At 43.6% G+C, this 57,671-nt stretch carries 44 protein-coding genes and 4 tRNA genes (2 of these 48 cut by a window edge); 35 read left to right on the plus strand and 13 right to left on the minus strand.

Features of this window, described 5'->3' with window-relative positions:
• The 4 genes in view from MAF46_RS05370 to pknB are tightly spaced (each overlapping or abutting the next) and all read left to right on the plus strand, a layout consistent with a single transcriptional unit that may run on beyond the window.
• A protein-coding gene (locus MAF46_RS05370) for an FtsW/RodA/SpoVE family cell cycle protein (protein ID WP_004131199.1) crosses the window boundary here: on the plus strand, positions 1-1,105 show its 3' portion. It extends 335 nt beyond the left edge of the window; the window shows 1,105 of its 1,440 coding nt (coding positions 336-1,440); its start codon lies off the left edge, out of view; the stop codon is at positions 1,103-1,105.
• The gene (locus MAF46_RS05375) at positions 1,098-2,564 is read left to right on the plus strand and encodes a peptidoglycan D,D-transpeptidase FtsI family protein (protein WP_032835980.1); all 1,467 of its coding nucleotides are present in this window, start codon (positions 1,098-1,100) and stop codon (positions 2,562-2,564) included. The genes MAF46_RS05370 and MAF46_RS05375 overlap by 8 nt, the downstream gene beginning before the upstream one ends.
• A complete protein-coding gene (locus MAF46_RS05380; protein ID WP_004131203.1) occupies positions 2,561-3,526 on the plus strand; it encodes a serine/threonine-protein kinase in 966 nt (321 codons plus the stop codon). The genes MAF46_RS05375 and MAF46_RS05380 overlap by 4 nt, the downstream gene beginning before the upstream one ends.
• Complete coding sequence (pknB, locus tag MAF46_RS05385) at positions 3,523-5,583, plus strand: Stk1 family PASTA domain-containing Ser/Thr kinase (RefSeq protein WP_004131204.1); 2,061 nt, start codon at positions 3,523-3,525, stop codon at positions 5,581-5,583. The genes MAF46_RS05380 and pknB overlap by 4 nt, the downstream gene beginning before the upstream one ends.
• Positions 5,584-5,814: 231 nt before the next feature.
• Here the strand turns inward: pknB and MAF46_RS05390 are convergent, their stop codons facing one another.
• Both MAF46_RS05390 and MAF46_RS05395 read right to left on the minus strand, forming a co-directional pair.
• Positions 5,815-6,930 (minus strand): class E sortase, encoded by a 1,116-nt coding sequence (locus MAF46_RS05390; RefSeq protein ID WP_060785768.1) that lies wholly within the window; start codon positions 6,928-6,930, stop codon positions 5,815-5,817.
• A 9-nt stretch (positions 6,931-6,939) separates the two neighbouring features.
• On the minus strand, positions 6,940-7,731 hold the full coding sequence (locus tag MAF46_RS05395; RefSeq protein ID WP_060785883.1) for a DUF881 domain-containing protein: 792 nt from the start codon (positions 7,729-7,731) through the stop codon (positions 6,940-6,942).
• 76 nt (positions 7,732-7,807) lie between these two features.
• Here MAF46_RS05395 and crgA point away from each other — a divergent pair, with 76 nt between their 5' ends.
• On the plus strand, positions 7,808-8,209 hold the full coding sequence (gene crgA, locus MAF46_RS05400; protein ID WP_004131207.1) for a cell division protein CrgA: 402 nt from the start codon (positions 7,808-7,810) through the stop codon (positions 8,207-8,209).
• Between the two features lie 104 nt (positions 8,210-8,313).
• Here crgA and MAF46_RS05405 read toward each other — a convergent pair whose 3' ends face one another.
• Both MAF46_RS05405 and MAF46_RS05410 read right to left on the minus strand, forming a co-directional pair.
• Complete coding sequence (locus MAF46_RS05405; RefSeq protein ID WP_060785767.1) at positions 8,314-9,627, minus strand: THUMP-like domain-containing protein; 1,314 nt, start codon at positions 9,625-9,627, stop codon at positions 8,314-8,316.
• Positions 9,628-9,841: 214 nt separating this feature from the next.
• Positions 9,842-10,543, minus strand: a complete 702-nt coding sequence (locus MAF46_RS05410; protein ID WP_018639895.1) for a rhomboid family intramembrane serine protease — start codon at positions 10,541-10,543, stop codon at positions 9,842-9,844.
• A gap of 218 nt (positions 10,544-10,761) precedes the next feature.
• Here MAF46_RS05410 and MAF46_RS05415 point away from each other — a divergent pair, with 218 nt between their 5' ends.
• The gene (locus MAF46_RS05415; RefSeq protein ID WP_004131212.1) at positions 10,762-10,974 is read left to right on the plus strand and encodes a hypothetical protein; all 213 of its coding nucleotides are present in this window, start codon (positions 10,762-10,764) and stop codon (positions 10,972-10,974) included.
• 192 nt (positions 10,975-11,166) lie between these two features.
• Here MAF46_RS05415 and MAF46_RS05420 read toward each other — a convergent pair whose 3' ends face one another.
• On the minus strand, positions 11,167-13,650 hold the full coding sequence (locus MAF46_RS05420) for a glycogen/starch/alpha-glucan phosphorylase (RefSeq protein WP_060785766.1): 2,484 nt from the start codon (positions 13,648-13,650) through the stop codon (positions 11,167-11,169).
• Between the two features lie 243 nt (positions 13,651-13,893).
• Here MAF46_RS05420 and MAF46_RS05425 point away from each other — a divergent pair, with 243 nt between their 5' ends.
• Positions 13,894-14,358, plus strand: a complete 465-nt coding sequence (locus MAF46_RS05425) for a sterol carrier family protein (protein ID WP_004131216.1) — start codon at positions 13,894-13,896, stop codon at positions 14,356-14,358.
• Positions 14,359-14,435: 77 nt separating this feature from the next.
• Here the strand turns inward: MAF46_RS05425 and MAF46_RS05430 are convergent, their stop codons facing one another.
• A complete protein-coding gene (locus MAF46_RS05430) occupies positions 14,436-14,861 on the minus strand; it encodes a DUF3073 domain-containing protein (protein ID WP_004131217.1) in 426 nt (141 codons plus the stop codon).
• Positions 14,862-15,016: 155 nt separating this feature from the next.
• On the opposite strand from MAF46_RS05430, the gene trpS reads away from it, so the two are divergent.
• Positions 15,017-16,108, plus strand: a complete 1,092-nt coding sequence (gene trpS, locus MAF46_RS05435) for a tryptophan--tRNA ligase (RefSeq protein ID WP_020757601.1) — start codon at positions 15,017-15,019, stop codon at positions 16,106-16,108.
• A gap of 115 nt (positions 16,109-16,223) precedes the next feature.
• Here the strand turns inward: trpS and MAF46_RS05440 are convergent, their stop codons facing one another.
• Positions 16,224-18,029 (minus strand): threonine/serine exporter family protein, encoded by a 1,806-nt coding sequence (locus MAF46_RS05440; RefSeq protein ID WP_060785765.1) that lies wholly within the window; start codon positions 18,027-18,029, stop codon positions 16,224-16,226.
• Between the two features lie 194 nt (positions 18,030-18,223).
• Here MAF46_RS05440 and MAF46_RS05445 point away from each other — a divergent pair, with 194 nt between their 5' ends.
• From MAF46_RS05445 to MAF46_RS05480, 8 genes are all read left to right on the plus strand, one after another.
• Positions 18,224-20,980: a phosphoenolpyruvate carboxylase gene (locus MAF46_RS05445; protein WP_060785764.1), complete on the plus strand. Its 2,757-nt coding sequence runs from the start codon at positions 18,224-18,226 to the stop codon at positions 20,978-20,980.
• A 187-nt stretch (positions 20,981-21,167) separates the two neighbouring features.
• Positions 21,168-21,827: a carbonic anhydrase gene (locus tag MAF46_RS05450; protein ID WP_004131224.1), complete on the plus strand. Its 660-nt coding sequence runs from the start codon at positions 21,168-21,170 to the stop codon at positions 21,825-21,827.
• On the plus strand, positions 21,821-22,963 hold the full coding sequence (locus tag MAF46_RS05455) for a permease (protein WP_004131225.1): 1,143 nt from the start codon (positions 21,821-21,823) through the stop codon (positions 22,961-22,963). The genes MAF46_RS05450 and MAF46_RS05455 overlap by 7 nt, the downstream gene beginning before the upstream one ends.
• The gene (locus MAF46_RS05460; RefSeq protein WP_060785763.1) at positions 22,960-23,775 is read left to right on the plus strand and encodes a TIGR03943 family putative permease subunit; all 816 of its coding nucleotides are present in this window, start codon (positions 22,960-22,962) and stop codon (positions 23,773-23,775) included. Before MAF46_RS05455 ends, MAF46_RS05460 begins: the two co-directional genes overlap by 4 nt.
• A gap of 109 nt (positions 23,776-23,884) precedes the next feature.
• On the plus strand, positions 23,885-25,216 hold the full coding sequence (locus tag MAF46_RS05465) for a hemolysin family protein (RefSeq protein WP_060785762.1): 1,332 nt from the start codon (positions 23,885-23,887) through the stop codon (positions 25,214-25,216).
• Positions 25,217-25,241: 25 nt separating this feature from the next.
• Complete coding sequence (locus MAF46_RS05470) at positions 25,242-25,721, plus strand: Dps family protein (protein ID WP_004132408.1); 480 nt, start codon at positions 25,242-25,244, stop codon at positions 25,719-25,721.
• A gap of 97 nt (positions 25,722-25,818) precedes the next feature.
• Positions 25,819-25,892: transfer RNA gene (locus tag MAF46_RS05475), tRNA-Ile, on the plus strand.
• A gap of 32 nt (positions 25,893-25,924) precedes the next feature.
• Positions 25,925-25,997, plus strand: a tRNA-Ala gene (locus MAF46_RS05480).
• Positions 25,998-26,393: 396 nt separating this feature from the next.
• Here the strand turns inward: MAF46_RS05480 and MAF46_RS05485 are convergent.
• Positions 26,394-26,573, minus strand: coding sequence for a hypothetical protein (locus MAF46_RS05485; protein WP_230953885.1), 180 nt, complete (start codon positions 26,571-26,573; stop codon positions 26,394-26,396).
• A 134-nt stretch (positions 26,574-26,707) separates the two neighbouring features.
• On the opposite strand from MAF46_RS05485, the gene MAF46_RS05490 reads away from it, so the two are divergent.
• The 8 genes from MAF46_RS05490 to MAF46_RS05525 all read left to right on the plus strand — a co-directional run bounded on the left by MAF46_RS05490 (position 26,708) and on the right by MAF46_RS05525 (position 36,148).
• Positions 26,708-26,884: a ribbon-helix-helix protein, CopG family gene (locus MAF46_RS05490; protein WP_155640122.1), complete on the plus strand. Its 177-nt coding sequence runs from the start codon at positions 26,708-26,710 to the stop codon at positions 26,882-26,884.
• Positions 26,884-28,686: an HsdM family class I SAM-dependent methyltransferase gene (locus MAF46_RS05495; RefSeq protein ID WP_060785761.1), complete on the plus strand. Its 1,803-nt coding sequence runs from the start codon at positions 26,884-26,886 to the stop codon at positions 28,684-28,686. The genes MAF46_RS05490 and MAF46_RS05495 overlap by 1 nt, the downstream gene beginning before the upstream one ends.
• A complete protein-coding gene (locus MAF46_RS05500) occupies positions 28,679-29,755 on the plus strand; it encodes a restriction endonuclease subunit S (protein ID WP_020757051.1) in 1,077 nt (358 codons plus the stop codon). The genes MAF46_RS05495 and MAF46_RS05500 overlap by 8 nt, the downstream gene beginning before the upstream one ends.
• A 297-nt stretch (positions 29,756-30,052) precedes the next feature.
• Positions 30,053-32,440 (plus strand): heavy metal translocating P-type ATPase, encoded by a 2,388-nt coding sequence (locus tag MAF46_RS05505; protein ID WP_020757052.1) that lies wholly within the window; start codon positions 30,053-30,055, stop codon positions 32,438-32,440.
• A gap of 303 nt (positions 32,441-32,743) precedes the next feature.
• Positions 32,744-34,243: an FAD-dependent oxidoreductase gene (locus MAF46_RS05510; RefSeq protein ID WP_032817632.1), complete on the plus strand. Its 1,500-nt coding sequence runs from the start codon at positions 32,744-32,746 to the stop codon at positions 34,241-34,243.
• 185 nt (positions 34,244-34,428) lie between these two features.
• Positions 34,429-35,472, plus strand: coding sequence for a M48 family metalloprotease (locus tag MAF46_RS05515; protein WP_060785760.1), 1,044 nt, complete (start codon positions 34,429-34,431; stop codon positions 35,470-35,472).
• A 99-nt stretch (positions 35,473-35,571) separates the two neighbouring features.
• A tRNA-Gly gene (locus MAF46_RS05520) sits at positions 35,572-35,645 on the plus strand.
• Between the two features lie 185 nt (positions 35,646-35,830).
• The gene (locus tag MAF46_RS05525; protein WP_060785759.1) at positions 35,831-36,148 is read left to right on the plus strand and encodes a hypothetical protein; all 318 of its coding nucleotides are present in this window, start codon (positions 35,831-35,833) and stop codon (positions 36,146-36,148) included.
• 604 nt (positions 36,149-36,752) lie between these two features.
• Here MAF46_RS05525 and MAF46_RS05530 read toward each other — a convergent pair.
• Positions 36,753-37,943: a lipase family protein gene (locus MAF46_RS05530; protein WP_060785758.1), complete on the minus strand. Its 1,191-nt coding sequence runs from the start codon at positions 37,941-37,943 to the stop codon at positions 36,753-36,755.
• A 538-nt stretch (positions 37,944-38,481) separates the two neighbouring features.
• Here MAF46_RS05530 and MAF46_RS05535 point away from each other — a divergent pair.
• The 10 genes from MAF46_RS05535 (at position 38,482) to nagA (ending at position 50,592) form a co-directional block, all read left to right on the plus strand.
• On the plus strand, positions 38,482-39,414 hold the full coding sequence (locus MAF46_RS05535) for a DUF4862 family protein (RefSeq protein ID WP_060785757.1): 933 nt from the start codon (positions 38,482-38,484) through the stop codon (positions 39,412-39,414).
• A 65-nt stretch (positions 39,415-39,479) separates the two neighbouring features.
• A complete protein-coding gene (locus MAF46_RS05540) occupies positions 39,480-40,496 on the plus strand; it encodes an ROK family protein (RefSeq protein WP_060785756.1) in 1,017 nt (338 codons plus the stop codon).
• Positions 40,497-40,568: 72 nt separating this feature from the next.
• Positions 40,569-41,237, plus strand: coding sequence for an N-acetylmannosamine-6-phosphate 2-epimerase (locus MAF46_RS05545; protein ID WP_004131256.1), 669 nt, complete (start codon positions 40,569-40,571; stop codon positions 41,235-41,237).
• 320 nt (positions 41,238-41,557) lie between these two features.
• Positions 41,558-43,123 (plus strand): ABC transporter substrate-binding protein, encoded by a 1,566-nt coding sequence (locus MAF46_RS05550; protein ID WP_060785755.1) that lies wholly within the window; start codon positions 41,558-41,560, stop codon positions 43,121-43,123.
• Between the two features lie 196 nt (positions 43,124-43,319).
• A complete protein-coding gene (locus MAF46_RS05555) occupies positions 43,320-44,225 on the plus strand; it encodes an ABC transporter permease (RefSeq protein ID WP_004131261.1) in 906 nt (301 codons plus the stop codon).
• A gap of 1 nt (position 44,226) precedes the next feature.
• Positions 44,227-46,251, plus strand: coding sequence for a dipeptide/oligopeptide/nickel ABC transporter permease/ATP-binding protein (locus MAF46_RS05560; RefSeq protein ID WP_060785754.1), 2,025 nt, complete (start codon positions 44,227-44,229; stop codon positions 46,249-46,251).
• Entirely contained in the window at positions 46,248-47,108 is an 861-nt protein-coding gene (locus tag MAF46_RS05565; protein WP_060785753.1) for an ABC transporter ATP-binding protein, read from the plus strand. Before MAF46_RS05560 ends, MAF46_RS05565 begins: the two co-directional genes overlap by 4 nt.
• 178 nt (positions 47,109-47,286) lie before the next feature.
• On the plus strand, positions 47,287-48,246 hold the full coding sequence (locus tag MAF46_RS05570; protein WP_060785752.1) for a dihydrodipicolinate synthase family protein: 960 nt from the start codon (positions 47,287-47,289) through the stop codon (positions 48,244-48,246).
• Between the two features lie 203 nt (positions 48,247-48,449).
• Complete coding sequence (gene nagB, locus MAF46_RS05575; protein ID WP_060785751.1) at positions 48,450-49,262, plus strand: glucosamine-6-phosphate deaminase; 813 nt, start codon at positions 48,450-48,452, stop codon at positions 49,260-49,262.
• Positions 49,263-49,332: 70 nt separating this feature from the next.
• Entirely contained in the window at positions 49,333-50,592 is a 1,260-nt protein-coding gene (gene nagA / locus MAF46_RS05580) for an N-acetylglucosamine-6-phosphate deacetylase (protein WP_016802194.1), read from the plus strand.
• A 107-nt stretch (positions 50,593-50,699) separates the two neighbouring features.
• On the opposite strand, the gene MAF46_RS05585 is transcribed toward nagA, so the two are convergent.
• The 4 genes from MAF46_RS05585 to tgt all read right to left on the minus strand — a co-directional run bounded on the left by MAF46_RS05585 (position 50,700) and on the right by tgt (position 56,205).
• Positions 50,700-51,491 carry a FadR/GntR family transcriptional regulator gene (locus MAF46_RS05585; RefSeq protein ID WP_016636256.1) on the minus strand — a complete coding sequence of 264 codons (792 nt, stop codon included), beginning with the start codon at positions 51,489-51,491 and terminating at the stop codon, positions 50,700-50,702.
• Positions 51,475-54,159 (minus strand): sialidase family protein, encoded by a 2,685-nt coding sequence (locus MAF46_RS05590; RefSeq protein WP_060785750.1) that lies wholly within the window; start codon positions 54,157-54,159, stop codon positions 51,475-51,477. Before MAF46_RS05590 ends, MAF46_RS05585 begins: the two co-directional genes overlap by 17 nt.
• Before the next feature lie 180 nt (positions 54,160-54,339).
• A tRNA-Leu gene (locus tag MAF46_RS05595) sits at positions 54,340-54,422 on the minus strand.
• A gap of 457 nt (positions 54,423-54,879) precedes the next feature.
• Positions 54,880-56,205, minus strand: coding sequence for a tRNA guanosine(34) transglycosylase Tgt (gene tgt / locus MAF46_RS05600; protein ID WP_196485397.1), 1,326 nt, complete (start codon positions 56,203-56,205; stop codon positions 54,880-54,882).
• Positions 56,206-56,498: 293 nt separating this feature from the next.
• On the opposite strand from tgt, the gene MAF46_RS05605 reads away from it, so the two are divergent.
• Positions 56,499-57,671: the 5' portion of a S1C family serine protease gene (locus MAF46_RS05605; RefSeq protein ID WP_060785748.1), read on the plus strand. The gene runs 693 nt beyond the window's last position; the window shows 1,173 of its 1,866 coding nt (coding positions 1-1,173); it begins with the start codon at positions 56,499-56,501; its stop codon lies beyond the right edge, outside the window.

Genomic DNA, 57,671 nt, shown 5'->3' on the forward strand with positions numbered 1-57,671 from the left:
TTTTGTGATGGTTCTAGAAGATTATAGGATTCTTAGAAGATTCTCGTACGTTAGCATGGTGATTGGTCTTGTTCTCCTTTTATCTCCAATGCTTCCAATAATCGGTAAGGAAATTGGCGGAGCGAGAATTTGGATTGGTTTTGGAAACCACACTATTCAGCCAGGAGAATTTGCAAAACTATTCTTAGCTTTCTTCTTTGCAGCATACTTGTTTGATCATAGAGACAGACTTGCAGTTGGTGGAACAAAGATTTTTGGAATTCATCTTCCACGATTCAAAGATATGGGTCCTATAGCGCTTGTTTGGGCTGCTTCTATGTGTGTGCTTGTTGTGCAACACGATTTAGGAACATCATTAATGTTCTTTGCAATGTTTGTTTCTATGCTTTACGTTGCAACTGGAAGAAAAGGCTGGCTTGCAATAGGCTTTATAGCATTTATAATTGGATGTTTAGTTGCTGTTAAGCTTTTTGCACACGTTCAATACAGAGTTGACGCTTGGCTTAACCCATACGACCCAGTTATTTACAACAGATTCCCAGGCGGGTCTGCTCAAATTGTTACTGGATTATTCGGCCTTGCTGCAGGAGGTATAACTGGAACAGGATTAGGCCAAGGTCATCCTTCTTTAACGCCACTTGCTAATTCCGATTTTATTTACGCTTCGGTTGGGGAAGAATTAGGATTAACTGGTTTGTTTATAGTCTTAATTCTTTACATGATTATTATTGCGTCGGGCATGATTACTGCTATGAAGATTAAAGACGGTTTTGGAAAGCTTCTTGCATCTGGTCTTGTTTTTACAATGGCGTTCCAAGTATTTACTGTTGTTGGCGGAATCACGCTTGTTATTCCACTTACTGGTTTAACAATGCCTTATATGGCAGCTGGCGGGTCTTCTCTAGTTGCTAACTATTTGCTTGCATCTATTTTGATTGTTATATCTAATGCTGCTAATAAGCCAGAGGCTGCTATATCGTCTGATACTTTCCAATACGAAGCTTTAGCTGCTCTTAGGGAAAGAGAGCTTAAGCAAAGAGAAAATAAGTCCTCTAATCTTAACTCCTCTAATCTTAAAGAAGATGGGGGTGAATCTTATGAATAAATGTTTGAAGCAGCTTTTTAGTGCAGTAATTGTGTTGTTTGTTGTTTTATGTATTTCTAGCACGTATATAACATCTATAAAAGCAAACGAATTAAATTCTGATCCTAGAAATAGGCGCGCGCTATATCACGAATTTGGCGCTCCAAGAGGAGCAATTCTTGCATCCGATGGAACTGTTTTAGCGAAATCAGATCCATCTAAAGATGCATTCGTGTATCAAAGGTCATATTTTAACGGCCCTGCTTATGCTCCAATAACGGGTTATTATTCAATAAGTCAAAGAGCAGATAGAGGAATAGAGGCTTCTAGAAATCAGCTTTTAAGTGGAGAATCCGACGCGCTATTCCTTCAAAAGTTTAAGTCTCTATTTACAGGAGCAGAAAACAGAGGTGCTTCTATAGAAACATCTATTAACACTAAGCTTCAAACTCTTGCATACAATCTGCTAAAAGACAAGAATGGCGCTTTAGTTGCAATAGAGCCAAAAACTGGAAGAATACTAGCAATGGTTAGTACGCCTAGCTACGATCCTTCTTCTCTTGCATCTCACAATGTTTCTTTAGTAAACAGAGCATATAAGGATCTTATATCTAACATATATAATCCAATGCTAAATCATTCAATATCTGAACTTTATGCTCCTGGTTCTACTTTCAAAACGGTTGTTGCGGCAACTGCGCTAGAAACTGGAAAATATGATTTAAATACTTCGATTCCAGCTGGATCTTCGTACACTCTTCCAGGAACGCAAACTCATCTTACAAATGTTGTTCCAAGCGCTAGCGGATTGAATGGTCAAATATCTTTTGAAGATGCTCTAGCTTATTCTTCAAATACTGCATTTGCACAACTAGGAGTTTCTTTAGGAGCAGATGCGATTGTTAAGCAGGCTAAAAAGTTTGGATTATTTAGCTCATTTACTTTAGACGGATCTGATTCAACAGGATTCCCAATGAGGGTTGTTGCGTCTTTGCTTAATCAAAAGCCTACGCAAGATAAACTTGCTCTTCAGTCAATTGGTCAGGGAGATGCTAGGGTTACTCCTCTTCAAAATGCTATGATTGCAGCTGCTATTGCAAATAATGGAACACTTATGAAGCCAACGCTTGTTGATTGCGTAAGGTCTAGTGACTTGTCTGTTATTTCTCAAACAACGCCTACCGTTATGAGTCAAGCTTTAAGCGCACAAAGTGCTGCAAAACTCAATGCTATGATGCAAAGTGTAGTTGTAAAAAGTAATCAAAATCTTTCTTTGCCAAATGTTGCTGTTGCAGCAAAATCGGGAACAGCACAAATTGGGTTTAGAAATCAAGCTATTAATGGGTGGGTTATTGGATTTGCTCCTGCACAAGATCCTAAAATAGCTGTAGCAGTTGTTATTCACAACGCTAGTACGTATGGAACGCTTACAGCAGGGCCAATTATGAGACAGGTGATGAAGGAGGCGCTTAAGCAATGAAACTTGTTGAAGGACAGTTAGTTCATCATCGATACAGACTAGATAGAAGACTTGCACAAGGAGGCATGGGGGAAGTCTGGAAGGGCTTTGATATACAGCTCGGCAGGATTGTTGCCGTTAAAGCGCTTAGAACCGATACAAGCAATGTTGAAGCTAAATTACGCAGACTTAGAGCAGAAGCGCATAATTCAGCCAATCTTGCTCACCCAAATATTGCAGCGTTGTTTGACTACTACGAGCATGATGGCATTGGCTTTTTGATTATGGAGTATGTTCCCAGCAAGTCTTTAGCAGACTTATATCATAAAGAAAAAACTGTTGAGCCAACGCGATTGCTGCCTATACTTATTCAAACTGCAAGAGGTCTTTTTGTTGCACATTCTCACGGTGTTATTCATAGAGATGTTAAGCCAGCAAATATTATGGTTTCCGAAACGGGAAGCGTAAAGATAACAGATTTTGGTGTTTCGTACTCTAGCGACCAAGAGCAGATTACTCAAGATGGAATGGTTGTTGGAACAGCTCAATACATTTCCCCAGAGCAAGCTCAAGGAGAGCAGGCAACTGCACAATCCGATATTTATTCTCTTGGAGTTGTTGCATACGAAGGACTTTGTGGGCATAGGCCATTTACTGGAACTACGCCTGTAGATATTGCAGCCGCACACGTTAATGACCCTGTTCCACCTCTTCCAGATAGTGTTGACCTTCAATTAAGACAGTTTGTAATGTCAATGCTTTCTAAGAATCCAAAAGATAGACCTAAAGATGCTCTTGTTGTTTCAAAAGTGCTTGCAAAAATTGAAAGAAGACTTTTGGATCAGCAAACAGCGTTTAACAATAAAAACACAATAGATTCTTCCAATGCTCAGCGCATTAAACGCAGCGTTAGAAGTGTTCCAAAAACACAAGTTAATATTATTAACATTTTGAATAATAACGACCGCAAGGAGCAGCAATGAGTAACACAATGCCTACCTCATTAGCGAATGGACGGTACCAATTAGGTGAATTGATTGGCCGCGGTGGAATGGCCGAAGTGCGAGTCGCAGAAGATAAGCGCTTGGGTCGTACCGTTGCTGTTAAAATCATGCGTTCTGATTTGGCAAATGACGAAATCTTTTTGTCTCGTTTCCGCCGAGAAGCACATTCTATTGCGCAAATGAATAATCCAAACATAGTGAATATCTATGATTCTGGAGAAGAGTCTGTTGTAGACGACAATGGCGTAGAAGAGCATTTGCCGTATCTTGTTATGGAATACGTTAAAGGAAAAACGCTTCGCGATATTCTTAAGATGAATGGTGCTTTAAGTCAAAGAGATTCCGAACAAGTTATGCTTGGAGTTTTGAATGCCTTGGAGTATTCGCATAGAATGGGCGTGATTCACCGAGATATTAAGCCTGGAAACATTATGATTTCCGAGCAGGGCATTGTTAAGGTTATGGATTTTGGAATCGCAAGAGCGTTAGACGATTCTGCAACGACAATGACACAATCGCAAGGTGTTGTTGGAACCGCGCAATATTTGTCTCCAGAGCAAGCCCGTGGAGAACAGGTGGATATGAGATCCGACTTGTATTCTGCAGGATGCGTATTATATGAGATGCTAACTGGAAGGCCGCCTTTTACTGGCGATTCTGCAGTTGCAATCGCATATCAGCATGTTTCAGAAGTTGCAACTCCTCTAAGTACGCTTGTTCCAGGTCTTCCTTCAATGTGGGATAAGATTTGCGCAAAAGCAATGGCAAAAGATAGGCAGAATAGGTACGCAACGGCTGCTGAATTTAAGAACGACATATTAGCGTTTATGAACGGCGGTGTTCCTGTTGCAGCAGCATTTAATCCGCTAACAGATTTAGCTAATATGCGCGCAAGAAAGCAGGCAGAGCAGAATGCTGCAACTCAAGCTATTGGAGCGGCAGACACTGCCTCTACTCAAAGTTTTGGCGCGATTACAGGCCAGTTTGATGCGTATCCAAATACGGGCTACAACACAAGAGCCGCTCAGCGCGCTGCAAATCAAGCAAAAAGAAGTAAGCGCATTGTTATTGCTTCTGTTGTGTCTGCGATTGTTTGCGCGATTGTTGTTGGCGGAATTCTATTTATGCTAAATCGCAGTAAGCTAGCTGGAGATATTGTTGTTCCAACGTTTAGCGAAACTACAACTCAAGATGCTGCTAAAGAAAAACTTCGCGCGCTTGGTCTTATTCCAGATATTTTGGAAGACGATAAGTCTACTAAGCCAGAAGGTACTTTTACCAAGCAATCTCCTAAAGGTGGAGAGAAGGTTGCGTCTGGGTCTAGAGTTAGCGTTTGGTTCTCTATTGGTCCTCAATCAACTAAGGTTCCAGATGTTACTGGAAAATCGCAAGAAGCCGCTAGAAAAGCTCTTGAGCGCGCAGGATTTAAGATTTCTAACGTTAGAGTGGAAGATAGTACAGACGTTAAAAAGAATCACGTTACTAGAACTGACCCAGTTGCAGATTCGTTTGCCGATAAAGGTTCAATGGTAACTTTGTACATTTCTTCTGGCTTAACTAAGGTTCCAGATGGAATGGTTGGGCAGTCCAAAGATATTGTTGCTGGAGAATTGCAAAATCTTGGATTTACTGTTAATACCGTAGAAGAAGAATCCGACACTGTTGCAGAAGGAATGGTTACTAAAATGAATCCGTCTTCTGGAGTTGCTGTAAAACCTCATAGCGCTATAACTGTGTATGTTTCTAAAGGAAAACCTAAGGTAGAAGTTCCTCATGTTGCTCTTGGAACATCAACGTTAAAGCAAGCTAAGCAAATACTAGAAGCAAAGGGCTTTAAGGTTGTTGCTGATGGCTCCGCTACAGATGACGATATTGTTGATAGTATGTCGGAAAAGGAAGGGTCTAAGATAGATAAAGGCTCTACAATAACGCTTACTGTAAAAACTCCCCAGCCTTCTGTAGACACCACTACAAAGCCTGGAAGAACTTCAACATCTGGCTCATCTTCTGCAACAACAAGCAATAGTGATAAATAACAAGAAGCCGCCTATCTTGCCGTTGTTTTAACGGTGCTAGGCGGCATTTGTATTTAACTTGTAAGCTATTTAACTTGTAAGCTACTAAGATTAATAGGTTTGTGTTTTAATAAGCTGTTTTAATAAGCTAGCAAACCAATGATTTATAAGCTGCTTGTAATCTAATAAGCTAGAAAACTAATTAGGCAAGTAAACTGTAAACTAATAGATTCCTAGCTTATTAGTAGCGATTTAATAAATCGTTGTTGTGTATGCAGACATTTCTCTTAAGAATGGAATTGTTGCCGAAGCAAACGGATATATCCATTGCATAAGAATTGCAATTGCTGTTACGTAGATTAGTGCACAAAGAACTAATCTTATTGGCAAAATACCAGGCTGCAAGCGCATAAGTCCGCCAAAAATGCTAAATTCTGGCTTTGGCTTTAATCCAGCTCGAATTTGACGTCTTAGAGGCCACTGCCAAGCTATAGCTGCTGCAGCGAAGATAATAATGTACGCAACCATAGCAATAAGCATAATTGGCACAAGTGAATCTAGCTTAGAAGCCAAGGACTGCTGTTCGTTGTTTACAAACTTAACTTGACCGTTTGCATCTACCGTAGAAAGCTCTTTAGGAATACCGTCGGAAACCTTAGCCCAATAATCAAACTCGCCAAAGCTAATAAAGCGGAACTCAGGAGTTGAATATTTTGGCTCACAAGTAACAAGCGTAATCATGCGCTTTTTAGGATTCTTGCTGTGATTTATTGGGTCTTGATCAAGAACTTCACTTTGATCTGGTCTAACAATCTTGTGAGTAACGTACTTATAAACGAACCAATAATCTTTTGTACGAATAATAATAGGATCGCCCTTTTGGAATCGGTCAACGTCTGCTAAAGGCTGACCGTAACCATTTCGGTGACCACTAATAGCCAAGTTTCCAATTTCTCCTGGCATTTCTGTTTTAGGGAAGTGTGCAAGTCCTCGCCTATTTAATATTTCTAGGCTAACGCCTTCAACAATATTGCGCTCCCATTGATCGCCAAACCTAGGAATGTATGCTCGAGCAACAAGTTCTCCATACTTTACTTTTTGCAATTTAGGAGGATCGTCTACTTGAGGAAGAGCAATCTTGGTTTTTTTACCAGCAGCAGGATTCTTCCACGAAACAGCCTCTCTGGTTTCAAACTGTACATGCTCGGATTGAGCGCCCGTCCACCACATTTGCCAGACAATGTACAATGCGCAAACAACTGCAAAAGCTATAAGAAGTTCTCCAACAACGCCAGCTATTGTCCAAAGTGCGCTAGCCTTTGTTGCTTTGGCTTCGCTACGTTCGTGCTTGTAGTTAGAACGCTTCATTTTACTCCTTTATTGTTTGGTGGAATGGTGTTGGGGAATATTGTCAATAATATCTGCATCTTTTGGAACCGATGCAAACCTTAGAGGCTGCAATAATGCAGACGACTCTAAGAACTTTAGGTTCCCCCTTTTTTCCACTTTCCATCCCAGCCCAAAAGTACTGACATAGTCTTTATATGTTTGAATTGCTGGAGAATTATCCAACGATTCTATCATGTCTTCTATTGAGCCAATAGCAGATATTCTATACGGTGGCGAGTACTGATGGCCTTGCAACATAAGCACATTTCCAATACAAACAACAGCTGAATTAAACAAGATTCTTTGACCCTGAATTGTTATAGCCTCCGCTCCGCCTTTCCATAGGGCATTTACAACGGCTTCTATATCTTGTTGGTGGATTACATAGTCATTTATGTTTGCGGAGCTTCCAGACCCGTTTACGGCCGTTTTCCAAAGTGGCGAATCGTTTAGCGTTACAGTAATTCCTGGTCCTTGTATTGCTGGAAGTATTGTGCTTGCGCCAGTATCGTCGGAAGAATCAGACCCGCTTGCGCTGCTTGTTAACGTTTTGTTTAGAAGATTAACTTTAGAATCTAACTCTTTAACCTCTTCTCTCAAAGATTTTGCTCTTTGAGAATTTCTTTCCACCATTTGCCCCGTATCGGAAGTTACAAATGCAGTACGATTTATGCGCAAATTAGTAACGAATAAGTAACCAGTAAAACAAATTGCTAGGGCAACGGCAACGCTTCCTAACAGCGATTTTCTAGCGCCGTGTTTACCTGTTTGTTTTGCCATATTACCCATTCTTCTTCTTGCGTTCGAGTGTAACTATTATTATAGCGTGTAGCCGATTGATTGGAGTGTTACTGTTATGGCTGACGAAGAATTGAATAAATTGAATACCACTTCATCTGCCGATGTGGATGAATCTCAAAACTCTTCTAAAGAAGACTTGTATGGTGTTCCTATGGAACAGGTTGAAGCTGTTTTGAACGCAACTGCCGATAAAGAGTCGTTGTCTCCGCAAATACAGCGCATGATGAAGCGTCAAGAAGAAAATACTCGCAGAGTTGAAGAGTCCATTAAGGGCACTAAAGCTAATGCTGGATGGTTTGTTCCACTATTTTGCACGCTTATGATTGTTGGCTTGTTCTGGGCTGTTATTTATTACTTGAATCCTGCTTTGCCAATTCCAGGAATTGGAGCGTTTAATCTTTTGATTGCAGCATGCTTGGTTATGGCTGGGTTCTTAATGACAATGTGCTGGAGATAGTTTGTATATAGCTTGATAGCTTTATATAGCTTGTAGATAATATTTGATTTTGGCTGCATGTAATAAGCGTGCAGCCATTTTTATATGCGTGCTTTGTGTGTTTATTACTCCGCTTTGCTTGCACAAATAAGAACATGATTATTTTTAGAATCGGTAGTTGCAATAATCCTAGTGTTTCCACCGTCTTTTAACTTAAGCCTTTTCTTTAAGTCGTTTACGCTTAGTGGAAAATTGTATGTTGCAATATTTGCGTAAGTTATTTTAGAAAGAGCTTTACTGATTTCTTTTTTGTTTAAGCTGCAAATATTATTTATTTTCCAAATGTTTCCAGGAAAATCTGATTTATATTCGCAAGATATAAAAACGTGGCTGTTGCTTGCGATTTGAAACACGTTGTATTTAGAGCTTAAAATCTTAAAACATCCCGACTTCATAATTGAAGAATTTGGCTCATAGGCATATTTAGCGCAGTTTTTCCAATCTCTTATTGAATCATTTGAGTTTTGCTCGCTTTTTATGTGTGATTCTTGCGATTCTTGCGTCTCTTGCGCTTCTTCTACTTTATTTAAGTCTGGATTGTATTTTGCGTTAAAAACGGTTACTGAATCGTTGTTTGCGCAATAAACTTCAATATGCGAATGCATGTTTGAGTCTAATACTAAAAGCAGCTCTTTGCACTCGTTATTGTGTGAAACAATGTGTACTTGACTAACGTTTCCACAAAAGTCGCAAACAGCTTTTCTCCAATCAAGCATTGGAGATAGTTTAATAATCACAAATTTTGCTACTTGCAGCATGCGTTGTTTTAGCTCTAAAACATTAGGTGTGCAATCTTTAATCGCGTACGTTCTAGCTCCACTTTTATCTCGTCTTGCTGGGTCAATATAAATAATCGTTGCGTAGTCTACTTTTTCTAGCACTTCTACGCTTGTTGAGTTTACGCATTGAACATTGTTTAAGCGCATAACAGTCATATTGTGCTGGCTTATGGCCGATAGTTCTTCTTGAGTTTCTACGCAAATGGCTTTGCAAAACTCTTGGCTCATAATTGCGCAATCTACTCCAAATCCGCCAGTTAAGTCGATTAGAGTTGTTTTGCACTTATCAATATTGTTGTTTTTTATAAGACGATTTGCGATGCGTGCTTTATATTGCGCGGTTGCTTGCGACGAGCACTGTTCCATAGAAATATGTGATGGGTAAATAACTTGATTGTTTTTATACCACATTGGCAGTTTTGTTTTTGCAATCTGCTTTCCGCTTATTTGATTAACAGCAAAAGCAACATTCACGTTTGGGTTATTAGACGCTTTTAGTGCAGCTTCTTTTGGGTTTGTGTTTTGATTTTGAAGAATAAAATCAATAGTTTGCTGATTTTGATCTTGTAGTTGTTTTGTGTGAATGTTGTTAGATTGCATAATTCTATTTTTAATTAAGGTTTAGAGAAAGTCACAATTTTCCAAAAATGTGGATAACTTTTATACACTTGTTAACATGGCTAAAAATGCAGAGTTATCAACGATTGTGTATAACAATGTGGATAACTTATTTAGATATACCCATGTTATACCCAGGTTATGCACATTTATGTCCACAATTGTGGAGAACTACACGCGTGTAATTTAACGCTATTTATTGCAAACAGAATGCGCTTATTGCCAGAAGAACAATAAGTATTAGTAAAGAGTAAACAGCAAATCGCTCATTAAAAGATGCTTTTTTAAGAAGAGGATTATTAGTGCCAAGTAAAGCAGACAGAACTATTCCAGTAACAATTCCACCAATATGAGCTTGCCAAGCAATATTTTGAACCAAAAGAGGCATTGCAAGCGTTAGGCCAATCCAAATTAAAGTTCCATTAACACTTTCGCCAAGTCGCCATTGCGCAACCAAAAGAGCGCCAATAAGACCCATAATCGCTCCCGAAGCCCCATAAGCTGCAATCACCCAGTCTTGTGTAAGCTTTGAGTAAAGTAGAGTTGCAACGCATCCACCAAGCCCACTAATAGCGTATAAGAAAAAGAACTTCCATTTACCAAAGAATCTCTCAAGCTCTACGCCAAGCGAATACAAGCAAATCATGTTAAAAAGAATGTGCGTAAGTTCTGGCGCGTGAACAAACATAGACGTAAACCAAGTCCAGCTTGCTTTTGTAATCAAAAATGGCGCAAAAGCAGTATTTTCAACAAATAGTTGATATGCGCTTGGCAAAAAAGTGTGAAGAATCATCTCAATAATCCACACAAACACGCAAATGTAGATAATTGAATACGTTGCGGTTTTGCAATTAGTTTTAAAGCGCTTAACAATAGTGTTTATGTCAAAATTGTTCATAAAATAACATTATCTAATTGCATACACAAATTTGCATACATAAGTAGCAACCATAATGGTCATTAAAAATGTTTTGTAAGATTTATGGTGTTTTGTGCATAAAAATATAATAAAAAGATGCAAGTGTTAAAAAAAATCACTATTATAGTGAATACACGAGTAAACTCGATACAAACGTTGACTTGGACGAGCAGGTCAGCTTAACGAAAGGAGCCATCATGGAGAACAGGTCCTCTGGCGGTTGGAAGTTCTTTGCACTGCTCTTTGGAGCACTGCTCGCAGGTATTGCAGCATTGTATGTTTACAAGCAGCATAATCCTGATTACGATCCATGGGAGCAGCCATGGGAGAACAGCTCTTCGCCAATTAACATAGGCGCAGAAAAAGAAGATAAGGAAGAATCTGAAGCAGCTAAGGCAGTTGAGGCTTAGTTAGAATTAAAATTCTTATACTCAAATCTTTAGCTATATAAGGTGTGAAGTATTGCACTCGTAGTGCATAGCTTCACACCTTATTTTTATTTTGATAGTCGTTTTTTAGTCATTTTTATAAATAAAAAAGCTGTGACCAACAAACGCTAGTCACAGCTTTTATTAAAGCAATATTAAAATGCTTTTACATAATTATTCGGCAATTGGAAGAGCGCCAGTGTGCCAAATGCGATCGAGGTAATCTTCGATAGAGCGATCAGAAGAGAAGTAACCAGAGTTGGCTACGTTCAACACAGCCATGCGTGCCCACTTCATAGGATCGCGGTAAGTTTCCTCAATTTGAGCTTGAATATCCATGTAAGAGCTAAAGTCAGCCATTGCCATGAAGTAATCGTGAGTAAGCCAATCGTTGACGAGTGGCTCATACACGCTCTTGTCGCCGTTGGAGAATGTACCGTCAGCAACCATGTCTACAGCTGTCTTCAAGCGAGGATCGGACTCGTAGTACTTGCGGGAGCCGCCGTGATCGTAGCCTTCAGCGTAGAGCTTCTCAACCTCGTCAACAGTCATGCCGAAGAGGAAGAAGTTCTCAGCGCCAACGCGTTCACGAATCTCAACGTTTGCACCGTCGAGAGTACCAACAGTCAAAGCGCCGTTCAAAGCGAACTTCATGTTACCAGTGCCAGATGCTTCCTTACCAGCTTGAGAAATCTGCTCATCCAAATCGGTTGCAGGAATCAAGTTCATAGCAAGTTCAATGTTGTAGTTCTCTGGGAAGAACACTGCAAGCTTGCCCTTGCATGCTGGATCGTTGTTTACAACGCGAGCAACATTGTTGATGAGCTGAATAGTAAGCTTTGCCATAGCATAGCCTGGAGCGGACTTAGCGCCGAAGAACACGGTGCGTGGAAGCATCTTGTCTACGTCGATTGTGCCATTCTTGATTCCAGCGTATGTGGAGATAACCTGGAGGATCTTCATGGACTGGCGCTTGTACTCGTGCAAACGCTTAACAATGGTGTTAAACATAGTGTCTGGGTTGATTTCAAAGCCATACTTGTGCTTTGCAAAATCAACGAAGGCAAGCTTGTTCTCCTGCTTGACTTTAGCGAACTTCTTCACGAAGGATGGATCGTCAGCCAATGGCTTCAAACCTTCAAGAAGCTCCAAATCACCCTGCCATGCGTCGGTGCCCAAGCCCTCAGTAATAAGAGCAGACATGCGTGGGTTGCTCAAACGCACAAAGCGACGAGGAGTTACGCCGTTAGTAACATTCTTGAACTTATCTGGGTAAACGCTGGAGAAGTCCTTTAATGTAACATCCTTCAACAACTCAGAGTGAAGCTCAGCAACGCCATTAACGTAAGAGCCGCCGTAGGTAGCCAAGTAAGCCATGCGAACTACAGCACCTTCGCCATTTTCGTCGGCGTCGGTAGCAATGCGCATACGCTCAACCTGATCTTCGGAAACACCCTTGCTGCGAAGCTCGTTGCGGAATTGCTCGCTAATGCCCTGAATAATCTCAAGGTGGCGTGGCAAAAGTTCGCCAATAAGCTTGGCTGGCCAAACTTCCAAAGCTTCTGGAAGAAGCGTGTGGCAAGTGTAGTTGAATGTCTTAGTAGTAATGCCCCAAGCGGTGTTCCAATCGTAGCCGTACTCGTCCATAAGAACGCGCATAAGCTCTGGAATACCAATAACTGGGTGAGTATCGTTCAACTGGAAGTTGATCTTGCTTGGGAAGGTTGTAAGATCTGGCTTATCTTGACCAGGATAGAACACGCGAATAGCGTCGTGAATAGAAGCAGCTACGAAGAAGTATTGCTGCTCAAGACGCAAAGCCTTGCCCTGTGGAGTGGAATCTTCTGGATAAAGAATCTTAGAAATGTTTTCTGCTTCAACCTGTGGCTTAACAGCATCCAAGTACTCAGACTTGTTGAAGGTGAGCAAATCAAATTCGTCGTAAGACTTAGAAGTCCACAAGCGAAGAGTGTTTACGCGACCAGAGTTGTAGCCTGGAACCATGTAGTCAACTGGTACTGCGCGAACAGCCCATGCTGGCTTCCAAACGCGCTTGCCGTTTTCTTCAACAACTTCGCCGCCGAAGTTAACGCGCTGATCTCTGCCGTAGTCAACGTGACCCCATGGCTCTTCGTTGCTAAGCCAGTAATCAGGGGTTTCTACCTGCTTGCCCTGCTCGTCGAAGCGCTGCTTAAAAATGCCGTAACGATATTGGATGCCGTAGCCGAATGCTGGAACGCCGATAGAGGCGAGCGAGTCAATAAAGCAGGCTGCGAGACGACCCAAACCGCCGTTACCTAAACCTGGCTCATACTCAGCATCGATAACATCTTTTGGCTCAAAACCAAGCTTTGTAACAGCCTTGTTGAACTGATCGGTAAGGCCAGCGTTAAGCAAAGCATTTTCAAGCTGCTTGCCCATTAAGAACTCTGCGCTTAAATAGCCAACAGCCTTTGTGTTTCCGTTAATCATGTCATGCTGTGTCTGCATCCAAGAGTCCATCAAATGACGACGGACAGCGGTAGCAGCGGCAACATACACATCAGCCGTAGTGGCCTGTTCTGGGGTGACACCCTGGGTGTACTTCAGATTTTCTTGAAGTTCTTTGGCAAATGCCGCCGCAGTAGTCTTGGCTTTAGGCGCGACGTGTTTAGTCATATTTGACTCCTTGTGCCGTGAATAATATATTTACCTAAAATGTGCGAATAGCAACCCTTGATTATGCTGGTTGTAGCCGCGCCAAATTGCACTTAACAAGACGGTACGCGGCAATGCACACGTTTTCATTGTTGATGATACCACAACCCCAAACCCTTATTAATAATTATTCACAATATGACTTTTATAAAACAACATTAAAATCGCAAATAATACTTAGACAATTCGTGAGATAATTCAAATATGGCTGTTATACGAGAAGCGGATATAAGTGGCGCTAAAAAATCGTTTGAAACGTGGGTAAATAGTGCAAAATCTTATATAAATTCTATGAAAATAGATTCTACGAACAATAAAAAAGATTTGTGCTGCATAAACACAAGCGAAATAGGCGTTAGCGTAAACGATGAAGCAATGGCTGTTAGATACTCGCTTTATGTGCTAGAGCATATAGCTCCAGGATGCGCTGTAGAGGTAAGAGTGGCGCCTTGGGGAGCTGTAAAAATCTTAGAAGGACCACATTCAGATCCGCATAATTTAACACCGCCAGATGTTATAGAACTTGACCCAGATGTTTGGTTGCGACTTTCTTGCGCAATAACAAAATGGGATTACGAGCAGCAAATTGGGAATATAAGCGCAGTTGGAGAGCGAGACGATTTAAGCAATTTGCTGCCCGAACTTACAAAAGCTCTTTTTAATAATTAATGCTAACTAAGGGTATTTGCCTACATGCTTATCTACATATAGAATTAAGCGTTCTTGTGCAAATTCTTGTGCAAAAATTACTTGTTCTTATGCATAAAACTAGGCATAGGCATAGGAATGTGATGATGAACAACGCCAGAATTGCTAGACGACTTGTCTTTAGTAGCGGCCTGAGCGGCAGACTGAGCAGCCCACTCGGCGTAGTCGTCTAAATCGTCATCTCCACTCGAAACGGAATCATGCAAGCTACCAACACTATCATTACCAGCATTAGTGTTGGTGTCTTTAGAATCATCTTCTACAGATAAGCTTTCGGAATCATCTTGATTATCTAGATAATCCTCATTCTTGTAGCTATCAGATTCAAACGGATCGAAGGATCCTTGACCAGGCTCGTGAGTATTAAGCTCTTTAGCAAGCTCGTCGTAATCCGTATCGGTCGTCAGGTATTTGAGCTTACGGGCAATTTTCTGTTGCTTTGCCTTCTGTCGTCCGCGGCCCATCTGACCCCCTCTAATTTACCGAAACAATCAATTCATCACACAAGAGCGTACCACTTTGCCGCAACAGAGTATATTGTCTGAGTGAACTTTTACCATAAAAGCCATATTTTAGGCGTAAAAATCGCAAGAAAAATTGCGTGTGTAAGGAGTTAGAAATGGCAGAAGAAGCACAGGTTACAGCTGCTGGAAACGAGATAAGCGCAAGCTTTGTGGCAGCTCAAAAACGTTCAGACGCAACGCTTGAGAAGCTAAAAGCAAATCCTAGCTCCTTTACAATGCTTACGGGAGATAGGCCAACAGGAAGACTTCACTTAGGTCATTACTTTGGTTCGATTCGCGAGCGTGTCGCAATGCAAAATCTTGGCGTAAACACAAACGTGATTATTGCAGACTATCAGGTGATTACGGATAGAGACACTGTTGAGCGCGTAGAAGATAACGTGCTAAACCTTGTTCTTGACTACATGGCTGCTGGAATTGACCCTAAGAAAACCATGATTTTTACGCACTCCGCTGTGCCTGCAGAAAACCAGCTTATGCTGCCATTCTTGTCTTTAGTTACAGAAGCCGAATTGCATAGAAATCCTACTGTTAAAGCCGAAATGGAAGCTTCTGGTCATGCCTTAACAGGACTTTTGCTTACATACCCAGTGCATCAAGCTTGCGATATTCTGTTTTGCAAAGCAAATGTTGTGCCAATTGGCAAAGATAATTTGCCGCATATTGAGATTACGCGCACGATTGCTCGCAGATTTAATGAGAGATACGCAAAGAAGAATCCTGTTTTTCCAGAGCCAGCTGCAATTCTTTCGGATACGCCAGAAATCCCAGGATTAGACGGCCGCAAGATGAGCAAGTCTTACGGAAACTCGATTATGCTTGGCGCAAGTGCAGAAGAAACAGCAAAGCTGATTAAGAAGAGTCCAACTGATTCTGAGCGCACAATTACTTTTGACCCAGTGGCTCGTCCGCAAGTTTCTGCGCTTTTGACTACTGCTGGTTTGGTTACAGGCAGAGATCCAAAAGATATTGCGCAAGAAATCGGCAACGCGGGCGCAGGAGCACTAAAAGCGTACGTTATTGAATCTGTAAACAACTTCCTTGCTCCACACCGCCAGCGTAGAGCGGAATTGGCCAAAGATATGGATTCAATTCGAGATATTTTGCATGATGGAAATGCGCGAGCTGCTGCGATTGCACAAGAAACACTTGATCAAGTACGCGAAGCAATGAATATGAAGTATTGATTAATTCTTGCTTGATAAAGCTTTCTTGATTGCATATTTTGATTGCATGCAAATAGAACGCGCATAAATAAAACGCCCAGTAGTAGCTGGGCGTTTTATGTTTATTAGCTTATGACTAAATGTCGTATCGCCAGCTTTTATCTGTTATAACGCGCGCAACTGCAAGCCCTAATGGCAAGCAAATAATCACCATAAACGCGCGGAAAGTCCAGTCTAAAGCAGGAAGAGTATTAAACTGACCGAGATAGAACATTGCGCGATACATATAAAGTCCAGGAACCATAATCACAATAGATGGAACCGTAAGACCAATGCGCGGATATCCCAAGTATTGCGGCGCCCAGCCTCTATGCACAATTGCACGCCAAGCGGAAGCCAAAAGACCAGCAAGCAAAGCGCCAGTAAACGCTGCGATCTCTGCAGCTACGCCAAAATCAGCCATTGTTAAGCGCAAAGTATCGGTAATTGCTCCGATTATTCCAGCAACAAAACACATTCGTTGAGGAGAATTAAACAGAACGGAGAATCCCCACACGCCTGCAAACGCTGTAATCATTCTAAGAACAGCATTAAGCCAAGGATTTAAGCCAAGCGGAGTAAAGCCTTGAGGGTCTAGCTGAACAAGGCTTGCAACCATCCAGCCTGCAAGAGTGCCCATTAGAATAATCGCCATTGTGTAGCAAAGCCGCTGAATGCCAGAAGGAAAATCAATCTTAGCAATATCTAAGCCGCCTGTAATAAGCGGGAAGCCTGGAATTACAAACAAAACAGAGCCAATATAAGCCGTATTGTGATGCAAAGCAGAAGGGTCAAAGCAACCAATAATGCGCAAAGAAGCAATGCAACTTAAAGCGCCAACAGCAACAGCAATAAACGTTACAACGAATTGGTTTAGATGATGCATAAACATGCGTCTTCTAACGTAGTGGCCAATTCCAGCGCCAATAAAAGCGCCAAGCATATCGTAAGCGCCGCCGCCAAGCAAAAATGCGAAGGATGCGCATGCTACTGCAGAGGCAAGGCCAGCAAACCAAGGTTTATAAAGAGGCTTGCGGTTTTTGATTAAGTCTAAGCGGTCGTGAACTTGACGAACTGTAAGCGGCGCGGAGAAATCGCCAGCAGGATTTGCGTTAGAGGAAGTAGTGGAATTGTTTTTAAGATCTGAATTCAAATTATTTTGGCTATTTTGAGCATTTTTAACATTCTTGACATTTTGAACGTGAGAAAAATGCTCAACATACGTTTTTTCTGGCTGTAGCGCAAAAATTCCGCGAGGTTTTTCTTTGCGAATCGCCTCTTGAATTGCCATTTTTTCTTCGACTTTTGCAGCGTGCTCCTCCGACTGCTTAGCTGTTTGAACAATCGCATTCTCGTTACTGCTAGCTTGAAGAGTGTCTACTAATTCCTTGGAAACAGTGGCTTTTGAATGATATAAGGAATCGTTTCCAAGTTTAACGTTAAACCAATCTGCAAAATGTTCGAGAAGCCAAATTCTCTCTGTGTTTACGCCAGTAGTAGGAAGATCAACAACTTCTGTAATTCGCTCATGCTTATCTGTGCAAGTAGCTTCAATATCGGTTAAATTAACGTCTGCACGAACATTTACACCCATAGGTTCGCCAACGCGGTGCATAAGCTCGCGAACGCGGTAGCTTCCAGTTCCAGCGCCTAAACCTAAAGCGCCAACGCGAATAATAATGCTGGATTTTGCTGCAATTCCAGCTTGCGTAACTGGTTTATCCCAATCGCGCTCAACATCTTCCATATCTAGCGGAATCGCGTGCGTTTGAAAGCGCCCAGAAGGCTTTCCAACAATATGACCAGTCGAAAGTATTTGCGGCTTATTGCTATCGCTGTTGCTGCCGTTATTATTGACGTTATTGCTATCGCTGCTATCCGCGTTATTCTCTTCTATGCTCACAATTTTTTAGTATACGCATTGCATTGCCTATAAAAAATTTATATAAAAAATCAGTCCTAAGGTCGGTTCACAATTATTTTGGAATCTCGCTGGAAACAAAGGCTGTGGGCTTGCAACTTTTGACCTAAATAACCGCGGAGGAGCCGCGGAAGTCAAACGACCAAGCAACCTTATGACTAGCACAAGGAGGTCTGATGACAACTCAAAATCAACAGGTAACTCCAGCAGACGCAACTATTGTAACGTCTGGTTTAGGGCGAAAAGGCCCCGAGGAGCGCGAACTGCCAGCATCGCTTAAGCAAGACATGGATTTGTGCTTGCATATTCTGCGCGATGTTTTAGGCGAATTTGATGAAAAATTATTAACCGTATTTGACGAAGTGCGCTTAAATGCTGTAGACGCAAGTGCAGCACACTTTAATCAAATGCTTGATGCTCAAGAAACAGAAAACGACGGACTAAGCAAGGCTGTAGAAAAAATCAATGGCATGGATTTGCCAGATATGCAATTGCTTGCGCGCGCGTTTGCTACATACTTCCATCTTGCAAATCTTTGCGAAGAAAACTACAGGGTTTCTGTGCTGCATCAGCGCGAATGCGGCGTTGAGGATTCTAATCCAGTAGATCCAGTGAACGAGCTAACTTGCGCATATCACAAGTTGCTTACAGAAATGAGCCCTGCGCAAGCTAAGGAATTGCTTGCAAAGCTTGAGTTCCACCCAGTTTTTACTGCGCACCCAACAGAAGCTAGGCGCAAGGCTGTAGCTGGTAAAATCCGCAGAATATCGCAGCTTTTAAGTAAGCACAATACTTTAGGCGGATCGGATAAGCGCGAGAATTATCGTAAGCTATACAACGAGATTGACGCATTGTTGCGTACATCTCCAATCGCACTTAAAAAGCCAACTCCTGTTGAAGAAGCGGACACGATTCTAGACATTTTTGACGCCACTTTGTTTAACACGATTCCGCTGGTTTATCGCAGATTTGACGATTGGTTGCTAGGTAAGAAGGCTGGCTTAGTGTCACCGCGTTGCCCAGCGTTCTTCCATCCAGGAAGCTGGATTGGCTCCGATAGAGACGGAAATCCAAATGTTACAGCAAAAGTTAGCAGGCAAGTTGCTAGGAAGTTTAGCGACCACGTTCTTGCTGCTCTAGAAGAGCGCACGCGTGAAGTTGGAAAATGCTTAACAATGGAAACGCGCACAACTCCTCCAAGTGTTGAGCTTTTGGAGCTTTGGAATCGCCAGCGAGAAATGAGCGAGCAGCTAACGGAAAGCGCATCCGACGTTTCCAACAGCGAGCCACATAGAGCCGTTATGCTTGTTATGGCAGATCGTTTGCACAGAACGATTAGCCGAGATACAGACATAATGTATCATTCTTGCGAAGATTTTATTGAAGACTTGCACATTGTGCAAAGGTCGCTTGCGGCTGCTGGCGATTCGCGCGCGGCTTATGGTCCATTGCAAGATCTTATTTGGCAAGCGCAAACATTTGGATTCCACATGGTGGAAATGGAGTTTCGTCAGCATTCGCTCGTGCATTCTCGCGCTTTGGAAGATATTCGCGAACACGGTTTGCATGGGGAGCGCGGCCCGCTTCAGCCAATGACTCGCGAAGTTCTAGACACTTTCCGCGCGCTTGGTGCTATTCAAAAGCGAAATGGTATGCGCGCTGCTCGCCGCTACATTATATCGTTTGCAAAGTCTGCTCAGCATGTTCGCGATGTGTTTGAGCTTAATCGCCTTGCGTTTGCTCACCCACAAGATGCGCCAACAATCGATGTAATCCCGCTTTTTGAGCAGCTTGAAGACTTGCAAAATTCGGTTAATGTTCTGGAAGAAATCATTAAGATTCCAGAAGTTCAAGCTCGCTTAAAGGCCACTGGCCGCAAGATGGAAGTTATGCTCGGTTACTCCGACTCTTCCAAAGACGCAGGCCCTACTTCTGCAACGCTTGCTTTGCATTCTGCTCAAGAGCGCATTGCTCAGTGGGCTAAAAAGCACGATATTGACCTAACGCTGTTCCACGGTCGCGGTGGCGCTGTTGGACGAGGTGGAGGCCCTGCAAACCGTGCTGTTTTGGCTCAACCAGTTGGGTCAGTAAATTGCAGATTTAAGCTTACTGAGCAAGGCGAGGTGATTTTTGCTCGATACGGAAACCCAATTTTGGCGATTCGCCACTTGGAATCTGTTGCTGCAGCAACTTTGCTTCAGTCGGCTCCAAGCGTGGAGAAAACAAACACAGAGATGACGCACAAGTATGCGGATATGGCTCAAAAGCTTGATGTTGCGGCGCATAATCGTTTTATTGATTTGCTTCAAACAGATGACTTTACGCCGTGGTTCTCAACCGTTACTCCGCTTAGTGAGATTGGTTTGCTTCCAATTGGCTCTCGCCCTGCAAAGCGAGGCCTTGGCGCAAAGTCTTTGGATGATTTGCGTACAATCCCGTGGGTGTTCTCTTGGGCACAAGCTCGAATCAACTTGGCAGCGTGGTACGGCTTGGGTACAGCTTGCGAAAAGTTTGGCGACTTGCAAACTTTGCGCAAAGCGTACGAAGAGTGGCCACTTTTCAGCACTTTTATTGACAACATTGAGATGTCTTTGGCTAAAACGGATGAGCGCATTGCTCGCATGTATCTAAGCCTTGGAGATCGCGAAGATTTGAGCAACAAGGTGCTTTCGGAAATGCAACTTACGCGCAAGTGGGTTTTGCAAATTGTTGGAGATAAGTGGCCGTTGCAACATCGCCATGTGCTTGGCCAGGCAATCCGCGTGCGCTCGCCTTACGTGGACGCGCTTTCTGTGATTCAGTCACTTGCATTGCATAAGTTGCGCAACAAGGTAGATAAAGAAGAGCTTAGCGAAAGTCAGCAAGCAGAGTTTATTTACTTGATTCTTTGCACAGTTTCTGGTGTTGCTGCAGGCTTGCAAAACACTGGATGATTTTAATAAATTACTGAATCAAGAAGGCTCTCGTATTTGCGAATTGAAATACGGGAGCTTTTTTGATAATAGGCTTATATTCTTAAACAAAATTCTTATTTACTACGAAAGATACAATATATTCTAAGTCAAAAATTTTAAACTTAAGCAACTGAAAATATTGCCAATGCCAGTGTAGGAGGTAATAATGCAAAAAGAAGTCAGCGAAGATTTTGCTAATGAAGATTCAGTTTTAGCTACATCGGTATTAAGCGCAATGCTTGCGGGGAATCGCAAATTTGCAGACGGCAATTCAGCGCATGCAGGCGTAAATTCAGAATCGCGCATGAAACTTATTGACGGTCAGCATCCTGGAGCTGTTGTGCTTTCGTGCGCAGATTCGCGAGTTGCTCCAGAATTTATATTTGACGCTGGTTTGGGCGATATTTTTTCTGTTCGCACAGCTGGAGAAGTGTTGGATGATGCCGTAATAGCTTCGCTAGAATATGCTGTAAGTGATTTGGGAGTAAAAGTGTTGGCTGTGCTTGGGCATGAGCATTGCGGCGCTGTGCAGACTGTTTTGCCGAATGTGCAAAAGCTGGTTTCTGAATGCGGCGAAGATAAAACAAGCGAAATAATTGAGTCGAGCGAGTCAATATTGCTGCGTTCTTTAGGGCATGCTGCGCTCGCAGGTGTTGAGGAAAATTTGGATACAGATGATATTGAACGTATTCACGTGTCTAATATTTTGGCTGAAATTTGCGAAAAATCACAAATAATTCGCGAAGCTGTTTTCAAAGACGCTTTGATGCTTGTTGGAGCAAGGTATCGAATGAGTGACGGCTTGGTGGAAGTGTTGTCATGCTAAAAACAGAAACCGAAGCAAAAACAACGAGCCAAGTAGAAAAAGCAAGTAAAGCAAAACAAGCAAATTCTGCAAACTATCTATATTTGATTATAGGGATTCCTTTTATTTCCTTGATTATTGCAATGCTTCCAGCTTTGCAAGCGCGTAACCCGTGGTTGCCTGTAAACACTGTTATTAGGGGTGTTTCTGGTTTACTTTTGCAAGCTGTTCCGTTTACGTTGATTGGTGTTCTTGTTTCTGCTGCTGTAGAAACGTGGGTTACGGAAGATTTTATTGAAAAACACGCTCCAAAGTCTATTGCAAACGGCTTTTTAGCTGCGATTCTTGCAGGTGTGTGCGTTCCTGTTTGCGATTGCGTTGTTGTTCCAACTTTTTCTCGTCTTGTTGCGCGAAAGCTGCCTTTGCCTTGTGCTGTAACGTTTTTGTGCGCTGTGCCAGTGGTAAATCCTGTTTCTATTTGGGCTACTTGGTACGCGTTTGCGGATGTTCAAGCAGTTGCTGTAACTCGAGTGGCTTTGGGCGTTGGTGTGGCTCTTTTAGTGGGTGTTAGCTTTGTGATTTTTCCTGTAAAGTCGCAAGTTTTAAGGCAAAATGTATTGGAAAAAGTTCGCGCTGATTGTGCGGATTGTGCGGATTGTGCGTATTGCGGCGGCTGCAATAAGTCGCAAAGTGGCCATTCTTCGTATAAAAATTCTTCCAGCTTTAAGTCTGGTATTAAAAATAGTTTGAAAACTTACGCACATCACATTTATTCAGATTTTATGCGACTAATGCCAATAATTTTGTTTGGAACGATAGTTGCTTCGATTATTCGCGTTTGGCTTGGTGCAGATCCTGCATCAAAAGTTAATACAACAATTGTTTTTGTGGCAATTCCAGCAATGATGTTAATAGCGTATGCAAGCTCACTTTGCTCCAGTTCCGACGCTGTAATCGCGCGCTCTTTGGCCTCCTCGCTTCCAATGAGTTCAGTAATTGTTTTTCTGCTTTTTGGGCCAATGCTAGACATAAAAAATACGCTTATGCTTGTTGAAGATTGCAAAACTAGCTTTGTTTTGCGCTTAATTGCAACGATTGTTGTGTTCTGTTTGTTTGCTGCGCTTATTGTTCATTTTGCGTGGGGAGTAATGCTGTGAGTGATATAAATTCCGCAAATTCCGCAAATTCTGCAAAATTGTCTAAAAAAATAACATTTGCAAGCATTATTCAAGCATTGTGTTTATTTTGTTTTTCTGCAACTTTAATGCACAGTGCTCTAAGTGGATCTTATGCAATTTTGACTACTCCGCGCGCGTTTGCTTATCTTATTTTTGCTGCGATTTTGCTTTTGGTTTTGGGAATTTGCTCACTTTTTGGACTTTTCCCTGCACATGCTAAAGATTGCAAAAAAATAATGGTTTCAATCGTAGCTCCAATGCTTATTATTTTGATTCCACTTCAAATGTCGCAATCGTCTCTTGCTGGCGGTTTTGCAAAGTCGGCAGGCTTTGACGAATATGCATCTGGTCGCGCAATACCAATCGCGTCTAATCGTAAAAATAATAAAAAAAATTTAAGCGGATTAGATGTAGTTAATAAAAAAATTGTTGTTGCAGACGATGATTTTGGCAATTGGTACAACGAAATTGACCATAATTTTGATAAATACAAAGATTATACGATTGTTGTAAAAGGGTTCATAAGCAAAGAATCTACGCTTTCTAAAGATCAAGTTCGCATATCTAGACAGTTTATGTCTTGTTGCATTTTAGATATGTCTCCGTTTGGTTTTGTTGCACAAATGCCCAAAAATATGCGATTTGAGCATCATCAATGGGTTGTTGTTAAAGCCAAAATAGAGCTTGGAAAAGTTGGGCTAAAAGGTTATTCGCAAGATGGAATTGTTCTTAAAGTTGAATCTGCTAGCGTTTTGAATAAAGCGCCTTCGGGGTATTTCTATAGAACTTGATTGCGCGTATTTGTTTATTGTCCGCATATTGTCCGCATATTATCAACATTATTAACATTGCTTTTATATGCACTTTTTATATGAGCTAAATTCAACTAAGATAGCAAGTATGTCGTTGGGTTTTAACATTGCACTCATTGTTGTGTTCCTTTTGTTTGGTTCCATATTTGCAGCAACCGAACTTGCGCTTGTTAACTTGCGATCGTCGCAGCTGGATCGCATGGAATCACAGGATGCGCGAGGAGCGCGCGTAGCAAAAATCGCCCGCGATCCAAACACTTTTCTTTCCACTCTTCAAATCGGAGTTACGCTTTCGGGTTTTCTTTCGGCATCTTTTGGCGAATCTGCAATAGCACCTCATGTTGTGCCATTAGTGGAGTCTTGGGGTGTTTCAAAACATGTAGCAGGCCCGCTTACGACTATTGTTTTAACGCTTATAATATCGTATTTTTCAATCGTAATTTCTGAGCTTGTTCCAAAAAGAATCGCAATGCAGCGATCGGAGCAAATCGCAAGGACTGTTGTTCCTGCAGTAGACGTGTTCTCTAAAATATGCAAGCCCCTAATATGGTTGATTGCTAAGAATACCAACGGTTTTGTGCGCCTTCTTGGGTTCGATCCAAACGAAAAAGAAAGTGAAGTTTCCGACGAAGAGTTGCGCGTTTTAGTTAATTCCAATAAAAAACTTAGTCAAGATGAGCGCACGATTTTAGACGATGTTTTTGACGCTTCCGAGACGATTGTTGCAGAAGTCATGCGTCCTCGTGCAGACGTTGAGTTTTTGGATGGCTCACTAAGTCTAGAAGATGCTGCTGCAAAGATTCGCGAGCTTCCGTACTCTAGGTACCCAGTAACAGGCAAGGATTTTGATGATGTTATTGGATTTGTTCACGTTCGAGATTTGCTGGATGTTAAAGATCCAAACGCAAAAACAGTAGCAGACGTAACTAGAGAGGGAATAAGTCTTCCTGGAACGTCTAAGTTGCTCCCAAGTCTTGAGCTTCTTAGAAAGCGAGGGGTTCATCTTGCGGTTGTTATTGACGAGTATGGTGGAACGGATGGCATTGTAACTCTTGAAGACATGACCGAGGAGCTTGTTGGAGATATTCGAGACGAGTACGACTTGCCAGATGAGTCGGATTTAAGCCGCGATAGCAAGTCTACAGCGTTTGTAAACGGAGTAGCTACTGTTGATGGCGGAATGACGATTGAAGACTTTGCAGACGTTACTGGAATCGAATTGGAAGATGGCCCTTACGAAACGGTTGCAGGGTATTTTCTGGCTCGCACAGGCTCGATGGGTAAGGTTGGCGCTGTTTTGCACGATGCGGATGGCTACGATATGACTGTTGCAGAAGTGGATGGTCGTAGAATTGCTACGATTGAAGTTAGAAAAACAGAGCAAAATAAAGATTTGAACAAAATCAATAACAAAAATTAATAAAAAACAAAAAATGGAGGATACTATGGCTTTAATGCATATTGTGCCAGGTTTAGACGAAGTTTCTAGCGAAAAAGCTATTGCGGTTTTACAAAATCGTTTAAGCCACGAGCAGGAAGCTGCTTTAGTCTTAAAGCATGCGCATTGGAATGTTACGGGTCCAGACTTTATTGCAGTTCACGAAATGCTTGACCCTCAAGTTAGTGAAGTTTTGGCTCAAGCAGATGAGACAGCTGAGCGAATTGCAACGCTTGGAGGCTCGCCATCGGGTCGCGCGGACGATATTGTTGCATCGCGCACATGGAAGCGCTTTTCTCTTAGTGGCAGAAAATCCACTAAAGAATATTTGCAAGCATTAATTGAGTATTACAACGATATGATTGCGGACGATAGAAATGCCATTGCACAGCTTGATAATCTTGATATTGTTAGCTCGAATATTATTCAAGACCATGTTCAGCAGCTTGAAAAGTTCCAGTGGTTTATGCGTAGCCATTTAGAATAATTTTGTAGAATAATTTTGCGACACGCTTAGATTTGCTATTTGACATTTTCTGTGTCTGTGCTAATCTAACTACTTGTATGTTTTCAACATACAAGTTGGGCCCGTAGCTCAGGTGGTTAGAGCGCATCCCTGATAAGGATGAGGTCGGAGGTTCAAGTCCTCCCGGGCCCACGAAATTGAACATCTTGTTCTTTTTCTCCAATGGGGCTATGGCGCAGCTGGTAGCGCATCTGCTTTGCAAGCAGAGGGTCAGGAGTTCGAGTCTCCTTAGCTCCACAAATAGGGTTTCTAGCCAATCGCTAGAAGCCCTTTTTTGTACAATCGCTCTGTGTAGCGTTCGGCCTATAACCCTGATTTTTGTTCATGTGTGATTCTTGACACAGCAGCTGTGTCAAAGTGTCAGCTCATTTATGAGGGGATTTGATACCTTGTATAGATCGTTGATAAGAACGTTTTTGATGCTGTGTCAGAGATTTTGTTGATAGTCAAGGGATTCAAGTCTATGACACAGTCAACACAGTAAAAATAAACCTCATATAGGAAATTTTATATATACACTCCTCTCTTATCTGTGTTATGCGATTTTTTCTTATAGGGATTTAGAAAAATGCTGTGCCAGCTATGTTATGAACCCAGATGTACAGGTCTAGTTCCTTGTTCTGGAAGACTACCTCATTGGTGTGCTCTAGCAGGAAATCGGAGGGCGGAGATGATGAAGTATTGGAATATCTCGTCCTCCAAATCGCCGGTTATCAGCTTTAGCGGACGGCTTGCAATCTCGTTGGCGAGAACCATGCCGCCCACCTGCCTTGATAGGTCTTCGTAGGTCTTGATGTAATCGTTGAAATCCATGAAATCCTCCTTTGTTTCGTGCAATCTCGACCGTCTTCAGACGGTCTTGCTGGATACGAAAAAGGTTGATTTATCTGGTGAAATGTTGTACAATAATACGTAATTACGGGAATACGTACACAGGAGAGCTTTATATGAATAAGAAAGACGAAAAGAAGCCCTCAGGAGACGTCAGGCGAACGAAGCTGACGCTCTCTGTGACGGCAGAGGATAAGAAGAGATTGAAAATCATTGCAGCCAAGAGGGAGAAATCTATCTCAGCAATGCTGCGTGAGTGGATTGAGAAAAATGCAGAGGAGGCTGAGGGGTAATGGCAAAGAATTTAACTGAGGATGAGGTACGTGATATTGCTCGTAATATCCTCGGGTTCAAAGATAAAGCAGGCGTGAAGTCTGGCGTTGGTCAGTTGACGACATTCAATCAACTTGGTTTTTTGGGTGTATCAGACAAGCCAGATGGATGGTATCTGCCAGACAATCATGCAGATACAGCCGTTGTGCTTGAAACTAAGGCAAGCAAGATTAGTCTCGGCAAGGCACAGGTTGATGAGGTTCTGAAAAACATCCGTATCATCGAGGAGAAATACGAGCATGTTGTAGGTGTTCTCTACAATGGCGACGATACGCGCGTGTTCAAGGGTGAGAAAGAGTACAAGGCACAGGGCAGCAATGTTCTGCATAACGTAGAGTATTACGTTTCACTCTTCAACGTCGATAACATTGATAAGGAACGTATCTACACTCTGACAGCAAAGATTAACAACTGCCTGCACTTCGAGTTTGGCATCAAGAACCTGTATCATCGCATGATTTTCACAGCTTGTGCGCTGGTTGCTGAGCGTTACGGTGCTGGACTGAAGAGGCTTAAGGATATGGGCTATCAGACGTTTCATACGGCGATTCATTCGGTTCTGTCGAAATCGCTTGAGAGCAGCCGCAACCAGAACACGAAGATTGACATCTTGCTGGAGGAGTATTCCGACATCAAGATGAACACGACGGACAATCAGAAGGCAATCAATGATTTCATTGATTGGGTAGTTGAGATTTCTGAGTGCGTCAATTCTAGTGAATGGCGCGGAGAGGATGTTATGGGCATCTTCTTCAATGAGTTCAACCGTTATAAGAAGAAGTCGGAGTCGGGGCAGATTTTCACACCTGAGCACATCACCGACTTCATGTATCGCATCCTTGAGGTGAACAAGGATGACCGTATTTTGGACGCAACGTGTGGCAGCGGCGGATTTTTGGTCAAGGCGATGGCAAATATGATTCAGGAGTCAGGTGGCTCACAGACCAATAAGGCAAAGGAAATCAAGAAACATCAGCTATACGGTATCGAATTTGACCGCGAGATTTATGCCCTTGCCTGCGCAAACATGTTGATTCATAAGGATGGAAAGACAAATCTCGAACAGCTGGATGCTAGAACGGAAAAGGCTGCCGAGTGGATTGGCAAACAGGAAATCACGAAAGTTCTGATGAATCCGCCGTATGAGAATAAGTACGGCTGCATGAAGATTGTCGAGAATGTTCTTGACGGCGTGCCTGCCCATACAGCCTGCGCGTTCATCCTTCCAGATAAGAAGCTTGAAAAGGCTTCAAAGGCTCAGATGAAGCGAATCCTTTCACATCATCGCCTGAAGAAGGTAATCAAGCTTCCTGAAGACCTGTTTTTTGGAGTGGGCATCACTACGAGCATTTTTGTGTTTGAGACTGGTATCGGACAAGACGCCAAGGACATTTTCGCTTGTTATATGGAGTCCGATGGGCTTGCGACAGTCAAGAACAAAGGCCGCCATGATGTGCACAGCAAATGGGCTGCTATCGAGGACTACTGGGTCGATGTGGTCGAGAAGCAGTCAGGTGACGACACATGCCAGTGGGTCAAGTCTGACGAGCACCTGTCGTATCAGGTTCCACAGAAGCCTTTTGCGATTTTTGAAGAAGACTTCAAGAAAACCGCTATGGACTATCTCATGTTCAAGGAAGGAATCGATGCTAAGACTTTCGGAGAGAAGCTGCTTGAAACAGCAATGTATTCGAGCATAGTGAGCGCAGATGATGCGAGCGTGAATATTGCTCTGAAGAAGGGCGGTGAGAAGAATGAATAGGATTGATACGAGTAAGTGGAAGCCATTTGCCATTGGGGAATTGTTTGAGGTGAAACGACCTGTTGCTAGAAGTCAAGCAGCATACTCTGATGGTAATGTTCCATTTGTGGCATCTGGGAATTTCAATAACGGTGTAGTGAAATATTGTGAACCAAAAGATAATGAAGCATTGGATGCCGGAAACTGTATTACGGTTAGCCCATTAGATGGGTCTGCATTCTATCAAGCGAAAGATTTCCTTGGTAGAGGTGGTGCTGGGTCAGCAATTTTGCTTTTGTATAGCGATAAGCTGACTGAATTAACAGGATTGTTTATTGCGGCAGCTATACGAGCCTCGCTGACAAGATATTCGTATATTGACCAGCTAAATTCGCAAACAATTGTTGAAGAACATATCAAATTGCCTGCGGATAAATCAGGTAGCCCTGATTGGGCTTATATGGATTCGTTCATGCAGAATGTCATGAACGAATCTAAGGCTTGCCTTGGCAATCTAAGGCTTGCCAAGGAAGAGAAGTCTGCGGTTGATGTATCTAGTTGGCTGCCGTTTAAGATTGGAGACTTGTTCGAGAAGTTACAGTTGAATATCAAGAACCCTGACTTCAACAAGACGTTAGATGTTTCAGAGGAACAGACCAGAGAGTTTAATCTACCTCTGGTAAACGCTAAACATGGCAATAACGGCATTATGTATTACGGGCGTGAATCAGACTTTGAGACCGCTGAAATGACAATAGACATTGTGCAGAATGGAGCAATAGCTACAGGCGATGTTTATGCGCAGCCTCAGAAGACAGGCGCTTTGTGGGACGCATACTTGATTAAGCCATTTGCAGATATTCAATCTGAGTATACGTTGATGTTCCTTTCCACAGTGATTGAACGTTCAATCAAGGAGCATTTTAGCTATGAAGATAAATGTGTGTGGAATAAAGTATCGCAGCTGTATGTGTCTCTTCCTGTTGATAAGGCGGGGTGTCCTGATTGGGCATATATGAATTCGCGCATGGAAGCTGTATTAACGCAAAGCAAGAAATCAATGAAAGAATTGAGGGAGGTGAATTATTAGGTGCCAAATAGAAAGAAGTTTAAGTAGAATGACAATAATCTAGCCGTTGCCTACTATCGCTACTCCTCACACTACCGTATTCTTTTGTGCGTGCTCCTTGTGCTTGCGCGCGTCTTGTTATGTGAGAATGCTTCTCATCAAGGCCGTTTGATAAACTGAATTTGTTAAGTCAATATAACCTCTTACGCCGTGTATTGAGTTTGCTGTTATAAATAGCTGCTCAATGGGTTAACAAGGCGTGAAATCGTGTGTTAGCAGCGTTTTGCGCGGTTAACCTGATCAGCGTAAGGAAAGTGTATGCGTAAACTTTTAGCGTATTGCCGTCGTGCTCCTCAATTAGTAATTGTTTTAGTTTTGTTCCCGTTTATTGCGGCGTTTTATTCTAGCAATTTGACTTTTATACTCGATTTTTGCAAAGTTATAAGCAAAGAGTTAAATCACCTACTTTCGTTAATAAACGTTGATTTTAATGCGCAAATAAGCCTTACAATCGGGCAAAGTATAATAACATGTTTAGTTTTATACACATGTGCTAAGTCGCTTTTAAGTATGATTGATGATTTGGCGCATGGCACGCTTGGAATTGACTTGCTTGCGTTTGTGGCATTGCTCGCAACGCTTTGTATAGGCGAATTTTGGGCAAGTTATTTGATTGTTGTAATGGTGTTTACAGGCGGCGCAATCGAAGACTTTGCGCAAGATGCAGCGCAAAAAAATTTGTCGCTTTTAGTAAATGCGTCTCCTCAAACCGCGCATTTAATGACACTTCCTGGAATAGTGTGCGGTGAATCTTGTGAGCAATGTGCTCTGCTTGATCATAATCATTTTAGAAAAGTAAGCGATGAATCTTCGCTAGAGGAATCGCAAGAACCTCAAGATTTTACTAATTGTGACTCATGCAAAAAATGTCACAATAGCTCTAAAGAATGCCCAATATTGCAAGAGGTAAAGTCTTCTAGCCAATTACAAAGATACAAGACAGTTCCAGTTGAAGATCTAAAAATAGGCAATGTAATAGTTGTTCTTCCAGGAGAAACAGTTCCTGTAGACGGTGAGCTTTTAAGTGGTTCTGCGGTTTTAGACACAAGCGCAATAAATGGCGAGTCACTTCCGCGCGAAGTGTTTGCTGGCGCGCAAGTGTTGTCTGGATGCGTAAATGGCGGCGTTGTGTTGATTATGCGCGTAACTAAGTTATCGCAAAATTCGCAATATCAAAAAATCATGAAGTTGGTTGAATCTGCAAGAAGCTCCAAGGCAGCTGTAGTTCGATTTGCGGATATGCTTTCCGTTCCATTTACGGTGCTTTCTTTTGTGATCGCATTTAGCGCTTGGGCTGTATCTGGTCAGGCTTTAAGATTTGCGCAAGTGTTGGTGCTAGCTACGCCTTGCCCGCTATTAATCGCCGTGCCAGTGGCATTTATGGCAGGAACAGGAAGACTTGCAAAGCTTGGGATTGTTGTAAAAAGTCAGGATGTTTTAGAGCAATTAAGTTGTGTAAGTGATGTTTTCTTCGACAAAACAGGAACGCTTACTGTTAAGCAGCCTCAAGTTGTTAGAGTGGATTTAGCGAATCATAAAGATAGCGAAAATCAGGAAAATCAAGAAAATAGCGAGTTGCAAAATAGAATACTAATGTTTGCAGGCGTTTTGGAAACATACTCGCAGCACATTCTTGCAGGAGGAATTGCAAAAGCTGGAGCAGATCTTTGGCAAAACACGCATCCGTCTGCCGTTCCGCAACTTCCAAGCGTTCGCGAATATCCAGTTATAAGCGGTGTTAAAGAAACTGCTGGGCAGGGTATATGTGCAAGTGTGGATGGCGTAAACGTTAGAGTTGGGCGAAAAAGCTACGTTTTGAATGTGCCAGCTGGCTGCCTCGAGGAAAAGTCGCAAGCAGCCGAAGATAAAGACACACGCGCAAATGTAGAAAATATAGAAAATGCAGAAGATGCAAAAAATGTAGAAAATGTATCAAAAATAGAAATCAATTTTGAAGAGCTTTCTGCCGACGAAATGGCAACATACGTTTCTTTTGATGGCAAACTTGTTGGGCGAATTGTTCTAAAAGATGTGCCTCGAGAAAATGCAAAATCAACGATCCAAAAGCTAAAGGAGCTTGGCGTTCGTTCAATAAGCATGCTCACAGGAGACGGCTTGCAGGCTGCTCAAACAATAGCAAAAAGCGTTGGTATTGAGCGAGTAAAGGCTAATTTGCTGCCACAAGATAAGCTTGAGTGCATAAAACAGCACTATAACGGTTATAAAAGCGAAGAAGATTGCGGCAGATTTGGCAGTTTTGGCATATTTAGCAGATTTATGCATAAGAAAAAAGATAAGCGCGTAACAATGATGGTTGGAGATGGCGTAAACGATGCCCCAGTTTTGGCTGCAGCAAACATTGGCGTGGCTTTAACAGATGGCACAGATACAGCAGCTTCGGAGTGCGCGCAAGTTGTTATTATGAACAACAACATTTATGCTGTAGCAAACGCTGTAATCGTTGCAAAACACACGAAGCGAGTTATGGTTCAGGCGGTTATGCTGGGAATTGGTTTGGCTGTTATAAGCATGATTGCGGCTGCTTTTGGGCTGATTCCTGCCGTTCTTGGAGCTATGATGCAAGAGATGATTGATGTTGTGTCAATTTTATGGGCGCTAACAGCGTTGAAAGGGAAGCGCGCGTGATTTTGCGCGTATAAGCGTAATGCGAATATGTGCATAAGTATCAAGAGTTTATATGTGTAAATGCGAATATGTGGATAAGTACAAGTGTGTATAAACAATAAATGTGTATAAGTGACAATATTCACTTTGCTCTTTTCTTGAATGAACCAAGGCGCTAGTCTAAGTAGTGGAGCATAAAAGCCAGCGATTTTATTTAAATCTTCAAAAAGATTAGGCTTAAGAATGCTCGAAACACGCAAAATGTAATGTTTTAACATAACAAAATTTGAATAACAAAATTTGAATAACAACATGGGAAAATTTATGGAAATGAATTATGATGCGGATTCGCACGAATTGCGAATCGCAGTTATTGGCGCGGGGCCTGCTGGAATCTATTCGTCAGATATTTTCCTTCGTCAGCTTAAAAAACTAGGCGACGAAATGGGCTTAGGTACGGCAGCTAGAATCGATTTATTCGAAAAGCTACCAGTGCCATTTGGGCTGGTTCGATATGGCGTTGCTCCAGACCATCCGAGTATAAAATTCATTGCAGATGCTTTGGCTAAAACGCTTGATAATCCAAATATTCACTTGTATGCGAATGTTGAATTTGGCAAAGATATTACACTAGAAGATTTGTTGCCGCGCTATGACGCAATTCTTTTTGCTACGGGCGCTGTAGAAGATAAGCTGATTAGTATTCCGGGAGCATCGTTAAATGGCGTTTATGGCGCTGCAAAGTTTGTGGAATGGTACGACGGATATCCTACCAGCGAGCGTACGTGGCCGCTTGATGCAAGCGAAGTGGCTGTTATCGGCGGCGGAAATGTTGCTATGGATGTTGCGCGCGAGCTTTTGCGAGATGCGGATTATCTTAGAGAGCACACGGATATTTCCGACGATGTTTACAATGGTTTGCTTAAAAATCAGGCTAAAACACTTCACTTGTTTATTCGACGAGGCGTTGCACAAGCTAAATTCTCTGTGCAAGAATTGCGCGAGATGGAAAAGCTTTCTGGTGTGCAAATAGTTGTAAACGAAAGCGATTTTGACCTGGACGACGAAACAATTGATGTTGCTGGAAAAGACAAATTGACTCGCCAAATGGTAGAAGAGCTTTTTGCTATACGCGATTTGAGTGAAGATATGCAAGACGGCGGAAACGTTGACTTTGAAGGCAATCCTGCAAATAAGCGCTACGTTATTCACTTTAACGCAAATCCAGTTGAGATTCTGGGAGAAAATGGGCAGGTTGTTGCGATTCGTGTAGAGCGCACGGCTACAAGCGCGGATGGCAAAATGACTTGCACTGGCGAGTTTGAAGAATATCCAGTTCAGGCAGTTTACCATGCGATTGGATATAAGCCTGCGCAAGTTAGTGGAGTTGCTTACGATTCTTCTCGCGCACTTCTTGCAAACAACGATGGCAGGATTTTAACTTCTGCGCAAAATGGGGTTGTTTGCCCACGATTGTATGCAACTGGTTGGGCTAAGCGAGGGCCAGTCGGGTTGATTGGTTCTACAAAGTCGGATGCTTTGCAAGTCGTTGAAAATATGCTGGAAGACTTAGCAAAAAGTTCGACCGAAGAATGTGAAAGCGCGCTTCCTGAGATTCCTGCACTTCCTGGAAGATTGGCAACAGATAGAGACCCTAAGTCTATTGAAAATCTTCTTGAATCTAGAGGAGTCAAAGTGGTTGATTTTGAAGGGTGGAAGAGGATTGATGCTTTCGAGGTGGAATCTGGATTAGCGGAAAATCGCGCTCGCAAGAAAGTCGTATCTAAACAAATGCTTATGGATATAGCGGAAATTAAACAATAGTTTATATTAAGTTTACGCATTGATTAGTACGCATTGATTAGTGGCCATTAAACTGTAGCCAAATTGCGCAGAAAGTGGCCACTTTTCAACATTTATTCACCTGTTTTAAGTGTGTTAAATCATAAACATTAAATATACAGTTTTCATTCAGCAAAATTACAGTTGCGATTATTAGAATCAAAATCATGTTTGGCAACATGGGTATGCGCTATTTCAATAATTTGAAAACAGTATTGTTGTTTTCTCTAATATGGCTATTTGCTGCTTTGCTGTGGATTGTTGCTGGATTGCGTTTGTCGATGCTTGTTTGGTTTGCAATTATTGCAATAATTTTAAGCTTATGTGCTTATTGGCTTTCTGGAAAAGTTGCCACTCGCATTATGCGTGCTAGCGAAATTAGCGAGAACGAAGAACCTGTTTTATATGGCATTGTTCGCGAGATTTCTGCGCAAATCGAAAAGCCTATGCCGCACATTTATGTTGCTCCAACAGATAGTCCGAATATTTTTGCAATTGGTAGAAGCGAACGTCACGCAACAATTTGCTGCACTCGTGGTCTTTTGAATATTCTAAACGAGCGCGAGTTGCGTGGCGTTGTAAGCCACGAGCTTATTCATGTTTACAATCACGATATTTTGAATTCAACGGTTGCATCTGCAATAGCAACAGTTATCACGTATTTTGGGTACGTGCTTATGTATTCGGGAAGTGAGTGTGCAAAATCTGCTAAAAGGCGTTGCCCTGTACTAAAAGTTATTGGCAAGGTTTTAAGTGCCATTTTTGTGCCGCTTGGTTCTCTATTTGTTAAGCTTGCGATTTCTAGAGCGCGCGAGCTGGATGCAGATCGAAGTGCAAGCATGCTTACTGGCGACCCCGCGGCTTTGGCTTCTGCGCTAAACAAAATTTCCTACGGAGTTAAGATGCATAAGATGGATTTGCATTCGGGAGTGCAAGCTATTGCTTCACTTATGATTGTAAATCCGTTTGCAAACTACGATTCCAAGCTTTTAAAGCTGTTTTCTAGGCAGCCAGATGTTAACAAGCGAGTCGACTCTTTAATGCTTATGTCTAGTAAGATGGAAAGTCTTGTGCAAGAAGATGTGCGTGGAGAAATCGATCATATTGAGCATGATAGCGATAGCGTGTTTCGTTTTAAGAATGGCGCTAAATACAATGTTGAATACGGCAAAGGTGTTTCTGACGGAGTTGTAGCAGTTAGCGGAGCGTGATATTCTTAGATGGTTTGCTTTTTAGATTGATTCTTGAGCGCTTATTTGCTTGTTTGCAGGCAGATTATCGGTAAGGATTAGTCGCAAGCAACCGAGCATGCGGACATAGTTCATCGGTAGAATGGAAGCTTCCCAAGCTTCAGAGGCGGGTTCGATTCCCGTTGTCCGCTCCAATTAAAAAACGTTGATATATCAACGTTTGTGGCTTGTTTTTATGTCTTAAAAATACGCTAAATGTGAAAACAATGTGCAAAATTCTATAATTTTTTTTTTAATATTGACACGAAAATCTTAGTTAAATTAAAATCGTATTAAATCCTCTATGGAAGAGGATTTAATTGGGCAGGAGGTTTTTTTTATGTTAGATATGTTGTTTGCACTTGTTGCTGTTATATCAATGTTAATAGGCTTGGTTTTGTCTGTAATGCTTTGGGTTAAAAGCAGCAAATCAGCTAAAGAGTTGTATAAAAACGCATATGTATATGCGATTGTTGATGTTGTATTAGGCGTATTGTCTTGGGCAACTTATGCTGCGACTATCAATTCCGTAGATGTTGATGTGCGTGAATTCTACACAAATTATTTTGCGGCGCCATTGATTGTTCTTGCTGTTCTTGTTGTAAGCATTGCAGCTATAACCATCTTTAAAAGTAAAAAAGATAGCTATGTAGCATAACTAGATTAAACAGTTATTAAAAATAATAGCCTTCTGAGTTTAATTAAAATTCAGAAGGCTATGTTTGTTATATGTTGTGTTTGGTTTGATTGTGATTTGTTGATTTCAGTCTGAATTCTGTGTGTGATATTTAGACAAAAGATGTATAAATCGTAGTTTTTGTACATTGGATGTATAAAAAATTGCACATTGAATGTACAAAAAATACGATTTTTGTGTATACAAGTTTTATAATCGCGCGCTGTGGGAATGCAATGCATTTGAGTGAATATTGCAAAGTTTCATATTGGAGAATGCTTTATATTGTTCTTATTTGGATGTTAAGCTGTTGGACAATAGTTCAGCTCGCCCGAGTTTTCTCAGTGTGGGCTGATTTTCTTTCTCCACTAGAATGGTCTCGCGCCAGATAAAAATCTTTGTGAGTGCACCACTCATAGAAAATAGTTGGATTAATCAATATATTGGATCAATCAATATAAAAAGCGCTGACTTATTTATGCATTAATACATACTTTGTAAGTCAGCGCTTAGTTTATTGTTAGCAAATACGCGAACTAGTTGCCTATTGCTAATTACAAATCACTAATTAACAATTAGCAATAAATTAGAACGTGCGAACATTGTAGAAATTATTAAGCTCTTCCATCCAACGCCCAGTACCAGATATATCTCCTCTAGTTCCTACGGTAAACCCTGGGAAATTGTTCATTCGCGGTTCAAGGTAGCTTCTAGAGCCATGACCTTCTGCAGAATTGCCAACACTTATAGCTCCTGCAAAATTGCCCACAGAACGAATAACTCTGTCGTTGTCTACTTTGTAATGAACGGCATAACCTTCGCGAGTCAGGCGATTCCCTGCGTTTGCTGCAGTGCGAAGCCAACGGTTGAAGATATTTCCCCAAATTTGAGGGGCGTTGAAAGTGTAGATCTTCTTAAGCCAAGAATATCCTTTACCGTCTGCGCGAATCAAAGCTCGTTGTGCCAAATAGCCTCCAAGGGAATGGCCAGTAATATATAGATTATTTACAGTGTTTTCTCTACCATAACTCTCAATAAGCTGTTCAACATCGTAAGCCTGATCTGGATTGTGACCCACAGCTATTGCAAAATCATCGTCATAATCATTGAATTGAGAAGTTCCACGAATTGCAAGAACTTGAACAGTTCCTTGCTCTAAGAACGGATATGGACTTACGTTTTCAAACAAGACAGCGTCAAAGCCGCCCCTCTTGTGGTAGGTTTCTTTAACTTTCCAGAATGGAGCTATCTCATTGTGCATAAGACGATACTCATTGCGGTTCTTATAAATGTCATGAAGTGGTTTAGTGTAATCAAGAACCTTGTTTATATAACTGTCATCGCGATAAGAAAGTTCAGAAAATAGCGTCATATCTCTTGGGCTTATATCCCATCTGCGAGGATTGCTGTCTTGATTATCTGGAATGCCATCGCCATCAGTGTCATTCATCATAGGGTGAGAATTGTACCCATAATAAGTTTTACCGTCTTTAGTATAAGTGTAAATTTCTTGCCTATTAGTTAAGCCGTCGCCATCTAAATCAGCATTTGGGTCGAGAGGCGTTTTGTGATACAAAGCCATGTCTAAAGCTCCAGGAAGCTCCAGCTTTATATCTCCATTTGAAATCTGTTTAGCTGTTTTCGCTGTAAGAGGAGTGTGTGCTTCTGTAAGTTGTTCGTTTTGAGTATACGCCATTGCTGGTGTAGTAATACTTAACATGCTTAGCATAAGGCAAAGGCTTGCAGATAAGCCTACTAGTTTTAAGCTTTTCTTCATGATTCCTCCTACTTTTGTCATCTATTTTGTGAATTAATTCGTTTTTGGAATTAATCCTTTGCTTTTTATTATCTTGCTCGCGCGTTTTACGCTTAAAGCTACAAATAGCAAGTTGTGTAATCTGCACCTTCGCTTAATTACAATTACAGTAATACTTAATTTCCTCAATAACTCTCTGCAATCAACTTTGACGATATGAGTTTGATTAAGAAAATCCTAGATGCTGCTAAGTATTCTTATATGCTCAAATCCGCGCTTGCGTTGATATAGCTTATACAACAATGCTACATCATTAATCAATTAAATACATCATTAATTAGCGTAAAATACGTGAAAATTGTTGCGTTAATGACATTATGACTTTATGACATTAGGCTGGTTTTAGTTTGAAAACAATTTAGTCGCAAGCACAAAGATTTATCAGACGTCTGACGAATTGTAGTGATATTGGTGTAATCTACGAATCAAAAGACAAATCGAAAGATAAGTCGAAAGACAAATCAGAATACAAATCAGCTACGATTTCAAGGAGGATATCATGCTGAAAGCTAAATTTGTTGTAGGCGCATACGCATCGTTGCCAAAAACTCGCGAAGATCAAGAAAAATACTACGATTTGCTGGGCAAGCAAAGCTGGATTGATGGAACGGAGATTCCATACCCAGGAGATTTGGCAGATCCAAAAAATCGCGCGTGGCTAGCAAGCGCAATACCATCGCATTGGCATGCAAACACGATTACGGCAATTCCAGGAACAATGCGTCACATAAACTTTGACCCAGATCCAGAATTTGGACTTGCAAGCCCAAGCGAAGAAGGCAGGCATCGCGCGCTCGCATTCTTTAAGGATATTCGCGAAGCAATCGCAAACGTTGTAGACATTAGAGATAGCTGCGATATATCTCATGTAGAAATACACACGGCTCCAACTCGCTTAGCGCAAGCGGATGCAATGAAAAAGTCGTTAGAAGAACTAGCGCAACTCGATTGGTGCGGAGCAAAGTTGGTGATTGAGCATTGCGATAGATATATTGAAAGCCAAAATCCAGAAAAAGGATTCCTGCCTCTAGAAGAAGAGATTCAAATTGCAAAAGATGCTGGAGTTGGAATCACAATCAACTGGGGAAGAAGCGTTGTAGAAGAGCGAAATGCTCAAGCGGCAGTGGAGCACGTGCGTGCGGCAAGGCAAGCTGGCGTTTTGCAAGGATTAATGTTCTCGGGAGCTGGTCCAGATGCAACACAATACGGATACGAGTGGATTGATGGCCACTTGCCAATGAACCCAGATGAGCCGACTTCGTTAATGACGTCTAAAGAAATTCAAGAAACCACTCGTGAGGCGCTAAAAGACGATTACGCAATCGACTATTTGGGCGCAAAAGTGTGCGTTCCGCAAGACGCGAGCGTTGAAGAGCGCTTGGGGTATTTGGCGCGCATTCATGATGCTGTGGTCGCTGCGCAGGGTGAGTGAATAGGTAAAGTCGAGTAAACAGTAAAAATAAGGTCGCAAACGCAAGAAAGAAAACGGAAATTGTTATGGACGAAGTAAAAGATTATCGCTCTACGTATCTTGCTTTTGACATAGGCGGAACAAAAATCGCGTACGGATTGGTGACTTTGCCAGAGCCTTTAGAATCTTCAGGGTCTAGCGTTGGTAAAGAAAGCGCAGATTGTGCGTCTCCAACAGTAGAAGACTATGGCTCTATGCCAACCGAAGCTGCAAAAGGCGGAGAAGATATAAAGAATCGCCTAGTAGCTCGCGCAAAGCAAATATTGGAAGATGCGGCGAAAAGTGGCAAAAAAATCAGCGGAATTGGAATAGCAGCTGCAGGAGTGCCAAATAGCAAAACTGGCGAAATTGTAGCAGCTACAGACATTTTGCCAGGTTGGAGAGGTCAGCGAATTTACGACGCATTTAAGCGCGTAACCGATTTGCCAGTTTATATGATTGGCGATGTTGGTGGTCACGGCCTTGGAGAGGCGATTTACGGAGCAGGCCGCGGAAAATCGATTGTGTTCTCTGTTGGCATAGGCACTGGAATTGGTGGCGCGATTATTGTAAACGGCAAACTGTTTACGGGCGCGCACGGAGTTGCAGGACACGCTGGCCACGTTGTTAGCGATCTGGGAGTTGGCTTTGACTGCTCTTGCGGAGCGCATGCTGTCCATATTGAGCCAGTTGCCTCTGGAACTGGGCTTGCCACTCTTTACAACAGCAATCTTCCGCAAGGCACCGAGCTTGCAAAAAACGGCTACGAGGTTTGTGTGCGCGCGAATTCAGGTCAGGATGAGCACGCTAAAGAAACGCTGGCTAGAAGCGGTAAGGCTTTGGGGCAGTGTGTTGCAGGAATGGCGAATCTTATAGATCCAGATGTGATTGTGCTTTCGGGGTCTGTTGTAGAAGCTGGCGATATTTGGTGGAACGCTATGCGAAGCGGGTTTGAAGACTCTGCTTTAACGTTGATTAAAAGTACACCGATTGTTAAGGGCAAGCTTGGTGGGGCAGCTCCGCTAATCGGTGCGGCTTTTGCTGTTCACTCAAATCGCGTTTAATCGCGTTCGGTCGCGTTTGGATATGTTTAATTTTGTTTAGTTTAGTCATATTTGAAAAAAGGAGGAATCTATATGAATCCTGTGATTGAAAAAATCAAGGGCGGCTTAGTTGTTAGCTGCCAGGCATACCCTGGAGAGCCGCTAAGACACCCAGAAACAATGGCGCAAATGGCAATGGCTGCCGTAGAAGGTGGAGCTGTTGGCATTAGATGCCAGGGGTTGTCGGATATTTCTGCGATTAAAGGGCAGGTTGATGTGCCTGTAATCGGAATTTGGAAAGATGGACACGAAGGCGTCTACATAACTCCGACTTTGCGTCATGCGCGCTGCTGCGCTGCTGCTGGAGCGGATATTATTGCGATTGATGCAACCGATAGACCACGCCCAGATGGCTTGACTTACGAGCAAACTGTTCGCGCGTTGCACGACGAAGGCATAGTTGTTATGGCCGATTGCGGCAACTTCGATGATGCAAAGCGCGCGGCGGATTGTGGAACGGATATTATATCTACCACTTTGGCTGGCACTTCTCCTGGAAGGCCAAAAACGGACGGCCCAGATTTTGAGCTTTTAGGCCAGATTTTGCAAGCTTTCCCAGATTATCCAATTATTTGCGAAGGGCGTATTCACACTCCAGATCAGTTGCACAAGGTTATGCAGATGGGCGCTTGGGCTGCTGTTGTTGGAACGGCGATTACGCATCCAACGTCGATTACGCGCTGGTTTGCAGCAAAGTTGTAGGAGGCGAGCAGGTAGGCGGATGCGGCTGGGGGCGCTAAGGAAAAGTCGCAAGCAGCCGCAGATTTGCCAAACGCGTAAGTAACAAATAAATAAAAATAGTGGTTATATGTGTGTTGATTATGTGCGATTTTGTTCTAATTTTTCGTGATTTAAAAAATAATCAAAATTTTCACAAATTCGACACACGCATAACTTGACATCAGACATCAGACCTCTTATGTTTGAAGTAACGTGAAAATAACGCACGCGCTATAATTTAAAATGTTTTCGCATTCGAAGACGAAATGCAAAAAACCCAAACTCAATGGTGAGGAGAAAATATGGCACGAATTAACTCGAAGCTAACCGCGGCAATCGCCGCTGGTGTGGCCGCATTAATGATGCTTTCTGGCTGCGGTGGAGCTAAATCCCACAAGGCAGCAAAAGCAAAGACTGCTGTTAAAGACACGATTACCGCACAGGTTGCATACGCAAGCCGCGACTTTGCGCCATCTACAACCTCTGGCGCGTTGCCAATGGCAGCAAACTGGCACGTTACAGAGCCACTTTACGCTCTTGATTACAGCAACTTTAAGGTTTTCAACGCTCTTGCAAAGGGTGAGCCAAAGAAGATTTCCGATACCGAATACGAAGTAACAATTCGCGATGCTGCTAAGTTCTCGGACGGAACGGAAGTAACCGCAGGCGATGTAGTGTCTTCCTTTAAGCGCACAACTGCAAAGGGCAGCCTTTACATCTCTATGCTCGACTTTATTGATTCTGTAGAAGCAAAAGACAATCGTCACGTAATCTTTAAGCTAAAGAAGGCGTTCCCACTGTTCAAGCAGCGCCTTGCTTTGATTCAGATTGTTCCATCTGCAAAGTCTGATGCAGATCTTAAGAATATGCCAATCGGATCTGGCCCATGGAAGTACGTTTCGATTACAGATAACCAAGTAAAGTTTGAGCGCAACGATCTTTACAACGGCAAGTACAAGGCACAGACCAAGAAGATGGTTTGGAATGTAACCGTTGACGATACTGCTCGTGTAACCGCAATGCAAGGCGGAAAGACCGACGTAATGGAAATGGTTCCAGCACAGGCATTCAACACTTTGAAGGCATCTGGATCCGAGCTTAAGACCGCACAGGGCTTCACTCTTCCATTCCTTATGTTCAACACAAAGCAGAAGCCATTCGACGACAAGCGAGTTCGCCAAGCTGCTCTCTACGCAATTGACGTAAACAAGCTTATTACCAACCAGATGAGCGGCCAGGGCGAGGCAGCAACAAGCTTCTTGCCAAAGAACTACGCAAATTACCACAAGGCAAAGAACGTTTACACCAAGAATGTTGCTAAGGCAAAGAGCTTGCTTAAGGAAGCTGGCGTAAGTGGCCCACTAAAGTTCACTCTTTACACAACGGATCACACTTGGATTACTCAGCTTGCTCCACAAATCAAGAATGATCTTGCTGAGATTGGTATGGATGTAGAAATCAAGTCCATGAAGTCTTCTGCACTTTACCCACAGATTACCGACCGCGACGACGCAAACTACTCCATGGTTCTTGCTCCAGGCGATCCATCCGTGTTCGGCAACGACCCAGACTTGCTTATGAGTTGGTGGTACGGCGACAACGCTTGGACCCGTCAGCGCACATTCTGGAAGAGCTCCGAAGGATACGCAAAGCTCCACAAGCTTATGGACGAAGCTCTTGAAGCATCCAAGCCAGCAGAACGCCAGAAGTATTGGAACCAGTGCTTCGACTTGATTAGCGACGAAGTGCCTCTGTACCCACTCTTCCATCGTAAGACTACTACTGCTGTAAAGAAGGGCGCATTGGCTGAGTGGAATGCAATCGGTTCCACTGGCATCAACCTTGTAAAAGCAAAGCTAACAAAGTAGGTGCAAGTCAAAGTAACAAACTTCATTTTCCCTAACCTCTAACCGCAAAACCGACCCAACTGTTTACCTTTCTCGCCTTTGTGCAGATGGGTCGGTTTTGTTATGCAAAAATAATAATTTTCTTCAATGGATGTGTGGATGTCTTATGAGTAATTTTCTTAGACTTTTAGGTAGGCGACTAATCGCCCTGCCGTTCATGGCATTCGGTGTTACGTTCCTCGTATTCTTCCTTATGTCATTTTCTAAATACGATCCAGCAGTTGCAGCATTAGGCGAAAACTCGTCTCCAGCAGCTCTGGCAGCCTTCCGCCACGAAATGGGATACGACAGGCCATGGTGGGAGCAGTTTGGGTCCTACATAGTTGGACTCTTCCAAGGAAACATGGGTGTTTATGGCGTAAACAAGGATTCCGTAGCTCAGCGAGTGGCGGACGCCTTCCCAATCACCTTGCAACTAACCTTCATTGGCTTGTTAATCGCAATAGTCTTTGCAGTAATCTTTGGCGTTTTTGCAGCGCTTTACCGCGATACTTGGGTTGATCAAACGGTTCGCGTGCTTTCGATTATTGCAATCGCAACTCCATCCTTCTGGCTTGGCGTTCTTTTGATTTACGTCTTGCAAATCAAGCTCGCATGGCTCCCAGGATCTGGCGATTTTGTGCCGTTCTTTGAAGATCCAGAAGCGTACATTGCAAGAATGGCAATGCCTTGCTTCGCATTAGGCCTTCCAGTAGCAGGTCAGCTTACGCGAATCATACGAACCTCGATGGTAGAAGAATTGGATAAGGATTATGTGCGAACCGCAATCGGCGCAGGTATTCCAAAGAGCGTGGTTGTTGCTAGAAACGTGTTCCGCAACGCTTTGATTACACCAATCACAACTCTTGGCATGAAGATTGGTTACCTTATGGGTGGTGCAATCGTTATAGAAGTTATTTTTGCACTCCCAGGAATGGGTACCGCAATGTTTGACGGCATTAATGGCAACCAGCCAATGCTTGTGCAAGGCGTTGTTTTGGTTGTTGCAATCGCATTCATCTTTATAAACATTATTGTTGATTTGCTTTACGTGCTGATCAACCCAAGAATTAGGACGGTGTGACATGCTATTTGGAAAGAATCAGGTAGTAGATGCCGCATCAAAACCAGGCATCAAATTTAACAGATTTAAAAGCATGAGCTTAGGCTCTAAAATCTCGCTTATTGTGATTGCAATATTGGCGTTCTGCGCAGTATTCGCGCGATTCCTAGCGCCATGCGACCCAGTAAAGATTACGCAAAACTATCAGCCGCCAACAGGAGCGCACTGGTTTGGCACCGATAACCTTGGTAGAGACGTGTTCTCGCGCGTTATGTACGGCGCTCGCTACTCGCTGGTAATCGGCTTGTCGTCTGTGCTCTTTGCGTTGGTGATGGGCGCAATAATCGGCGCAATCGCAGCTGTGAGCCGCACTTGGATATCTGAGCTTATAATGCGATTGATTGATATAGTAATGTCTATCCCAGGAATCGCATTAGCAGCTGTGTGCCTTGCAATTCTTGGACAATCCATGATTGGTATCATCATTTCCATTGGCGTGCTTTACGTTCCACAAATCGCAAGAATTGTGCGAGCAAATATAATAAGCGAATATGGAAAAGACTACGTGCGTGCAGTAATCGTTTCTGGCGCTCGCGCACCTTGGATTTTGCTCAAGCATGTAACGCGTAATATTGCAGCTCCAGTTATGGTGTTCACAACGCTTTCTGTTGCAGACGCAATCGTGTTCGAGGCTTCTCTTAGCTTCATCAACGCTGGTATTCCAGAGCCAACGCCAACATGGGGCAACATTTTGTCTTCTGCTAAAGCAGGCGTTATCTTTGGATACTGGTGGCAGGCATTGTTCCCAGGCTTAGCAATCATGATTACCGTTTTGTGCCTTAACATTCTTTCTGAGGGCATTACGGATGCAATGGTTGCAGCTCCAACCGCTCCAGTAGCTAAGAGCGTTGCAGATGCGGATGCGGCTCGCAAGGAAGACAGGATTCTCACCGATCCAGTGGCAGCTTACAAGGAGCAGCACGACGCTTTGGTTGAGTCTTTGGCAAAGCTTCGCGAGGCCGAGTTAAAGCGCACGGATCGCTTGCAGCCAACGTCTACGGAGCCTCCAGTTATTGAGGTTAAAGACTTGTGCATTCAGTTCCCACGCTACGGCAGCGTAAACGTTGTGGATCACTTGAGCTTCTCTGTTCGTCCAGGCGAAACAATGGGCTTGGTTGGTGAATCTGGTTGCGGTAAGTCAATCACTTCGCTTGCGATTATGGGCTTGCTTGATCCAAAAGCTAAGATTAGTGGACAAATCCTCTTTAATGGCAAGGATCTTGTAAAGCTTAGCCCAAAGGAGCACAATGCTTTGCGTGGCCACGAGATTGCAATGGTTTACCAAGACGCGTTGTCTTCCTTAAACCCATCAATGCTTATTAAAGCGCAAATGAAGCAGCTAACTTCTAGAGGTGGCACTCGTAGCGCCGAAGAGTTGCTGGAGCTTGTAGGCTTGGATCCAAAGCGCACGCTTGAATCCTACCCGCACGAGCTTTCTGGCGGCCAGCGTCAGCGCGTGTTGATTGCAATGGCACTTACGCGAGATCCAAAGTTGATAATCGCAGATGAGCCAACAACCGCTTTGGACGTTACTGTTCAAAAGCAAGTGATTGACCTTCTTAACGAATTGCGCGAAAAGCTTGGATTCGCAATGGTGTTTGTAAGCCACGATTTGGCTCTTGTTGCAAAGGTTGCGCACTCGATTACCGTAATGTACGCAGGCCAGGTTGTTGAGCAAGGCTCCACTAAGGAAATCCTCACCGATCCGCATCATGAGTACACGCGCGGCTTGCTTGGCTCCGTAACTTCCATTGAGGCTGGTGCTCCAAGATTGCACCAGGTTCCAGGAACTGTTCCAAGCCCATCCGACTTCCCTAAGGGAGATCGATTCGCGCCGCGTTCTTCTCATCCAGATCAAGGACTTGACGTGCGCCCAGTAATGAAGCGCATTCCAGGAACGTGGCACTTCTATGCTGCGCCTCCAGAGCCAGAATCGGATGTGCCTTCCGCAATTTTGACCAACTCCGATAAAGGAGATGTGCGATGAACATGAATGTTAATGACGTAAATAAAGTGCAGAACGAAAATGGCGAAGTTCCAATCATCGAGCTGCGCGACGCCGAAGTGGTGTTCACTACTCGAGCTGGATCTGGCTTATTCCATAAGAACAAGATTACGGCCGTAAACAAGGTAAATCTTAAGCTTATGCCAGGCAAGACGATTGGTATTGTTGGCGAATCTGGTTGCGGAAAGTCTACTACTGCAAACATTATGTGCGGACTCCAGCAAGTAACAAGCGGCAAGGTTTTGTTCAAAGGTCAAGACGTTACGCATAGAACTGCAAAAGAGCGCATGGATATTGGACGCGTGGTTTCCGTTGTATTCCAGGATCCAGCAATGGCTTTGAATGCGCGCATGAGTGTGATTGATCAGTTGATTGACCCGCTTGTTGTGCACAAGATTGGAAGCAAAGCTGAGCGCGATGCTAGAGCCAAGGAGCTAATCCGAATGGTTGGTTTGCCTCACTCTGTTCTTGGCGCTTTGCCAGGTCAGCTTTCTGGCGGTCAGCGTCAGCGCGTGGCAATCGCTCGTGCGCTTTCGCTTAATCCAGATGCAATAATCGCAGATGAGCCAACTTCCGCTTTGGATGTTTCTGTGCGTGCTCAGATTTTGAATCTTCTTTCCGACTTAAAGAAGAAACTGAATCTTTCAATGGTGTTTATTAGCCACGATATTCAAACAATCCGATACATATCCGACGAAGTTGTTGTTATGAATCACGGAACGATTGTTGAGCGCGGCGAAACTCACCAAGTGATTAACAATCCGCAGGATGCGTACACAAAGATTTTGATGGGCGCAGCTCCTTCGCTTTTGCACCCAACGGAAGAAGAGTGCAAGTAGTGTGAGCAGTGCGAGCAAGCGCTAGTCGTTAGTCGCTAGTCGCTAGCTTGAATGCGCGGGCGGTCTGTTAAGACCTTGCAGTAAATCCATGCAGGCCGCCCATTAATTGCAAAATCTAAAGTCATAAATCATAAATCAATAAGTCATAAATAATAAAAAATACGAAAGAAGTTTAATCATGGCAGAAAAATTCCACGGCGTTATTCCACCAGTAGTTACGCCATTAACGTCAGACGGCGAAGTAGACGTTGTTAGCTTTGAGCGTTCGCTTAACAGAATGATTGAAGCTGGCGTAGACGGCTTGTTCACACTTGGATCTTCTGGCGAAGTTGCGTTTAGCACAGATAAGCGCCGCCGCGAAATCATTGAAACCGTAATGCGTATTGTTGACGGCCGCGTGCCAGTGTTGGTTGGGTGCATCGATACGGAAACAAACCGCGTTATTGAGCATGCAAAGGAAGCTAAGGAGCTTGGGGCTTCTGCGATTGTTGCAACAGCGCCATTCTACGCACTTGGCGGCATGGCAGAAGTTGAGCGCCACTTCCGTCTTATTCACGAAGCTGTTCCAGATTTGCCTCTGTTTGCTTACGATATTCCAGTTTGCGTGCACACAAAGCTTCCAGGCGGTTTGCTTGTAAAGCTTGGTAAAGATGGCGTTCTTGCAGGCGTTAAGGATTCTTCCAACGACGACGTGTCGTTTAGGTTCCTTGTAGACGACAACAATAAGGCTGGTCACCCATTGACTTTGCTTACGGGTCAAGAGGTTGTTGTTGACGGCGCATACATGGCTGGCGCAGACGGTTCTGTTCCAGGACTTGCAAACGTTGAGGCCACTGGCTACGTGCGCATGTGGAAGGCTGCTCAGGCTGGCGATTGGGCAACGGTTAAGAAGGAGCAGGATTGGCTTGCTGCTTTGATGCAAATCGTTACTGTTCCTAGCGGCGTGGCAGGCTTTGGCGCTGGCGTTGGAGCGTTTAAGACCGCAATGGCGTTGCTTGGCGTGTTTGACACAAATCAGATGCCAGATCCAGTTTGCCCACTTAAGGGAGAAAACGTTGAAGCCGTTGCTGGCGTTCTTAAGGAAGTTGGCTTGACTTTGGCAAAGACTCCGCAAGAAGTGAGCGATTCCACAAAGTAACGTCTTAAGCGTGTGTCTTAAGTAAAAAATCAAATAATCTAATAGCCTTTTACCGATGGTGCATAGTAAGTAAATAGCGTTGCGGTGTGCGTTAATTCGTATGCCGCAATGCTAATAATTGCTAATAAATGCTTACAATTACTGATTAATGTTGCTTAAAAATTGCTAATTATGCTAATTAAAGCTTTAAAGGAGAAGCAAAGATGGCAGAAGTTATTATTGTAAAAGATCAAGATGAAGCTGGCGAGCTCTACGCAAAAGCAGTTGTAGATTTGATTAGTCGCAAGCCAGATGCAGTACTTGGCTTAGCTACGGGATCTAGCCCATTAAAGGCCTACGAGCATCTTGCAAAGCTTGTTAAAGAAAATAATGTTGACGTAAGTCGCGTGCGCGGATTTGCGCTTGACGAATACATTGGATTGCCATTAGAGCACGAGCAGTCCTACCACAGCACAATCCGCAGAACTGTAACAGACTTAATCGGCCTAAACCCAGATTTAGTGCACGTTCCAGGAGATGTTCTTAACGGAGCGCCATTAAGCGAGGGCAGCAAGATTGCGCACGCTGGAGCCGACTACGATGCTGCTATTGCGGCCTCTGGCGGAATCGACGTGCAAATTTTGGGAATTGGCTCCGATGGCCACGTTGGATTCAATGAGCCAGGCTCTTCGCTTGCGTCTGGTACGCGCGTTAAAACACTAACCGAGCAGACTCGCGTAGATAATCGCAGATTCTTCGACGGAGATATTAACCAAGTTCCAACTCATTGCATAACGCAAGGAATTGGAACGATTTTGCGCGCTAAGCATCTTGTTCTTCTTGCGTTTGGCTCAAATAAGGCAGACGCAGTGGCAGCAACGCTAGAAGGCGGAGTAAGCTCGCTATGCCCAGCTTCCGCGCTTCAAATGCACCCGCACGCAACTGTGATTGTAGACGAAGACGCAGCAAGCAAGCTTAAGTTGGCAGACTACTATCGTTGGGTGTATGCAAATAAGCCATCTTGGCAAGGAATCTGATACTCAAGTCTAAAATTAAGTAACGTATTCAAAAGCACAAACTTCAAAAGCACAATCGCAGGTGAGTGAAATGTCAAAAAATGCATATTTAGACGCCGTAAAGAAGATTGATGATTCACTAAAATCAAGTGAGGGGCGCAATTTTGTAGTGCGCAACGTGAGTGTTGTAGACGCGCGCGGAATTGTTCCTAACGCTTGGATTTTGGTTAAAGATGGCGTGATTCTAGAAACTGGCATTTTAGACGAAGACCTTGCGCTTGCGATTAATGCTTGCGGATTGCGCGCATCTGACTTAAGCGTTGTAGACGGGCGTGGCTGTTTTGCTGCGCCAGGCTACATTGATTTGCACGCTCACGGAGCATGGGAGCATTCGTTTGACGACGGTGCCGAAGGGATTGCCATTGCGCGCGCGTATCACATGCTTCATGGAACAACTAGGCAAGTTCTTAGCTTGATTACAAACCCTCTTGACGTAATGCAAGAGAATTTGCGTACTGTTAAGCGCGTTATGCAAACGCGACCAGATGTGCTTGGATCTCACTTAGAGGGGCCGTTCTTGGCGCTTTCTAGAAAAGGAGCGCACGATCCTAATTGCCTAGTGGACCCTACTCCCGAGCGCGTTGAGGCGTTGCTTGAGGCGGCGGATGGCACTTTGCGCCAGATTACTTTGGCTCCAGAGCGAGAACACGGCATGGAGGCGATTAAGCGTTTTGTAGAAGCTGGCGTGATCCCAGCAGTTGGGCATTGCGACGCGGATTATAAAACAGCGCGCGCGGCTTTTAACGCTGGCTCTACGCTTATGACTCACATGTTTAACGCTATGAACGGCATTCATCACCGCAAGCCAGGTCCAATCCCTGCAGCCTTGGAGGATTCGCGCGTAACGATTGAGCTAATTAACGACGGTTTCCACGTTGAAAACCCCGTTTTGCGAATGGCGTTTAAGGCAGCGGTTGGAAGGATTGCGTTTGTAACGGATGCTATGGCTGCAACGGGGTGCGCAGATGGCGCTTATAAGCTTGGCGCTTTAGATGTTACTGTTACGGGCGGCCATGCAAGGCTTGTTTCTAATGGCGCTATTGCGGGCTCTACTTTGATTCTAGAAGTTGCTATTAAGCGCGCTGTTAAAGAGCTTGGAATCGGATTGCCAGAGGCGATTGCTGCTGCGACTATTGTTCCTGCTCGCGCGCTTGGAGTAGATAAGCCGAATGCTATAACTAGTGCTCCTTTGGGCTTAGTTGAAAAGGGGTATGCAGCCGATTTGCTTTTGCTTGATCCAGGAACTTTGGCAGTTGAGCACGTTTGGTGCGACGGCCATAAAATTTCGTAACGTAAATCGTATCGTTGCGATTAATCGTGATGCTGTAGTACTCAGGCATCACCATTGAAGATGAAAGAACCGCTCTCGTTTAGTTAGGGAGCGGTTCTTCCATTTATTTAGTGCTTTTGCAGTCGATTAAGCAAAATCGACTGAATCGGCTCGTAATGGTCGTTTACAGCTTGCCTATATCCATCTGCGTCTCCCGCAATAGCCGTTTTTAGCATAAGTTCGTGCGCTCTAGCGGTTTTTTCAAGTTCGTCCGAAACTTCCAGCCCCAATTGTGGCAAAACAGCCATATGTACAAGCCACAAGCATCGCACGAATTGCTCTGCAATCGTATTGTTTACCGCGCGCAAAATGCCCGTGTGGAAAGCAATGTCTTGTTCCAAGAATGTTTTTCCAGCATGCGCTTCTTTAGTCATTATTTCCGAAAGCGCTTCCAGCTCTGGATGCTGCGTTCCTTTAAGTGACTCAACCACCTTATCCGCGCATCCAAGGTCTAGGAATTTTCGCATTTCTACAACGTTATTCAAGTCTTCAAAATTCTTATTAATGGAGATTAAGGAGCGAAAAGCGAGTGTTTCCACCATTGGGTCCAAAGATAGCGAGCCAACAAACATGCCTTTTCCTTGCTTAACTTCCACAATGTTAAGTGCTTCCAGCTTGCGAATCGCCTCGCGCACCGATGACCTTGATGCGCCAATCAAATTGCATAGCATTGGCTCAGTTGGCAGCATGTCTTTTGGTTGCAAGCGTTCTCTTAAAATAAGCGATCTGATTGCGTCCATTGTTTCATCGCAGCGCTTTCTTGCTGCGATTGGAGCGGAGTTAGAGCTTGCTTGCAATAACGATAAGCGGTCTAGTGTTGTCATCTCATCGTCTTCGCGGCTGCTAAATGTCTCTTCCATTTTGGCTCCTTTCAGTTCGCTTGAGTCTTCTCTCTTTTGTGTCTTCCATTTTTCCGTTTTTGTGTACTTTGTTTTTGTGTACTTTGTTTTTGAAACCTGCGTGCAAACTATCTTGCTGCCAAAGCGAGGAATCTATTGCTGTTATATAAATTCCAGTAGTTTCTCTTTCCCACAGTAGTTGCAAAGTTCGTTTATTGCTAGAGCTAATGCATTGATAAACGTGGTGGAATGGGTTTATGCACACGCTTTTTGCCCACGTTTGCCCGCCGTCGTAGCTAAATCGCACAACTCCGCGGCCGCGGTATGGCATCATTTGACTTGCGTTTGCAAACGCTATGCAGTCTGCATTTTCATTGCTAAAGCAAGTTGCGCTCGGCTGGCTGAATATCTCTGGCAAACTTGTGTCAAAAATCAGCTCGCTCCAAGTTTCTCCGCAATCATGACTAATGGCTTTGCCTACACATCCCGAGCGATTTTGATTGCGGAAGAATGCTAGAATATCGCCATTTTTGCGTTCAACAAACACGGTTTCGGAGCTTGTTGCATCGTCGTCTTGCATTGTTACAGGATCTACGATTTTTCCGTTTATTAATCGCCCTTCGTTAATCATTTTGCCTCGGCTCCACGTTTTGCCGTCGTCATCCGAAATAAGCGCTCCCGAAGAATAGTGCGATTTGCTTTGGCCGCTGCAATAGAATGGCACGAGTATTCTGCCGTAATGTTTTTCGTTTTGTCTAATAACAATTCCGTTCCCTGGGCATACTCCCGCAAAGCTCATCCATGGCTCCTTAACCATGTGGTCGATTAAGCGTGGCTCGCTCCACGTTTTGCCGTCGTCGTCCGAATAGATTTGCGCTATATAACACGTTTTTTCGGCGAATAATGGCTGATCTTTGCTCGCTGTTTCGGGCGATTGCCATATGTTCCACGTGGAACGGTCGCAAGTTTGACTATTGTGCGAGTTATTGCTTGAGTCGCCACTCAAATCGCCATTTTTTATGCTTCCATCTGGGAAAACTAGCCACTTTGTTGCGCATTCTTTTTCGCTAGAATCGCATGGCAATTTTACGGCCGCGCTTGCGTTCATTGCCGCCGCGTAGTGGCCACCTAAGCGGTCTATAAGCTTGATTCTTCCGCGCGTGTCCACGCCTACAACGGTTTTGCAATTTGTTAGCCCAATTCCGCCAGGATTAATGTCGATTAATACGTTGATTCTTTCGCTTTTGCCTTCTAGGTCTAAAACAGGGCAGGAGTCGATTGCGCTAGCGCCCAGTTTTCCAAGGTTTTTGCCAGGCATGTTGATTACGGTTTGCAAAGGCTCCCACGTTTTGCCGCCGTCCGCGGATCGGCGAATCACAAAGTTTATGTGGTTTGGAGCGTCGTTTGAAACGCTTGTTCGCTGGTCTGCTCCTGCGATTAGCGTTCCCATGCGCGTTTTTACGAGCGACGGTATTCTGTAGCTGCGAGAGCCCGCATATCCCGTGTCAAATAGTGCAGTTGTTACAAGCGGCTTTACTTTTGATATTCTTTGGATTTGTCCTTCGGTTAGTGCGCTAAAGTAGATTCCGCCTGTTCTAGCTTCGCCCATTAATCGCACTCCGCGCAAGTCTTCGCCAATGCTTACGGCGTCTAATTCTGGTATGTTTGCAAACCAGAATTGCCCTATGTTGTGCGACTGGCTGTATCCGTCTACGTAAATGTCGGTTGCTCCGCGATTTGCGCGAATAATCAAGTCGTGCCATTCGCCATCGTCAACACTTGCGGCTGCTTCGATTACGCTTTTTACACACGTTTCGTCGTCGATTAGCGTGATTTTTATGCCTTCTGGCCCTGCATGCACGCTTATTTTTTCGCTAGATTCTTGCTTAGTTTTTGTTCCAACAGTTCCAGCAGCAAAAAGCACTCCGTGTTGGCCAGGGCCGCGCAATCTAAATTGAATGTGCAAAGTTCCGCTCGACTTGCAAGATACGCGTTTTATGTCTCTTGCGCAAATCGTAGGTCCTGCAAACCATATGTCTGGCTGTGCCTGTGTGGCCGAATTTGCGATTTCTTCTGGATTTGGCAAGTGGTTTGAGTAGTAAAAGTCGTAGATTTGCGAAGATTCTGCCTGAGCTGCACACACTTCGGCCGCTTTTTCGCTCACTCTTTGCGACCCAAGATTCGTTGCGCTCGCAAAGCATTGGTATCCGTCTAAATAGAATCGGCTTCCAAAACTTCCGTACGTTACTGCAAAATCGTGTTCGCTACCGTCGCATGCACCTAGCGCATCTTCCATGTGCAACGCGATTTCTTTCGCGCCATTTGCGTCTGCGCTATCTTCCAAAAGATTTTGCGCAATAAGCAGGGGAGCATCTTCTTTAATACTTATTTTTATTATTGGAGTTGCGTCCTCTTGTAGTGCGGTTGCTGGTGATTTTTGTGCTGGCTTAATATGCAATAAATCACAATCCGTATTTGCTACAAATTTGAACCTTATTATTCCTTCGTTTTGATTTATTTCCTCGTTTTTATCTTTGCGATTGATTTCCGACGTGTTTTCGCTATATTTTTTGATTTCAGTAGATGGTGTAATTTTTATTGTGGCATGACTGAATCGCGTGTGCTCCGAACCTACGATATTCGCTATATCTCCGCTTAGGTTCGTCGTCTTCGTTGAACGACGTTCCATTTTAGTCCTCCATGACCGTAAAAATTAAAACACCAATGTTTTAACACGTCTGACGTCTTATGACGTTCACTATTCAGTCTATCACACATTTTTAAGCAAATGCACAATTGTTGCACATTGCGTTGCAAAATGATGCTACAAAACAAGAAAGAACGTTGAAAAATCAACGTTCTTAAAGAGTGCGAACGGCGGGACTTGAACCCGCATGAGCATACACTCACTGCCACCTGAAGACAGCGCGTCTACCATTCCGCCACGTTCGCATACAGACCACAAAGCTACCATATTTGCAGCCGTTTAGCAAATATTGACACTTGTGTGTTTATGCAAAACTCGTCAACTTTCCGCTTTTTGTTGCTCTAATTGCTGTTTTGAGCTACATGATTACGCAAAGCTAGGTAGAGATTCGATATTTTTTGCGGCGAATCGACGACTTCGAGCTGCATAATGCGTGGGCGCGACGACCTGCCTTTTCGCTTAAAGCGTAGCGCGAAAAGGCAATTCGGAGCGCTGAGCAGCTCAAGGCAGAAGCACTGCTTCTGCGCTGCGAAGACGTGAGCGCGCTGTAACGCGCGAGCGATACATCTCGATTCGCTGAGCCGCTTAAAGCAGAAGCATTGCTTCTGCGCGGCGAAGGCGTGAGCGCGGCTAATCCGCGCGAGCGTAGAATCACCCAGCCCTCGCGCAATACCAAGTAAGGATCGCGCAACACCAAGCAAATTATCCGCGCGACCCATTCTCATAATAATGGGCTAACGACTCATCGCGGAAGTCTTCAAAATATCCGCCGTCAATCGACGCGCGAATGTCGTCTAGAAGCTTAACAAAGAATCGCTCGTTGTGAATAGTGGCAAGCGTGTATCCGTTCATCTCTTTAGCGCGCAGCAAATGGCTAACATACATGCGCGAATAATGCGTGCAAGTGTAGCAATCGCAGCCAGCTTCAAGTGGCCCTTGGTCGTGCTTAAATTCCGCGCGCTTTACGTTGTATCGCCCGTGGCGAGTAAAAATCGCGCCGTTTCGGCCGCATCGCGCAGGAGCCACGCAATCAAACGTATCGCCTCCGTTTTCTACGCAAGCAAAAATGTCGTCAACTGCCGCGATTCCAAGCACGTGGCGAGGGCGATTTTCTGGCATAGCATCGCAAATCCAAGCGCAAGTATCTCCAATAATGCGCTTTTCAATCGCGCCGCCGATTCCAACGCCGTCAAAGTCGAGCGAAGCAATTTGTTCTGCCGCGCGCCTACGCAAATCCTCGTAATTTGCGCCTTGAACAACTCCATACAACGCCTGATATGGCTTTCCCAATCGCGTCTCGGTTAATCGCTTGTGTTCTGCAACGCATCGCTTGGCCCATCGGAAGGTGCGCTCAACAGACTCTTCTTGGTAGCGGCGAGTGTTCATAAGTGTTGTAAGCTCGTCGAAAGCAAACATAATATCTGCGCCAAGCTTGTGCTGAATTCCCATTGAGATTTCTGCGCTGAATCTATGAATCGAGCCGTTTAGAGGAGACTTAAAAGTGACGCCATCTTCGTCAACGAATGCCATGCGCTCTTTGCCAGCTGCGATTACGTCGTCGGACTTCATGCCAGTAACGTCCATTGCAAGCGTCTTTTTGAATCCTGCTCCAAGCGAAAGCACTTGGAATCCGCCAGAATCCGTAAAAGTTGGGCCATCCCAGTTCATAAACTTTGCAAGACCGCCAGCTTCGTCTAAAATGTCTTCGCCAGGGCGCTCATATAAATGGAATGCGTTAGAAAGCATGCATTGGCCGCCCAGGTCTTTTATTGACTCTGGTAGCACGGCCTTCATTGCGCCTTGAGTTGCAACTGGCACAAACGCAGGCGTGTGAATATCGCCATGAGGCGTGCGAATCACACCAGTTCGCCCGTATCTGGCTCCGTCTTTTCCTTTACCATCTGCAGCATTTTCTAAACGTGTTTTTGTTGTAAACGAGAATTCGCTGCGATCTCCTGGCTTACCAGGCTCTGCTCCGCGTGGGTGCTCAATAAGATTAGTCATACCTTTTACTCTATTAGAAGGCATGACGATACGCGTAGAAGTTGCGGCATTGCGCGCGGAAAAGTCGCAAGCAGCCGTTCGTTAAATTTTACGTGTTTTTATAATTTTTATAAAAATAGTTAGCTAATTTATGGGTTATATGTGGTATTTATACGGCATTTATACTACTAAATATTCAGGTAATTTTAAGAGCGGCACGTTTAACTCGTATTGTAAACGCAAAATTGTGTAAAAATTGCACATTAATTGCATATTAGCTTGTATGAATTTGTGTAATCAGATTAGAGTATGCTTTGTAAAAGATTTAAGGAGGATTAATGGCTGACGATATTTACGATTCTAAGGCCTACGATTCTAGTGAAGAGCAAAATGGCAATGCTTCACAAAGCCAATCGGAGCCAACGAGTGCGCAGGAAAATCATGTGAATCCAGAGCAGATTTATAGACCAGCTCCCGAATACGGAGCGTATGGTCCTGTAGATGCTGGCGATGCTAATAGTGATGCAAATAAGAATAGCGGTGATTCTAATAATTTTGGCGAATCGTTGCAAAATCAAGAGCAAAGTGGCGTGAGTGGTGCAAGTGTAGCGAATAGCGCAAATAGCCGTGATTATGAGAAATCAGAATATGGCAACGATTTAGATAACCCATTTTTGCCATATGGCGATCCATATGATAGCAATGGAGAGCAAAAGCAAACTAGATTCGGCAATCCTTACGATTTGAGCGATGATAATAGCGCGGATAATAGTGTGGAAAGTCAGCCTGCTGAAGCTTCAAATCAAGCGTCAGGCCAAATGCAAAGCCAATCGCCAAGCCAAATGCTAGGCCAAAATCCAAATGTGGTTTATAAAAAGCGCGGATTTAAGGCGGAATCTAAAGAAAACTCAACAATAATGGTGGCAATTGTGTCGTCCATTATTTCTGCAATTGTGTGCGTTGTTGTAATGGCGTTTGTTCTTACTCAAGGCTTGATTCCTATTCCAGGCGCGGGAACACTTGCAGATGTGGGTGCGCAAAGTCCTTCAAAAGGAACAGCCGTAGTAAAAGGAGGTCAGTCTCCCGATTGGCGCTCGGTTTCTAAAAACGTTTCTGGCGGAGTTGTGTCTATTCAGGCGCGCAATAGCAAAAACATGAGCAAAGGCTCTGGCGCAATAATCGACAAGCAAGGTCATGTTGTTACAAACAACCACGTTATTGCTGGCATGCAACAGCTCCAAGTAACACTTTCTAACGGTCAGATTTACAAGGCTAAGCTTGTTGGAACAGATAAAACTACTGATTTGGCTGTGCTTAAAGTAGACGGTTTGCCTAGCAGCGTAAAGCCAGTTGATTTTGCGGATTCGGACGCGCTCGCGGTTGGCCAGCCAATAATGGCAATCGGAAATCCGCTTGGATATGACGATACTGCTACAACGGGTATTGTATCTGCGCTTAATCGCCCAGTTTCTGTTATGGATGATCAAAGTCGTTCGGAAATCGTTACAAAT

It is taken from the genome of Gardnerella pickettii (genome assembly GCF_029226345.1).
Lineage (GTDB): Bacteria > Actinomycetota > Actinomycetes > Actinomycetales > Bifidobacteriaceae > Bifidobacterium > Bifidobacterium piotii.

Bases quoted from the DNA above. Each gene is read 5' to 3' on its own strand.
- MAF46_RS05375 (WP_032835980.1), top strand. From the start codon at position 1,098: ATGAATAAATGTTTGAAGCAGCTTTTTAGTGCAGTAATTGTGTTGTTT.
- MAF46_RS05380 (WP_004131203.1), top strand. From the start codon at position 2,561: ATGAAACTTGTTGAAGGACAGTTAGTTCATCATCGATACAGACTAGAT.
- pknB (WP_004131204.1), top strand. From the start codon at position 3,523: ATGAGTAACACAATGCCTACCTCATTAGCGAATGGACGGTACCAATTA.
- MAF46_RS05390 (WP_060785768.1), bottom strand. From the start codon at position 6,930: ATGAAGCGTTCTAACTACAAGCACGAACGTAGCGAAGCCAAAGCAACA.
- MAF46_RS05395 (WP_060785883.1), bottom strand. From the start codon at position 7,731: ATGGCAAAACAAACAGGTAAACACGGCGCTAGAAAATCGCTGTTAGGA.
- crgA (WP_004131207.1), top strand. From the start codon at position 7,808: ATGGCTGACGAAGAATTGAATAAATTGAATACCACTTCATCTGCCGAT.
- MAF46_RS05405 (WP_060785767.1), bottom strand. From the start codon at position 9,627: ATGCAATCTAACAACATTCACACAAAACAACTACAAGATCAAAATCAG.
- MAF46_RS05410 (WP_018639895.1), bottom strand. From the start codon at position 10,543: ATGAACAATTTTGACATAAACACTATTGTTAAGCGCTTTAAAACTAAT.
- MAF46_RS05415 (WP_004131212.1), top strand. From the start codon at position 10,762: ATGGAGAACAGGTCCTCTGGCGGTTGGAAGTTCTTTGCACTGCTCTTT.
- MAF46_RS05420 (WP_060785766.1), bottom strand. From the start codon at position 13,650: ATGACTAAACACGTCGCGCCTAAAGCCAAGACTACTGCGGCGGCATTT.
- MAF46_RS05425 (WP_004131216.1), top strand. From the start codon at position 13,894: ATGGCTGTTATACGAGAAGCGGATATAAGTGGCGCTAAAAAATCGTTT.
- MAF46_RS05430 (WP_004131217.1), bottom strand. From the start codon at position 14,861: ATGGGCCGCGGACGACAGAAGGCAAAGCAACAGAAAATTGCCCGTAAG.
- trpS (WP_020757601.1), top strand. From the start codon at position 15,017: ATGGCAGAAGAAGCACAGGTTACAGCTGCTGGAAACGAGATAAGCGCA.
- MAF46_RS05445 (WP_060785764.1), top strand. From the start codon at position 18,224: ATGACAACTCAAAATCAACAGGTAACTCCAGCAGACGCAACTATTGTA.
- MAF46_RS05450 (WP_004131224.1), top strand. From the start codon at position 21,168: ATGCAAAAAGAAGTCAGCGAAGATTTTGCTAATGAAGATTCAGTTTTA.
- MAF46_RS05455 (WP_004131225.1), top strand. From the start codon at position 21,821: ATGCTAAAAACAGAAACCGAAGCAAAAACAACGAGCCAAGTAGAAAAA.
- MAF46_RS05465 (WP_060785762.1), top strand. From the start codon at position 23,885: ATGTCGTTGGGTTTTAACATTGCACTCATTGTTGTGTTCCTTTTGTTT.
- MAF46_RS05470 (WP_004132408.1), top strand. From the start codon at position 25,242: ATGGCTTTAATGCATATTGTGCCAGGTTTAGACGAAGTTTCTAGCGAA.
- MAF46_RS05485 (WP_230953885.1), bottom strand. From the start codon at position 26,573: ATGGATTTCAACGATTACATCAAGACCTACGAAGACCTATCAAGGCAG.
- MAF46_RS05490 (WP_155640122.1), top strand. From the start codon at position 26,708: ATGAATAAGAAAGACGAAAAGAAGCCCTCAGGAGACGTCAGGCGAACG.
- MAF46_RS05495 (WP_060785761.1), top strand. From the start codon at position 26,884: ATGGCAAAGAATTTAACTGAGGATGAGGTACGTGATATTGCTCGTAAT.
- MAF46_RS05500 (WP_020757051.1), top strand. From the start codon at position 28,679: ATGAATAGGATTGATACGAGTAAGTGGAAGCCATTTGCCATTGGGGAA.
- MAF46_RS05505 (WP_020757052.1), top strand. From the start codon at position 30,053: ATGCGTAAACTTTTAGCGTATTGCCGTCGTGCTCCTCAATTAGTAATT.
- MAF46_RS05510 (WP_032817632.1), top strand. From the start codon at position 32,744: ATGGAAATGAATTATGATGCGGATTCGCACGAATTGCGAATCGCAGTT.
- MAF46_RS05515 (WP_060785760.1), top strand. From the start codon at position 34,429: ATGTTTGGCAACATGGGTATGCGCTATTTCAATAATTTGAAAACAGTA.
- MAF46_RS05525 (WP_060785759.1), top strand. From the start codon at position 35,831: ATGTTAGATATGTTGTTTGCACTTGTTGCTGTTATATCAATGTTAATA.
- MAF46_RS05530 (WP_060785758.1), bottom strand. From the start codon at position 37,943: ATGAAGAAAAGCTTAAAACTAGTAGGCTTATCTGCAAGCCTTTGCCTT.
- MAF46_RS05535 (WP_060785757.1), top strand. From the start codon at position 38,482: ATGCTGAAAGCTAAATTTGTTGTAGGCGCATACGCATCGTTGCCAAAA.
- MAF46_RS05540 (WP_060785756.1), top strand. From the start codon at position 39,480: ATGGACGAAGTAAAAGATTATCGCTCTACGTATCTTGCTTTTGACATA.
- MAF46_RS05545 (WP_004131256.1), top strand. From the start codon at position 40,569: ATGAATCCTGTGATTGAAAAAATCAAGGGCGGCTTAGTTGTTAGCTGC.
- MAF46_RS05550 (WP_060785755.1), top strand. From the start codon at position 41,558: ATGGCACGAATTAACTCGAAGCTAACCGCGGCAATCGCCGCTGGTGTG.
- MAF46_RS05555 (WP_004131261.1), top strand. From the start codon at position 43,320: ATGGCATTCGGTGTTACGTTCCTCGTATTCTTCCTTATGTCATTTTCT.
- MAF46_RS05560 (WP_060785754.1), top strand. From the start codon at position 44,227: ATGCTATTTGGAAAGAATCAGGTAGTAGATGCCGCATCAAAACCAGGC.
- MAF46_RS05565 (WP_060785753.1), top strand. From the start codon at position 46,248: ATGAACATGAATGTTAATGACGTAAATAAAGTGCAGAACGAAAATGGC.
- MAF46_RS05570 (WP_060785752.1), top strand. From the start codon at position 47,287: ATGGCAGAAAAATTCCACGGCGTTATTCCACCAGTAGTTACGCCATTA.
- nagB (WP_060785751.1), top strand. From the start codon at position 48,450: ATGGCAGAAGTTATTATTGTAAAAGATCAAGATGAAGCTGGCGAGCTC.
- nagA (WP_016802194.1), top strand. From the start codon at position 49,333: ATGTCAAAAAATGCATATTTAGACGCCGTAAAGAAGATTGATGATTCA.
- MAF46_RS05585 (WP_016636256.1), bottom strand. From the start codon at position 51,491: ATGGAAGAGACATTTAGCAGCCGCGAAGACGATGAGATGACAACACTA.
- MAF46_RS05590 (WP_060785750.1), bottom strand. From the start codon at position 54,159: ATGGAACGTCGTTCAACGAAGACGACGAACCTAAGCGGAGATATAGCG.
- tgt (WP_196485397.1), bottom strand. From the start codon at position 56,205: ATGCCTTCTAATAGAGTAAAAGGTATGACTAATCTTATTGAGCACCCA.